Source organism: Pseudoclavibacter helvolus, assembly GCF_049707175.1.
In the GTDB taxonomy this organism is placed as follows: domain Bacteria; phylum Actinomycetota; class Actinomycetes; order Actinomycetales; family Microbacteriaceae; genus Pseudoclavibacter; species Pseudoclavibacter helvolus_A.
On the sequence record NZ_JBNAFM010000014.1, the window covers coordinates 1 to 54,306 of the forward strand.

A 54,306-nucleotide genomic window follows, 5' to 3' on the forward strand; every position below is an offset into this window, starting at 1 on the left:
TAACCCACATCCTCACGGAGGTTTTCGTTTCCCTCAAACCATCAAGCGTTCACAACGTCCCAGGTCAATACAACTAGCGATGGGGTTTTTGAGGCACGCTGTCCGCGTGAGACTTCTCGGCTATACCCGCGTCAGCACCGCAACCCAGGATGCGCAGCTCCAGCTCGACGCACTTGTAGACGTCGGCGTGCAGAAGCGCGACATCTTCGCCGATGTGACGTCCGGGAGCCGGACTGCGATCGAGCGCCCGGCAATGAAGCGGCTGCTCGAGCACGCGGAGGCCGGCGACACGGTTGTGGTGTGGCGCGTGGATCGTCTTGGGCGATCCCTCATCGACGTCCTCAACACCGTCAACCTCCTGCGTGAGCGCGGCATCAACGTGCGCTCAGTCTCCGACGGAATCGATCCGGCGACTTCAACGGGCCGTCTCATGCTGAACATGCTCGCCACCCTTGCCGAGTACGAGCGTGAGCTCATCGTCGAGCGCGCGAACGCCGGCATCGCCGCGGCCCGCCAGAACGGCACGAAGTTCGGCCGGCCCCTCTCTGATCCTGTCGAGGTTGCAGAGAAACTCCACGTTGTAACCGACGCGCGCAAGCGGGGCAGGACGGCACAAGAAGCTGCGCGCCTCGTCGGCTGGAGCCGCGCGACGCTCTACCGACACCAGAAAGCGAACACAGCGAGCGAGTAGCGAGCGATCAAGTGAGCTCGTCGGGACGCGCCTCTGCGGTGGCTCCGCTCCCGCGGCTGCGCCCACCGAGTGAGACGTCTCAAAACCCATGAGTTCTACGACATCGCGCGGGATGCCTCTCTTGAGCAGTGAGTCACGGCGGCGACCATCGCGGTGCGCACCGGGACTGGCGCTTGACTTGACACCCCCTGGCCAGCCTTTCGGGCAGCGATGTGGTCGCCCGGGTGATACTGCACTATGCCCTCACGCGACCAGCAGGAACAGAGCAGTGGACCGATTCCTCGGACGATCTGGGTTGGAGTCGCGGCTGCTTCCTTCTATGTGCTGATCGCCGCCGTGGTGGGCAATCTGCTTGATCCTCTTGCGGGTGGCGACGACGCTCTGGATTTCGTCATCGCGACCTGGATCCCGGTCGCCGTGCTCATCATCGTCGGGCTGCTGTTCGCGCGCAGAGCCGGCTGGCTCCGCGAGGCATGGAGCGCACCGTCGCCCTTCGTCGAACGGCAACGGTGGTGGTTGTTTGCCATTCCGGTTGTGTTGGTAGTGCAGATCATCCTCATGCTCGTCGATGTGCCTTGGTCGGAGCGGGCCATGTCGGTTGTGCTGATCTACCTCGTGGGCTCCCTGCTCATCGGAATCGGCGAGGAGTTCTATTTTCGGGGCATCTTCCGAATCGCAATGCGTGGTCACCACGGCGAGCTTGCTGCCTTACTGGTCACTTCGATCGCGTTCGGCCTTGCTCACACGGTCGGGTACTTCTTCAACGGGGTTCCCATCGGCGCAACCGCGCTGAGCGTTGCTTTCCTCGCAATGAACGGCGCGCTCTTCTACGGGGCGCTCCGAGCGACCGGAACGCTCTGGGTTCCCATCCTGCTCCATGGGCTCGGCGATTTCGCCCGTTTCATGCAGAGCGGTGGTGACGCGCACGAGGAAGCCCAGGGGCTGAGTGGTGACGCCGGAACGGCAGCCGTGGAGTACGTGCTCATCGGGCTCTCCATCGCGCTCGTGATCAGCGTCGCACGCAGTGAGCGGCGGTCACGCGGGACCCGGGTGTCATCCCCGATTTCGCAAGAGTGACCACCCTGTGCGGGGCCCGCGCCCTTGTCTCACAACCCAGGCGTTGCGAAACCCATGGGCTCGGCACCACCCCTGGCATCAGCGAAGGAAGGTGGGAGCCTCACGCCCGCAGCACGAGGCTGCACGCATCTGGCCCGGCCCAAACGGGCTGCCACTCTTTCCATGCTGCGGGCAGGACGCCCCCGTGAGGAGTGAAGGACGCCTTGGGCAGACACTAGGAGGGTATCGCTTGCTGTCCCGCCATGCGCAGCGCGCGAAACTCTAGAGTTTCGCGATGGTTGCCATGATCCGCCTGAGTCGAGGACTTGGCGGCGATAGCGTGGTCCCATGCTCCGATACGGGCCTTCTCGCCAGACGACCGCGAGGAGCTGATCTCCCTCGCGTTGCGCGCCTGGGAGCCGGTGTTCCCGCTCACCGAGCAAGCCGTGTCGCCGTTCGTCTACCGCGCGTTCTATCCCGACGGCTGGCGCGTGCGACAGGAAGCTGACATCGCGGCAGTGCTCGATGGCGAGCCCGAGAACGTCGACGTCGCATTCTCAAACAGCCAGGTGGCTGGATGGGTGTGCACGAGGCTTCATCCAGAGGACAGCATGGGTGAGGTCTACGTTCTTGCGGTCGAGCCGAGCCTGCAACGACGCGGGATCGGACGGGCTCTTCTCGACTACTCCACGCAGCGAGCGAAAGCGGCCGGCATGAACATGGTGATGGTCGAGACGGGCGACGATCCGGGTCACGAACCAGCTCGACGAGCGTACGAGGCTGATGGGTTCGAGCGTTGGCCGGTCGCGCGGTACTTCAAGGACCTGTCCGGTCACTAACTCAAAGCGAATGCGACGGGCGCGGCAAGGCTCGACCTGGCTGCTTGCGTGGGTCGAAGGTCAGTCGCGACGGTCAGCCCGGTTTTCAGGTCCCGTAAGACCTCTCAAAGCCCATGGGATTTGAGAGCCGAAAATGGCTGCTAAGGCCATTGCGTACGACGGTGGGACGTGGACTTGGTTGAGCGGTCCGTCAACAATGGTGGTGTGAATCGAGATGACGTGTGGTCCAGTGTTGATGCCGAGCGAAGGTCATTGACGGCGGACCTCGCGTCGATGGAGACATCGCAGTGGTCGACCCCTTCGCTCTGTGCGGGACTCTCCGTGCGCGAGGTCTTGGCGCACATGACCGTCAGTGGGGCAGTGTCTGGGCCAAATTGGTTCGCTGGCGTCGTTCGGGCTCGGTTCGACTTCGACCAGCAGGTGGTTGATCGCCTCCGCGAGCAACTCGGTCGCGACGGTGCGGACACCCTTCGCCAATTTGCGGCGACGGTCGGCAGTCGCGTCTCGCCTCCCCTGCCGAGGCTGGCGCTTCTGGGCGAGATGGTCGTACACGGTGAAGACATACGTCAGCCATTGGGAATCCAGCGAACGTACCCACCCGCCGTCCTTGCAGCACTGTTGCGGTACTACGCAAGCACAAATCAGGTGGTGGTCGCCAAGAAGCGGGTTCGAGGCCTGAAGCTCGAAGCGAACGACCAGAACGTCGTCGTTGGGCGGGGAGACACGGTTCGAGGTCCCACACTCGCGCTCGTCATGGCCATGGTCGGGCGGAGCACGTTCCTCCCGCAACTTACGGGGCCCGGTGCTTCGATTCTGGCCGAAAGGTAGCGCGCACTTATTTGCCGGTTGACGGAGTTCTCCCATCAACGTCCGCCGGTCTCGCATTGGGATGCTCCGACACCCTAGTGCTTCGGGAGAACTGGAGGGGCTGGGGCCTGCTTGTCCTGCTTGGCCACCCAAGTTGATGGCGGACCCGATTGACCCAGGCATCCGGGCGTCGGGATGGCTCCCTCGAGGGAGCCATCCATTGAGTAAACGCAGATCCGGAACTGCGCTTCCTCGTCGGAGAGCCCGCTGTACCAAAACTTGAGGAACTCGGGAGTGTCCACGGCCACGTCAGCATCGGCAACCCAATAAGACGCCCTTCCGTCCGACCCTCCGTGTATTCCGCCGGAGCTTGGCAAGTTCACGCTGCTCTCGACGATCCCTGGAGTCTGTTCTGTGATCGTGCGAAGAGCCACCACGTAGGGGTCGAAGTCTTGTCGGTCGACAGCAATGCCGAACTGGATCCCGAGCACGGAGAGCGCGCCTGCGACTGCAGTTAGTGAACTCCAGATGACTGCCTTGCTTCGCGCGATGATGGCTCTTTTCTTCGTCGCACGTTCGCGACCTTCTTTACTGCCCTTGTCAGAAGCTCCACGGCGTTCGGTTCCACGAGGCTTGTCCCCGCGCCTGAACGGCTGAGTTCCGAGGCGTGCGTCCAACTCAACTCGAGCGCGGTTCGCCTCAGAGAGTGCGTAACCGTCGGCTCTCGCGTTTGAGTCCATGGCATCGAACGTAACGCGAACGATGCATTGCGGCGCCTTGGTTCTCGACGAGCGGGCTAACGATCCGGTGCAGCCCTCGGGTGCTCAGGGGATCACGGAAGGTGGTGCCGCGTCGCGATGGATGGCCGATGTCGCATAACTCTGACGCGTCAAAACGCATGGGTGATGGTGCAGACTCAAGCCCGGTTTACACCTCGTGATGTTGAGGGCTTAGGCAAGGCCCTCGAGCTTGCGGATCTCGTACGCGGCAGCATCAAACTCCGCTTTGAGCTCTGCCATCGTCGCTCCGTTTCGACTGTTGCCGTCGACGAAGCCGACGTTGAACGTGTCTCCGTTTTGTTCGCACCAGATGTCGGCGTTGTCGTCTTCGATGAGTGTGTCGACGTAGGCGGCCACGTCGGGGTCGGCGTACGGGTATCCCGGGAAATAGTTGTAGTTGGCGCTCTGGTTCTCGTAGACATAGCGGTTGCCTTCGACTCGCACGTCGTTGAGGTTGAAGCGTGCGTTGAAGTTCCCGTCGAGGTAGAAGTAGTAGAGCGCATCGCCACAGACACTGATCGCCTCGGCGCTGCCGACTTCCGGGGTCGGAGTCGCTGGCTCGTCGGGACCCGCGGTCGGGACTGTAGGAGCGGAGGTCGTCTCGACGGGATTTGGTGGCGGTGTTGTCCCGTCGACGGTCTCGGTGTCGGTGCAACTTGCCGTGAGTGCGATGACGGCCGCCACGGTGACGGAGGTCACCGCAAGCCGCGTTCGGAAGTCCATGTCAGGCACTGTACTTAGGTCTGGGACGCCGGGTTCCTGCCTACCGGCGCGGACGTTCCTGGAGAGGCTGGGTGAGGCATCTCAAGACCCATGCGTTTCGGGACACGCAGGGGGTCTTTGCGTCGGCCACGAAGCGCCAGGCAACACCGGCGCGACGAGCTCTTGGTACTCTGTCGCCTCGTCGTTATTGTCGAAGACGCCGAGGATGTTGTTGTCGGCGCTGCTGTCGTGGTAGACGATCCAGACTGTTGTCACCTCATGACCTCACGACCTCACGACCTCACGACCTCACGGTTTCGCGGCTTCGATCAGCTTGGGACTCGCTCTACCCGCCGAGGTGTTGCGGCATGAGCGCATCCTTGATCTGCATGGTCCACACTCATTGCATGGTGACAGACAGGGCGGCCTTGCGCGAGCTGGAGGGTGCCGCGTGGCGTATCGCATACGACGGGCGCGAAAGTTCCTACGATTGCCGGGTTCGAGACGTGCGCCTGGTGGAAAGCGGTATTGACTTCGAGGTTCGGCAACGAAACGAGGAGTCAGTGCGCGTGGTGGTTCCCGCGCCGAGCTCGCCGACTACCCCTACCTGGTTGCATTCGGACCCTGTGGACGCAGCGGACTGGGTGATGCAGCTCTTGATCTGGGTTGATGAGGAAGTCTTCACCGCTGGGGTTGGAACCAGTAGGGTCCGAATCACCCGAGCGGGGGAAAGTTATGTTGTTGTCGAGGACTACGGGTGGCGAGTCAGTGACCCGATCCGTCATCGACAACTGAGCGACACGTGATCTCTGCGTGTGCAGAACGACGATGCAAGTACGAACACGGCAGGAGCTTATGAAGGCCTACTCTCAGGACCCGCGCGACATCACTCGCGCCGGCCAGGCAGATGCGGTTCGAGTCACGTTCTGGGACGCAGCGAACACGTCGACCGAAGACTTCCGACTCTTGGACGTGTCAGGGTACGACGAGCTCACTGCCTGGATCGATGAACATCGTCACGGTCGTGAGGTAGTTGTCCAGCTCGAGATTGCGCATGTAGACACCACACAGCAGGGCGATCGAGGGACGCACGTTCTCCGAATCGGACCCGAAACCGGATGGGCCTAGAAAGCGCGAGCACCGTATCCCGGGCTCTTGCCCCTCCCCCACCTGTCGCGTAGCTTTCGCGTCGCGGAATCCGTGGCTCTCGCGACATCAGATGCGGAGTGATAACGAACCCCCGCTCCCGATGCTGGCGACCGGGTGACCTAGGCTGAGCCGGATGTCTCTCGGCCGCTCCTTCACCGTGCTCTGGAGTGCGAATGCCGCGTCGAATCTGGCGGACGGCTTGGCGTTCGTGTCGATACCTCTGTTGGCGACTTCGCTCACCGACGACCCGCGCTGGGTCGCCGGCCTCTCGGCGCTCTACGCGCTCGTGCGATTATTCGTCGCTCTGCCGATTGGCGTGTGGGTTGATCGTGTGGACCGACGAACGATCCTGATCGTCGCGAACGTTTTCCGGGGAGGCGCCGTGCTCGCCCTCGCGCTCTGCGTGCAGCTCGGCATCGGAGGGCTTGTCCTCCTCTACGTAGCGTTCGCTGTCGTTGCCACGCTCGAGAGCGCCGCCGACAACGCGGCTGTCTCCCTCCTTCCCAACGTCGTAGAGAAAGAGAAGTTGGACACCGCCAACGGTCGGATCTCAGCAGCGCAGCTCGTTGCCGACGAGTTCGCGGGCCCACCCCTCGGCGGGTTCCTCTTTGCGATCACCGCGGCCGCCCCCATCTTCGCGATGGGCGGCCTATGGGCCACCGCCGGCCTGGTTGCACTGGCCCTTCCGCTGCGTCGCGCGACTTCGCCCGACGCGGCTCCAGCAGTGCGTGCATCCATGTGGCGAGAGGCAGCAACTGGCGCATCCTGGCTTGTCCGTCATCGCGTCGTTGGGGGCTTGGCCGTAATCGGGGCGCTCGCGAGCGTCGGCTACATGCTTCCGTTCTCGATCCTCGTCATCTTCGCTCAGGAACGGCTCGGCGTTGACGGCGTGGGATACGGCTTGATCCTCGCCGTCTCGGCGCTCGGCGGACTCGTCGCCTCCTTTGCGACAGCACGCATCCGTTCGCGGATCGGCTACCGCTGGACCATCGTCGCGAGCTTGCTCACCGGAGCCGCGTCACTACTGGCCCTCGCTACAACCGACAACGCGGTGACCGCCTCGATCGTTCTGGCCATCTACATCTTCCACGCGGTGGTCTGGGGGATCTGCTCGACATCGCTCCGCCAGCGCCTCGTGCCGGACGCCCTCCGCGGTCGCGTCAACGCCGCGGCACGTGTCCTGGGCCTGCTCGGCCTCACCCTGGGCTCCATTCTTGGCGGCTTACTCGCGGTCGTAGACGTCGCGTTGCCAGTAGCAGTCGGCGGCGGCGTGTTTGTGGTCTGCGCCGGGACCGCACTCGTCCTCGTCCGAGCCATCGACGATGACTGATGGGCGGGATCGCCCCTGAAAACAACGGCTTTTCGCAGCATCCGCCCGCCCAGCTGATGCACCCCGGACAAGGAGCCCATGAGTCCGCGGTAAGTGCCTGAGTCTGATCTCTGGCCAAATGCCGTCTCGAAACGCGCTAGGTTCTGCTTCCGTTTCTGCTAACCGCGCTCGACGGGGAGCCAGAGCTCGCAGGTGGCCGTGCTGAAGTCGTCGGCACGGTCGAGTACCGCGACGATCGACGGCCCAGGCCGAAGCCGCCAGGGGTTCGACGGGAACCAATCAGTCGCAGTCGCGGCCCACGCCGCCTGCAGCGCAGTCGGGTACTCGCCCTCGGTGCGGAACACCGCCCATGTGCCGGCCGGAACCTCGATCGTGTCGAGATCGTCGTCCGCTACGTCGGCGCCCGTGACGGCCACTCCGTGCAGATAGGTCAGTTCGCTTCCCTCGGCGTAATCCGGGTCGACGTCGGCGCTGACCTGGAGCAGTCCGGCCGGCTCGGTGTCGCTGAGGGCTTTGAGTCGTGCGTGCTCTGACGCCGGCAGGGAAGCGATGTGCGCTTGGATGCGCGGGTTGACGCCCTCATGAATGAGTGGCACGCGGGTCGCGTGACCGACGAGGAGGAAGGCCGGGCGATCGGTGATTCGGGTGTCCATTGTGATGTTCCCTTCTACGGTCAGGCGGAACCTGAGCTGCGGTTGTGTTCGAAGGGGGCCGCCATTTCGCTTTACGTCGCCGACACTGACGCCGTGCACCGAGCGGAACGCTCGACCGAACGCCTCGGTTGAGCCGTAGCCGTATCGCACCGCGATGCTCAGCAGATCCTCGTCACTGAGAACGGCCGCTGCCGCGACTGACATGCGGCGGCGGCGAATGTACTCCGACAGTGGCATCCCAGCGAGCGACGAGAACATGCGACGGAGGTGGTACTCCGTCGTGCCGAGCTCCGTGACCAGGGACGCAACGTCGAGGTCGTCGTCAAGATGACGTTCGACCAGTTCGACCAGTCTGTTCAACTCTGCGATCATGCCGCCTCCTTCGACACCCACACTTCCGTGCCGTCACGATCGGCACCCTACTATCGCGGTTCGATCGGATCGCCGTTCCAACTCCACCATCGGTGTAGGAGCGACGCATGGCTGCGGCAAGTAGAAGCTCAAGAGTTGAGAGCGCGTTTCGGACTACGTTGGGGCCATGACTCGCCGCGCATCGAAACTGATGACCTTCATTGGCGCTGCGGCGGCACTCGTGGGTGCAGCGACGTCAGTCTTGTTCTTCTTCCAACCGTGGAGAAGCTGCTCATACGAGGACACGTCCGTCGGGTGCGCGATGCTACCTCTCGATGCCGCGGGCATGGCGGCCGCGTTGGGTGTTGCCGTCGTCGGCGTCGCGGTCTGCGTTTTCGGCATGCTTCAGACTCGCCAGTCGGATACTGCGAGACCTTCGAGCCCTAAGGCTTAGCGCCCGGCGAGCTCATCAGCTCGTCGCAGCGAACCGCTACCTGACTCCCGAAGCTGTGCATTCACCCAACTCGGCCGCGATTCGCGGCGTCTCGGGGAACGCTTTCACCGCATCGAGCGTTGTTCTGACTTCGGAGAGGACATTGTGATGACGCAGTACACGAAAGACCAGGAAGCTATCGCCCGGCTCACGCCGGAGCAGTTCGCGGTGACGCAGCAGTCGGCGACGGAGCGGCCGTTCAGCAACGAGTTCTGGAACACGAAGGACGCGGGGCTGTACGTGGACATCGTGTCCGGCGAGCCGCTGTTCGCGTCGACCACGAAGTACGACAGCGGATGCGGGTGGCCGAGCTTCACGAAGCCGCTGAACGCGGACAACATCGTCGAGAACTCCGACACCTCGCTCGGCATGCGACGCACCGAAGTGCGATCCGCTGCAGGCGACAGCCACCTCGGGCATGTCTTCGAGGACGGCCCGGTCGATGAGGGAGGTTTGCGCTACTGCATCAACTCCGCGGCGCTGCGCTTCGTGCCGCTCGCTGACCTCGAGTCCGCGGGCTACGGCGAGTTCGCACCGCTGTTCGACAAGGAAGGTGGCCGCTGATGGCTGACGAGCGCGCGATCCTCGCCGGCGGATGCTTCTGGGGCCTCGAGGAGCTCATCCGCGACCTGCCTGGCGTGCACAGCACCCGCGTCGGCTACGCGGGCGGAACGACCGCGAACGCCACTTACCGGCACCACGGCGACCACGCCGAGGCCGTGGAGGTTGAGTTCGACGGGGAGCAGACCACGTACCGGGAGCTGCTCGAGTTCTTCTTCCAGGTGCACGACCCGACGACCAAGAACCGGCAGGGCAACGATCGCGGCACGAGCTACCGGTCCGTGATCCTCACGCTGACGCCCGAGCAGGAGCGCGTCGCGCGCGAGACGATCGCGGAAATTGACGCGTCTGGCCGGTGGCCCGGCAAGGTTGTCACCCAGGTCGAAGCGGCCGGCGAGTTCTGGGATGCGGAGGAAGAGCACCAGAACTACCTGCGGAAGCACCCCGGCGGCTACACCTGCCACTACGTGCGCCCGAGCTGGGTGCTCGACGAGGTAACCCAGCACAACTAGGCCGAACCATACGGAGCTGAGACGGTCGGGCGGGATGCACATCCCGCCCGACTGCGGAATCACCTCGCGTCAAAGACGGGCGCTTCAGCTGCGCTGGCAGGCGCAGCGACATCAGTCGTGTTCGTCCGACGGCGGCGGCGACAAGCATCCCGATGCCGGAGGCGAGGAAGGCGGCCGTGTAGCCGTTCGTGAACTCGGCGAGCTGCCCAGCCCCGCCCTCAAGGCAGCAGGGCTCCGCCGACGAGGCCGATGATGACGAAGAAGATGTTCACGAGGAGGCACCAGCGCCAGCTGCTGAACTCCGGGAGCACGCCGCCGAGGATGAGGCCGATGGCCGCACCGCTACCGGCGATCACCGTGCACGGACCATCCGCCGAGAAGCTCAGCGTTCAAATGCTTCTCCGTCTCGCGCTCACCCGGGCTGGCCGCTAACAAGGCGCGCAGCACTCCAGCGCTACGGGAGCGTCACCTCTGACATAGGTCGTCACGAGCCCCGCCCGCCGTGTTGCCACTCCCCCGGTTTTCGCTTCAGATGAGACATCTCGAAACCCATGGGGTCTCACGGCAACGTGTGGTCGGAGAGCGCGCCGCGGAGCTCGCTGTGGGTCCTTGGCTAGAGCTCGCTACTCATCGTGTAGACGAGAGGTCCATCCGCGATTTGCGTCCGGTGGTCGACCTCGAATCCGTGTCGCTTGTAAAGGGAGACGTTCCGCTCCGCAGAGGTTTCGAGGGATATACGTGGGGATGGTGATGCAGCCACCTGACGCATGCACTCGTCGAGGATTCGAGAGCCCAAGCCCTGGCCGGCTCGCTCAGGGCGCACGCCTATCGTCGCGAGATCCCACGACTTCTCGATCCTGGGTGGCAATTCGACCCCGAACACAGGGCCGAGACGATCGCCCATGAGCTCGGAGATTTCTGACTGCAGAGACTCAGCAGGTTCGGGTGCGCCGGGCGGGAGCATGGCGGCGACTCCGGCGAGGTCATCGCTGACTACAACCACGCCGTGTTGGAGCGCATACGTCAGGTAGATGGCCTGCAGTTGCTCTAGTCGAGCGGAGTAACCGTCGCTTGGGATGCTCCAGCGCGTCCATGGGTATGACTCGAAGGCGACAGCAAGCGTGGCTGCCGCTTGAGATAGGTCTGAATGAGTTGCATTTCGTATCGCTACTGCCACCAGGAAATTTTATGCTCCGTGACTGTTTCGTCAGAGTGAGGGCGCCGAGCGTCGATAATCGGCCGCCCTCGCAGCCATCCGGAGAGGATCAGGACGAGCGCGCTCCCGGTCAGGAGGCCATCGATGAGCCCTGGAGGGAGAAGGAAGATCATCAGCACGAGCGTCACCCCGCAGTTGAACAGCGACAACACCAGGCCCCACAGACGACCGCGAGCCATCGCGACGGCGCCTGTCACCCTCAGCGCGCCGAAGATGCCGCTCATCGCCATCATCAAGTAGAGGTTCTCGTTGAGGTAGGGCAGGGCGAAGATGTCGACGCGTTGGGTGATCGCGTCCTGCGGTATCCCGAGTACGAGCAAGACGACGAGTCCAACCAGAACGGACATCTCCATCAGCACGCCTTGCGTGATCAGGAGGCCGCTGGCCCAGCGAAGTCGCGCGGAACGGTTCCGAGGTGATGACACGCACCCAACGTAGTGCTAGAGAAAGCGCCTGCGTTTCGCCGGGAGGTGTACACGCTCTGGACTCGAAGCCGCAACGCTCACGCTTCGGGGGGTTCGAGGCGATGCGATCGGTCCGGGAGCGAGGAGCCTCCGGGTCCAGTCAGCGAGAGCTGCGGTCGCGCACCTCGAAATGACGGCGTTCGGCATCATGCTCGTGAAGCCGTGGAACGCTCCTGGCCACACATGAAGTTCGGCGTCAACGCCCGCGGCCCACAAGCTGCTCGCGTACGCGACGGTCTCGTCGCGGAAGACCTCGGCGCTCCCGCAGTCGATGTAGGTGCGCGGAAGGTCGGTGAGGTCGGCCGCCCTGGCCGGGGCGGCGAACGCGGAGACATCCTCTCCGGCGCGGCGGGATCCGAGGTAGGCGTCCCATCCGAAACGGGTCATCTTGCGATCCGCGACCCCGATGCCGTCGATCTGCTTGGTCGACACGGTGGAGTCTCGGTCATCGAGCATCGGGGAGACCAGGATCTGTGCCAACAGGGCCGGTCCTTTCCTGTCCCGGGCGAGCAGTGCCGTTCCGGCGGCGAGCCCACCGCCGGCGCTCTGCCCGACGATGACGATGCGTTCCGGGTCGATGCCGAGCTCATCGGTGTGAGCAGCGACCCACGTCAACCCCGCGTAGCAGTCCTCGACCGGGTACGGGTCGGGATGCTCGGGGCCAGGCGGTAGTCGACGCTGATGAGCACCACGTCGTGGTCGTTCAGGAGCCAGTCGTCGTACGAGTCGAGGTTCCCCAGGTAGTGGCCGAACATCATGCCGCCCCCGTGGATCGCGTAGATCGCGCTCTTGGTGCCCGTGCGGCCGATTCGTTGAATGACCGCGAGCGCGATCGGAGCTCCGAGATGGCCGGGCACAGTGAAGGTGCGCCGTTCGTAGCCGCGAGACCGCAGCCGGTCGTCAAGCTCTCCTTCAGTGACGTCGAGGCTGCGCATGTGCGGCAGCATCTCGGTCGTGAGCGTGAAGGGTCCACGCGCCTCGAGAGCGGTGAGGAAGGTTTCGAGCTCAGGATCGAACTTCGGGCGAGGCGTGAGGTCAGTCATCGGAGGGCTCCTGTGTGGTGATGGGTGAGGTGAGGATGCAACGTGAACGTCGGATGCCGACGGCGACGAGAATCACGGCGAAGGCGGTGATGGTCAGGCCGGCGATGAGCATCGCGTCTTGGAACGAGGCAAGCCGGTCAGGGGTCCACGTCGTCGTCGTGATACTGCCGGCGACGAGAGCGGCGAGGATCGTGCCAGTTGCCGTGATCCCGACCGCGGTGGCGATCTCGCTCGCCGTGTCGACGAGCGCGGCGCCGATGGAGGTGCGGTCTTCGGGGAGTCCGCGAAGGACGTTGGTGCCGGCAACGACGCCGACCACCCGCATGCCGGCGGCGACGAGCACGAGTGCAACCAGGATCCAGGGGTACCAGAAGCGGCCCAGGAGGGCGAACACGGCGAGGCCAGCGATGACAGCGGCCGCACTCATCCACGCCGCCCGGTCAAGACCCAGCCGTTGCACGACAGGACCCACGAAGCGGCCGCTCGCGAGAAGCACCACGACCTGAGGCAGCGTTCCGAGCGCAGCCATGGCGGGCGTCCATCCCCACGCGAACTGCAGTTGCAGCGTGACCATATAGGACAACCCGGCCATCGCGAGACCGGCGGCGGCCTTGTACGCCAGGCCGCTCGCGACCCGCGGTTGTGCGACGAGTCGCAAGTCGAGCAGCGGATGGCGCGCGGTGCGTGCCCGGGCCACGAACGCGCCGGCAGCGGCCACCGTGACCGCGGCCGCACCCCACCCCACAGCGGTGTCGGTGCCGATCACGAACAGGGTCGGGGTGGCGAGAACGCCGACGATGGTGGCAGTGCCGAGAAGCGCGCCGATCACGTCGATCCGGTCGTGGTGAAGATCCGCACGCTGATCCGCGACGACCCCGCTGCGAATCCCAAGAAAGGCGATCGCTGCGATCGGAGCATTGGCCATCATGAGCGCCTGCCACGGGGCCACGACGAGGACGATTCCACCAATCGTCGGCCCGGCCGCGAGGCCGACCAGGCCAGCGGTCGAGATGACCGTCAACGCTCGCACGCGCAGCTCGTCTCGATCGAAGAGCCGGAAGGCCAACGCCATCGATCCCGGGGTTGTCATCGCCGCCGCGACGCCCATCAGCGCGCGCACGACGATGAGCTGCTCAACCGACGTGACGAACACGGTCAGCACGCTCACGATGGCGAGCAACACCAGTCCGGTGAGCATGATCCGCCTGCGACCGAAGCGGTCAGCGATGGAACCGAACAGAAGCATGAGGCCGCCGAAGGCGACCGAGTAGGCCCCAGACACCCATTGCAGTGAGGCAGTGGATGCGACGAGCTCGCGCCCAAGAGAGGGGAGCGCAACGTTCAGGACGGAGTTGTCGAGCACCTCGAACAGGAACACTGCCGAGAGACCAGTCAATGCAACCCACGCGTCACGGAGTCGGGGCGGTGGAGCCTGGGTTGCAAGCACGGACGATTCGGACATGGGCGCACTCCTTCGATGAAGAAGTGGCGACTCCCATGAGACCGCTTGTGCGTTTCCGCCTGCATCGGCAGGACGGGATTTTTCCCTCTGCGGGAAGGTTAGCGCATCACCATCCCATTCTGAACGCCGTCACGACTGCTGGGTTCTCGAGGCCGGTCGCTCCAGCGCAGACCTCGTTCCGTCGGTGGTGGCTGATACCGTGCGCGGCGTGAAGATCTTGCTGCTTTCTCGTTCTATGGGTGCCCTGGCGCCCTTCCTTGCGGAGTCGACCGATTCAGGAGCCGCGCTCCGCCTTGGATACATTGACGATGCCCAGGTGTCCTTTGCAGAGGCTCCGTTCGTGCGCGATGAGCGCGACTCTGTGCTGAAGCTCGGCTACGAAGTCGTTGGGATCACCGTTCGAGGCCTGAGCGTCACTCAGTTCGAGCGCGCGCTGGCAGGACTTGACGCTCTGTACGTCGCCAGCGGCAGCACCTTTGCGTTGCTTGAGGCGTTGCGCGTGTCCGGGTGCGATGCGCCCCTGGTCAAGCATGTAGGCGCGGGGCTTCCCTATGTCGGCTCCAGCGCTGGGTCGATCATCGCGGGACCCGACATCACACCTGCATCCCTGATGGACGACCCCGCAGATGGACCCATGCTCACTGACTTCGCCGGGCTCGGATTGATCGACCAGACGGTCATTCCGCACGCGGACGGAAAACTGCCGCCGTACCCGCCGGACCTGATTCGCAGAACTCTGGACACCTACGGCACCGAGTACCCGCTTGTCCCCCTCACCGACGACCAGGCCCTGCTCGTCGATGGAACCCAAACGAGAGTCATCGACTCGATCTAGCAAGCGTCACCAACACGGTCCGATTACCGTCCCGACGACGGCGACACTTCGAGCGGCGACTGCGGCGTCGTGAGACAACATGGCGCACCCGCCTCACGTGCCCGCACCCAACAGCTTCTCCACGGTTGAAAGAGCTCACCACCTCGCAACACCTTTGCGCCCACTCACCGCTCTGCGCGCCTGAGCCCGAGCGCGTCAAAGACCGTCGACGCGACCTGCGCCGGCGTCAACTCGTCAGTGCTCACCGTCAGCTCGTAGCCCGCCAAGTCCCGTAGCTCCGTTGCAAGCTGGACATGCCGTTCGAGGTGCCAAGAAAGTGCTCCACTCCGGTCCGGATCGTACCGACGGCGCAGGCGCAACTCAGCCACCTCAGGCGATGCGGTCAGATGGACAGTCGTGAGCGCTCGCTGAAACACACCTTCATATCTCGCCAGGTCATCCTGCGTTCTGATGACCCCCGCAATGATCGGCGTTCTCGGCCCGGTGCGAAGGTAGTTCCGCCACGTCGCGCGCATGTTCAGCGCTTCAGTTGCGGTGTTGTCCGGATCCTGCGGCGAAGGCGGCCACGAACGATGGAACCAGTCGACGTCGAAGAGGCTGAAGGGCAGCTCCTGCTGCGCGAACAGGTCCCCCAGATGATCCAGCGTCGATGACTTGCCCACGCCGTACGAGCCGTAGAGGAAGATCCCGGGTGTGCTCGCTGAGGGCATGATTCAACGATAGGTGCCACCTAATCAAGAATCGGCGACAACAACTCCGCCGCTACCGCCCAGCCCGTTGGAACAGCAGATATCCAGAGACGGTGATGAGCACGAGCGGCGCGAGGATGAAGAGCAAGGTCTGCTCGGTTGTGAGGTGAAACACACCTGTTGCGAGGAAGCCCAGAACAAGGGCCAAGGTCAGCATCCCGACGAGAAAGACAGCGGACCGCACATTGCGTGGCTTCATGCTCGCATCCTCTCGTGAACAGGCTGGTCCCACACAATCGGTTCACGGCCAGCTTCGCAGTGGAGCCAAGACCTTTCGCGGGTGATCAGGCGTCTGTCGACGTCGCATCGAGGGTGATGATCAGCTTTTGTGCGGACACGCCACGGCGGAGTGCGTCGACTGCTCCCTGAACTGCCGGGAGGCCATCGCCGACGACGTGTGCATCCGGATAAGCGCTATGCCTGCCAGACGTGAGCGCTTGAGGCAGGTAGTCCTTCCAGATGGCTGCACCCACGGGGGACGTCGCTATGGCGCTTCCCCAGATGAACGAGGCCCTGATGTTGCGGACACGACTGCGCGCCTGCAGGAGGGCAGTCCGCGTCCCCAAGCGCAGGAGGAGGCGGATGCGGGCCAGCGACAGACCACCTCGGCGAGGTTGCTCGTAGAAGGAGACCGGCGGGCTCGCCATGGCGATCTTCTTCGCGCCGGTCGCTCGCGCGATCCTGAGGGACGGCGCGGCGGACCCGACGGCAATGGCGAGGATGCCCGCGACCGCGGATCCTTGTGCAGCTTTAATGATCCGGTCGGTGACGTCTTGGTCGTGGTAGTCGAAGACAGCCTCTGCCCCCAACCGCCTCATCCGCTCATGATTGCGGGCGGAGGCCGTCGTGATGACACGGTAGCCAGCCGCTCGGGCGAGTTGTATCGCGTTGCCCCCGACAGCCGTCGCGCCACCCCACACCACGACGACCTCGTCGCGCGGTGCCGCATTCCCGAGGTGTGCATGGTCCAATCCGAGCTGAGCCGTTTCGAAGAGCCCCGCCGCCGCAGTGGACACCGCCAAGGGGAGGACGGCGGCCTCCGCAAACGCCATGCCGTTCGGGATGACGGCAGCCAGGTTCGCATCCACTGCAACGTAGGCCTGGAAGCCGCTCTCGGCCACGGGGTCACGGCCCTTTTCCAAGCCGATGGCGTACGCCGTGACGCGATCACCGATCTGGAACGCGCCCGCATCCTTGCCAACCTCGACGACGATGCCCGCGACGTCTTCGCCGAGGATCACCGGGTACTGCAACCAGCCGTACATCATGCTGCCGTTGGACTGGATGATCGCGTCCAGCGGGTTCACCGCGAGCGCGCGCACCTGGACGAGAATCTGTCCCGGTTTCGGCGTTGGTACGGGCGCGTCTCGAATCGTCAGATCGGCGTAAGGGGAGTCGATCCACGCCGCAGTGTTGTCCCTCATGGCAATCCACCCTTCGCAAGTGATGACATCTCGTGTCGTGATCGCACACCTTACGGCACGGCGTGACATCATGTGTGCATGCCTCGATGGTCTCCGGATGCCGCGCTGCGGCTCGAAGCTGCGGCGATGGTTCTGTTCGAGCGTCAAGGCTTCTCCGGAACGACGGTGCCCCAGATCGCCGCGGCGGCCGGCCTGACAACCCGCACGTTCTTCCGGCACTTCTCCGATAAGCGAGACGTCCTGTTCCTTCGAGATCGAGAGTTTCCCCAAGCCGTTGCGGACTTCATGAACTCGGCCCCGCCCGAAGGCGACGGGGTGGCGACGGTACGAGCGGGGCTCGTGGCGGCAGCCCGAGGAATTCAGGGATGGAGGGAATCGATCGTGCGCCGACACAGGATCGTCCGCAGCGAACCCGCCTTGCGCGAGCGCAACCTCCTGCAGAGCCACCACCTGGCCATGGCGATCACCGAGTCACTCGAGAAACGCGGCATCGACCCAGCACGCTCGCGCACGTTGGCGGCTCTCGCGGTGGCCTGCTTCGACCTCGCGATGGACAGGTGGCTTGAAGACCACACCGACCTCACGCTCGAAGCGTGCGTGACGTCGGTGTGGACGGACATGCGCGACTGCATCGGCGGCTGACGCTGCGCCCGTCGCCGAAGGCACGGGTCGAACTTCTCAACGGTGGCCATTTCCTCCTTGAGTCCCACCTCGACGAGGTGGTAGAGATCATCCTCGACTGGCGGAGCGCCATCTAACGCGGTTCGGGCACCGGTATCAGCACTTCCCCGACCTTCGTCGACTACCGTCGCCCCATGGGTTTCGGGCGGTCGGGTCGGGTCATCGCTGTGCTCCAGTGGTTCCTCGCGGTCGTCATGCCGTTCTTCGCCGTGTTCGGGCGACTGCTGTTCACCGGCGACCTCGGTTGGCTGGGTCTCTTCGGCGTCGTCTTCAGCCCGATCGCGGCGATATTCCTCATCGTGCCGCCCATCCTGACGCGCTTCGACCGCGAAGCGACGCGTCGACGCGGCGTGCGCACCGCCTATGTGTGGGGCACCGTGACCACCTGGGTGGCCCTGTTCGCGATCGCTCTCACCGCCCCCGATAGCGGCGGCACTCGCCCTATGCTCGCCCCACTGCAGCTGCTCACCGGCATGAGCCCCGACGCCACGACGATCGTCACTCTGGGCCTCGGCGCGGTGGCCGGCGCGGGGTGGCTGCTCGCCGTCGGCGTCGCCATCGCTGGGATCGCACGAAGTCGGCGAGTGGATGCGATGGGCAACTCCCCCGCACAGCGCACGTTCTGATCACCCACCTCGACCGTAAGGACCGTCATGCATGCCCATCCCCAGCAGGTGACCGGCGCGCTCCTCGCGCTCAACGGCGCAAACGTGCCCTATGTGTTCCATGCCACGCCGACCGGCGTCACGGGCACCTGGGACTACGCCGACGCCAAGTGGGCCGGCGTCTTCGCTGCCGGAGCCGTCGACCGCACCTTCGAAGTGCGCATCGAACTGCACGAAGACGGCACCTTCACGATCACCAATCAAGCGGAGAGCTCCTCGGCGAGCATCGGCCCAGGCTCTGCAGGGTTCAGTCACACGACGTTCAAGGGCAAGATCCGTTCGAAGAGCTTCAACAGCAGCGCGGCACCGATCGCCTCCGACCACGGTCAGCTCGGGCACACCTTCGGGTGGAAGTTCGACAGCGACGACATCGAACGCCCGGCGCGCGAGGTGCTCGCCCAGCACGGCTGGACGGAGCGGAAGACCGGCTTCTGGTCCAAACTCTTCGGGGCGTAGCAGCCGCCGACGACGTCGACGTTGTCCGACAGGCCCGTCCGTCGGGCCCGTCCGTTGACGCTCCTTCGATGAGTGGTCAGGTGAAGTTGAGCGTCAACGTCGGGGGATTCGGTGAGGCGGGCGGGGTCAGCGATGCGACCAACGTGGCCGTCGCTGGTGGGGTGCGCGTGAAGTAGCCGATGAACGCCGTCGTCAATGAGCTACGAGCCGGGATCACCGCGGTCGCTACCACCGCGGTGCTGGTGAACTCCATCTCCCAGGGACCGAAGCCGTGCCCGTACAGCTCAACCCCCGTGCTCGTGAACCTTGGCGTGATGAAGGTGGCAGGCACGTCTTCATCAGCGTTGTTGATCGCAGTGAAGTAGGTCAGCGCCTGCCTGGTGGTGAGGTAGTCCGCCGTCCAGGTCCAGGTCGGAGGCCCCGGCTCCCGACTGGCAGCTTGAGCTGGGGCGGCTGACGCAAGCGCGATGACGGGGGCCATCCACGCCGCTGCCATGACGCTCCTACGCGTCGCGTGCTGTGCACGTTGGGGGTCATGCATGGGAGGAAGTCTAGGCGGGCGGGTCCGGCGCCGGAAGTCACGGACGATGCCATTTCTCGCCACTCGCGGACCGGCCCCGGAGGATCCTCGGCAGAAATCGCACGAGCACAACCATGCCGATGAGCTCGACGAGCGTCTGTGCGACCACGACGACCGGAGCTAGCGCGAGTGCCGAAGGAAGGGCGAGCGCGAGCGGAAGCACGACGAGCGAGTTGCGGGTGACGCCACTGAACGTCAGGGCGCGGGCCTCGGGAACGTCGAGACGGAACGCGCGGGCCACCAAGATACCGACGAAGACCATGACCGCAAGGAACGCGACGTAGATCGGCACGAGGGTGAGCAAGCGCGGCCCAGCAGCGCCGACCGCGCCTGCTGTCGACGCGACGACCGTGAAGAGCGTCGCCACCATGAGGGGCACCATCAGGTCCGCTGTCACGCGCTGGATCACCTCGCCGCTGCGATGGCGCTTCGCGAGAAGCTGGACCAGAGCGGCCGCACTAAGCGGCACCACGATCAGCAGCAGGAATGCTCTCGCGAACGGGGCGATCTCTACGACGGCCACCCCGTCCGGGCCGAGGAAGATGAGCAGGTAGAGCGGCAGCAGCAGCATCTGCGCGAGCATGAGGAGTGGCGCGGCGGCAAGCAGTCGGTCGGATGCGCCGCCCGCGAGGCCCGCGAACACGATTACGTAGTCGATGCACGGCGTGAGCAGCACGAGCAGCACCCCGAAGAGCAGCGCGGGATCATCCGCCACGAACCTCGACAAGCCGAAGGCGACAACCGGCACGATCACGAAGTTCACGACCCCCAGCGCCGCCAAGAAACGAACGTCGCGGAACGACCTGCCGATGGCGGTGAGTGGCACGCCCAGGAACGTCGCGAAGAGGAGCAGAGCCAGCACTGGCTCGATCGCCGACTCCAGTCGGTGCGCACCCGGAATGAGCAGGCCGACCACAGCACCGGCTGCGATCGCGGCGAGGTAGAGGGCGATCTGGTGGCGCTCGAGAAACGTGACGGTGCCCATCACGGACAGGGGTTTCGTCTGACGGCGTTCGTCACTCGTCGACAGTCTGCGCTTCACCCGCGTGAGGATCAGAGCGTCAGCGTCGTGAGCACTCGGCCGTCGGAAGTGCTGACCGTGAGAATCGTCCCGGCGTAGGCTGCGACGCCGGCGACCCCGAGAACGAACTCGTACACACCGAGGACCGGCGCCGTCGACCTGAAGCGCGCGCCGCGACTACTCGACGAGACTCGTTGCCACCCGGAGGGTATCGATCCGCCCAAGCTCACGGCCCATTGGTCAGTGGTGTTCTCGACGTTCACGTCGAAGATCGTGCCGATGGGCAGACTCTCCGTTGCTGTCAGCCTGACTGAGAGCTGGGCCACGTCATCGGTGATCGCCTCGAGGCTCACCGGTTCGACCGGCTGTGCCGGGCTCGCGGCCATGGCCGGCGCAGCGACGCCGACGGCCACGACGGGTGTCGCCCACGCGAGACCAACCACGGCGCGACGTGAAACAACATGACGTTCGGGGGCAGTCATGGGGACACCATAGCGATCGGGCGACCTGGTGCCTAGCTTCTCCCCATACCTGGTCCACTTGCCGTGCCACACAGAGCGCCTCGGCGAGCCGCCGCCACCGCGGAGACCTTCACCGTCAGGTGTACAGGGTGACCTTGGACCAGTACTGTCCTCGCGCGGCGTCGTACTTGCATGGCGTGTAGAGCGCCGAGCGGTAGCCGAACGACCAGTTGCGGATGTAGGACTTCGCGGCCTGCGTGCACGAGCTGGGGTTCGAACCCCATACGTATTGGGATGCGCTCGCGGCTTCCGCGGACGGGGCTGCGGCGATGTTGGCGCCGGCGCCGACTCCCACGGCAAGGGCGAGACTCGCGACGACGGTGAGCAGCTTCTTCATCGGGGGCTCCTTCAACTGGGTCGTTTCGAGTATGCGCAATGCCTCCCGCATCCACCAGGTCAGAACTGCCCGCCCGGTCCGGGCTGTGACACTTCAGCCGAGCGAAGCAACGAGCACGAGCGTCGCGATGCTGTTCACCGTGACGTGGAGCAGCAGCGGACCCCACAGCGAGCGATGGAAGACACGCAACGCGCTCAGGGCGACCCCGAGAACGAGGTAGTAAGGCAGGAGGATCAGGAATCCGTGCACCGCGGCGAAGAGCACCGCAGTCGCGATGATTGCCACGACGGTGCCCCACCGCGCGGTGATGCGCCCTTGCAGGAGGCCGCGGAAGTACAGCTCCTCCCAGACGGGCGTCACGACGGTGATGGCCAGCGCCGCAGCGATGAGCATCCCCGGGTGAGCTCCACCGAGCGCAGTGTCCAGCCGACTGGCGCCAGCCTGCTCTTGACCGCCGGGGATGAAGGCCGCGACGAGCGCCTGCACTGCGACGGCGGCGATGAGGGTCGCGGGAATCTGCCAGAGGAGATGCAGGAGGCGCCAGCTGGGGCGCGTCACCCCGAGGGAGTGGACGCGCACGCCCGTCGTTCTGAACACTACGCAGATGACGCCGAGGCTGCCGAGGGAGTGGGCCAGGAGGCTCGCGGCGATGACCTCCGGGAGGACAGCGCGCGGGTCCGGGGCGAAGACCAGGGCCGCGACGAGACCGGCCGCAACGAGCAGCGTCACGCCGAGCACGGCGCCCGATGCCAGGGCCACTGGCCGCCACGGAGCCCCGCGGAGACTGGGGCGCTTCTGGCGATGAGCGGTGGTCACCTCAGAAGTCTGCCCGCGCACGACCCAGACGGCATCATCCATAAGGTCCATGAGTGCGCGGAGGCTGCGGCGCTCGGCCGAGCATCGGATGAAAAGTCTGCCGTTCGGGGCATCACCGCGAGCATCGACTTGCACCTGCCGCTGCGTCATGTGGTGCAGTGGATGGAGTCCGCTCACCAAGGAAGGCCCTCACATGTTCTCGACCTTCACGCCGCCCCGCCAAGTCACGATCGGCGGTGCGGCCGCCTTCGTCGGCACGACACCCCGGGCAATCCGCCACTACCACCAGATCGGCCTACTTCCGGAGCCCGAGCGCGGAAGCGACGACCGCCGCCGTTACGGCTACGAAGACATGATCCGGCTGCTGTGGATCCGGCGGATGGCCGACGCCGGCGTCCCCCTCGATGACATCCGCGACGCCTTCACGGATGCGCCCGACGCCAGCGACGGCGACGTCGCTCTCATCCTGGACCACCTGGACGAGACGCTCGCCGCGAAGCAGGCCGAACTCGAACGGCAGCGCGTCGCCGTGCAGCGGATGCGGGAGCGCGGCAGCAGGATCGGCCTACTTTCCGACCTCGTGGGCGACCGCCTCGCGGACCTGCCCGAGGGGTCGCTCCGGCAAGACGACCTCGACACGCTGCTCGTCACCGAGCGGATCTTCGGATCGCTCGGCGCATCCGTTCAAGCGTCGCGCTTCATCGCTCTCGCTCGTCACCCGGAACTTCGAGAGGCCTCCGACCGGGTCGATTACGCCGAGGAGGCGCTCGACGACACGGTCGCCGTCGACGACCCCCGCGTCGCCGAGGTGGCCGCCGAGCGGCACGCTTTCGAGACCGCCCTGCGCGCCGTGATCAAGAGCTCCGGCCTTGCGCAGGCCGACGACGACCTCTTCGACGCCTGGGAGGACGCGCATCCGGAGCCCCGAGGCAACGAGGTCGGAGACGCCAACGGCGACGGTGACGGCGACGGCGACGGTGACGGCGACGGCGACTCGTGCGGCACGACGAGCCTCACCGAGGCCGTCCAGATGATGCCCTACGACTTCTCCCCGGCTCGCCTGCGGTGCATGGAGCTGTACCTGGAACTCGACGCGCCCGAGTAACGCGGGCCCGCATCTGCGAGGCTGAGCGGATGCACGCGAACACGCGAACGGTCGGAGCGGTCTCGACGGAGCTCGGGGTGAGCGTGCGCACGCTGCATCACTGGGAGGAAGTCGGCCTCGCGCATCCCGTCGGCCGCACCCCGGGCGGCTACCGGGCGTATGACGAGCGCGAGATAGCGCGGCTCCGCCGGGTGCTCATGTTTCGCGATCTCGGGATCCCGCTCTCGGAGATCTCTGCACTGCTGGGTGGCACCGGCGCCGACCGTCGCCAGGAACTCAAGGCTCGACGAGCGGAGCTGGCGGCGAAGATCGCGCACCTCCAGCGGCTTGCCCGCGAGGTCGACGCCCTCATCGAGGCCGACCAGCACGGGCCGCTGCTCGGCGACGCCGAGTCGGCCGCGGCCTTCGGCCCGGATTGGAATCCGGATTGGGCCCGCCAGGCGCAGGAGCGCTGGGGAGACACGGCGCAGTGGGCGGAATACGCGGAGCGTTCGGCTCGCCGGTCACCGCAGGGCTGGCAGGAGGTGACGGCCGCCGTCCGCGAGGTCGCCTCCGAGATGGGCGCGGCGAAGCGCGGCGGCGTCGCACCCGACAGCCCCGAGGCCGCGAAGCTCGTGGAGCGCCACCGACAGGCGTTCGGCGAGTTCTTCCACTGCACGCTGTCGATGCACGTCGTGCTAGGCCGGATGACCGAGAGCGAGGCAGACCGCCGCGCGTTCTACGACGGCGTGGAGGCGGGCCTGGCGGCGTGGATGCGCGAGGCCATCGACGAGGCCGCGCGACGGTCAGGCATCGACCCGGATGCCGCACGGTGGGAGTGACGTCGACTACAGCTCGGCCCCCGTCCCGGTGGCGCAAAGACCTGAAGCACCGACCCTGATGACGTCGGCGCTGGGGACGTGCAGCGCCTCGGCAGCGGTCTGCCCGCTCGCCTCCAAGTAGGCGTCGACGAGGCGGTTGCCCGCCGCGTATCCGGCCCCCGTCGGCAGCCCGACCGGGGCGACGCCGAACCGCACGGCAGACGCATCCCCGTGCACCCACGCGGTGAAGTTCTGCATGCCCTGCACGCCGAGACCTGACGCCACCTTCCGCAGCACGGCCTCGTCCCGCAGGTGCGGGACACCGATGGGCGTGTAGCCGGCCTCGCCGTACAGCTGCCGAGCGAACGCATCCGCCAGCCCCTCCGAGACGACCTGCTCGCCCACCGTCACGGCGCTCGGATCCCACACCACCCCGCCGGGCGCATAGCGCAGGTTGTGATTGAGCTCGTGGACCGCAGCCGCCTCCAGTCGCGCGAGGTTCTCGTCGGTCGGCCAGACGGTGAGCGAGATGAAGCCGGTCGCACTGCCGTTGCCACTGAAGCCACGAAGGGGCCCCATGAAGTGGGCGTCGCCGACGTCGCCGGGAACGAGCAGTACCGAGAGATCCGGGATCAGGATGCCCGGGGTCGCGGCCGCCTGCACGTCGATCGCGGCGCGGAGCGCGTCCTCGATGCGCCGCCACGCGTCGTGCTCGCGGAAGCGGGCCAACGCCGACCGCGTCTCGGCGGCGTGCCGGTCGAGCGCGCATCCGAAGCTCACGAGATGCATCTGCACGAGGTCCACCTCGCCCGGGAAGTAGCGGAACTGGTCGGCCATCGGCGCGAGGAGGTCACGCATCCTCGCTTCACGCTGCACTTCGGGTGCCAGCAGCACGGCTTCGAGGGCGGCATCGGTGTCGACGATCGAGAGAGTCATGCGCGCCACCGTAGAGCCTGACGCGACGTGAGGGTCAAGGAGATACGGCCGACGGACAACGCGCGAATACCCCCGATCATCCGGCAACCCACCCTGTTATGCTTTCCGCGACGGAACACATACCGAAAGGCGGATCAATGACGATCGACAACTCTCCCCAGCGCAGGCGCATTGCCATCACAGCTGGAGACCCCGCAGGAGTCGGCCCTGAGCTGCTTGCGCGCACAATCGCGCGTCGGAGCAACGGTGACGGCGATGACCTGATCGTTTTCGCAGCGGAAGAAGAACTTCGACGCGGGTTCGAGCACGCGGGCCTGCGCGACTCGATGGATGCGTTCCTGACGGCCGATGGGGTCGAGCTGCGCCTCCTTCCCGACTTCCCATCGACCCCGGTCGGCGAGGTGCACGGCGAATCCGGGCGCTGGGCCCTGCGCGCCCTCCGCGCCGCGCTCGACGCGATCGAGACCGGCGACGCCGACGCGCTCGTCTTCGCCCCTTTGAACAAGGCGTCCCTGCACGCCTCCGGCATGAAGGAGTACGACGAGATGCGCTGGTTCGAGGGCCAGCTGCAGTCGGCAACCGAGGTCTCGGAACTGAACGCGACAGCGGGCCTGTGGACGTCGCGGGTGACCTCGCACGTGCCGCTCCGCGCGGTCGCTGACCTCATCACCGAGGAACGCATCATCGCCGTCACGCGTCTCCTCTCGGAGCAGATGCGTGCGGCTGGCTTCGAGAACCCGAAGCTCGCGGTGTGCGCCCTCAACCCGCACGGGGGTGAGAACGGCAGCTTCGGCACCGAGGAAATCGACATCATCGCGCCCGCCGTGAAGGCGGCAGCCGCCCAGGGTCTTAACGTCGAAGGCCCGTTCCCTGCCGACACGCTCTTCGTGACGGCGAAGCGCCGCGGCTACGAGGGCATCGTGACGATGTTCCACGACCAGGGCCAGCTCGCACTCAAGGCGATGGGGTTCGCGGGCGGCGTGACCGTCGAGGCAGGTCTCGGCATCGCGATCGCCACCCCAGCGCACGGCACCGCGTTCGACATCGTCGGCACCGGCCAGGCCGATACCGCGTCGATGTTCAATGCCCTCGACATTGCCGGCAGACTGGCCGACGCCGCATGACCAGGCCGACCGTCGTCATCCTCGACGACGACCCGACCGGCACCCAAGCCGTCGCGGACATCCCGGTGATCACGTCACCCACCCCCGAGAACCTCCGATGGGCCTTCGACACCTCGCCGCTTGGCTTCTTCGTCCTCACCAACACCAGAAGCCTGGACGAGCCGGCGATGGTCGCGCTGACGAAGACCATCGTCACCGAAGTCATCCGGGCGGCCGGGTCGCGCCCCGTTCGGTTCGTGAGCCGGAGCGATTCGACGCTGCGCGGGCACATTTTCGCCGAGCCCGCGGCCATCCGTTCAGCGCTCCGCGAGGTCGGGGCACCCGCTCCGGCGATGACCGTCTTCGTGCCCGCCTTCCCGCGCGCCGGGCGCATCACGCGCGACGGCGTGCACCTGCTGCGAGACGCCGACGGTGAGGCCCCGGCCCACGAGTCGCACTTCGCGCAGGACGCGACGTTCGGCTACACGACCTCGTTCCTTCCCGAGCTGGTCGCCGAACGCTCTTCGGGTGACCTCACGAGCGACGACATCGTCGTCGTGACCCCTGACCGCGTCGCTTCCGGCGTGCGAGAGGCACGGGGCTCGTGGCTCGCCTGCGATGCCGAGGACGACGCTGACCTCGCAACCATCGCCGCGGCCCTGAGCGAAGCCGACCCGAACGCGGATCGCACGCTGATCCGCGCGAGCCCCGGCATCCTGCCTGCACTGCTCGGCCTTCCGGTGAGCACCGAGCTCCCCCGCCACGGCGCCGCGCCTCACGCCGGGGGCCTCATCATCGTCGGATCGCACGTGGCACAGACGACCCGTCAGCTCGCCCGACTGCTCGAGGAGCCCGACGTCACGCTCCTCGAGCTCGACGTCGATGACCTCGTCGACGCGAACGCAGCCGCGGTGGATGCGATCATCGAGCGCCTCGCATCACACGCCGCCGCGGGGCTCGCCTCGTCACACGTGGTGATCGCGACCGGCCGCGTGGCGCGCACCTTCAGCGACCCCGACCGCAGCCTCGCGTTCGCACGCCGGGTGTCCGACACACTCGTGGCCGTGACGCGTCGCACGATGGAGCGGTTCCCCGTCGCCTTCGTGGTGGCGAAGGGCGGGATTACCTCGAGCGACATCGCCACGCGCGCGATGCGCATCGAACGCGCGATCGTGCGCGGGCGCGTCGGCGCGGGCATCGTGTGGCAGCCTGCCGACGACACTACGCGCATCCCGCTCGCGCTCGTGCCGGGCAACATCGGCGACGACGAGGGCCTCGTCGAGGCCGTACGCGGTGTCTCCTACCAGCGGTCGTCGGCGGAGTAGCGCTCGATCATCGCCCAGATCGCGACGGATGCGGCGCCCCGCGCCCAGTCGCTCATGGTCGTGGGCACGATCTCGGTGTCGAGCTCGGTGCTCCACGAGGGGCGCGACTCCGAGATCGCCGCGTGCATGGCGTCGGCCCCGACCTCGGCGATCGCGATGCCCTCGCCGGAGAGGATGAAGCGCGTCACGTACGACATGGTCGCGATGCTCGCGATGAAGCGGCCGAGGTAGGCCGCGGCCTCGGTCACGACGGGCAACGCCCCGGGGTCACCCGCCCGAGCAAGCTCGATGACCTCGTCAAACGAGAGCAGGCGGCCACAGGCGGCGGATGCGGCGATCGCGACGTTCGAGGAGGCCAGGTACGCGAGTGCGCTCCCCCGCGGCCCCTCCGGCACCGTCGGCCCGGACGGGTTCAAGATCAGCATGCTCGGCGACGGAGATGCGGCGTCGAGCTGCCGCACCACGTCTCCGTTGATGACGAGCCCGCAGCCGACCCCCACGCCCACGGTGACCAGCGCGAAGCGCTGACTGTCGCGGTCAGCGGAGAAGAGGTGCTGCGCGACGGTCAGAGCGGTGACGTCGTTCTCGACGATGACCGGCAGCCCCGACTCCGCAGTCAGCCGTTCGCCGAGCGGCACCTGGCGCCAGCCAAGGCTGCGCGACAGGACAACGCTGGAATGGTCGTCGGTGTGCCCACCGAGGGAGACCCCCACGCTGTGCACCGTTTCACCCTCAGCCAGGCGGGCGATCACCGCTGCGGCGACGCGGACGACATCATCCGGAGTCGACGTGGGCAGCGCTTCGTCGACACGCGCGAGAATCGACGCACGCGCATCCGTCAGCACGCCGTGGACCGCGTCGACGGCGATCTTCACGCCGATGAACCGCAGCGTCGGTGCGACATCGAGCGGGCGAACCAGGCGACCATGGACGGGGTCGGCGATGGCGTCCGCCTCAACCAGCAGGCGCTGTTCGATGAGCGGTTTGGCGAGCCGGGTCATGCTCGCGGGCGAGAGCCCGAGTCGACGCGCCACCTCGCTCCGCGAGATGGGCCCATGCAACACAACAGCGCGCGCGACGGCGCGGGCAGTGTCGATGGTCTGCGTCCCGGTTTCGTTCATCCCCATGGGCTTCATGGTACCGCTCCAGCGTTTCGGCGTGAAACACAAATGCTGCCTCTGGCTACCGTGGCAGTAGTGATGGCGGTGGCATCAGCGGCAATACGCGTGGTTTGCCGCCGGAACAGCGAGCTCATTGACAAAAGTGTTTTCTGTTGCAATAATCATGGCTACCCCCGAAAGGCAATGGTGCTGATGGAATACATGGAGCCGCGCGTTCTCGAGTTGAACGGCGCAGACGTACAGGTGATCGTGGATGCGCGGTCGGAGCAGGTGCCGCGCATCGTCCACTGGGGCCGCCCCCTTGGCCTCGACGCCGCTGGCCGCGAGGCGTTCGCCGACGCAAGCCAGTCGCAGATCGCCTCGAACAGCATCGACACCCCGGTGCCGTTTAGCGTCGTCCCGGATGCGAGCCGCGGCTGGGTGGGCGCGCCCGGCATCGAGGGGCACCGGCAGGGGCGCGACTTCGCGCTGCAACTCTCCACGCGCTCTGTCGAGCTGCAGGCCCCGAGTGACCCTCGCATCCAGACCCGCCTCGTCACCACCCTGGCCGACCAGGCCCTCGAGATCGACGCCGAACTGATCATCGACCTGCTGACCTCCGGCCTCGTACGCACCCGCCTCACCGTGCGCAACGCCGGCGCAAGCCCCTACACCGTCGATGCGGTGCGGCTGGGCTTCCCCGTGCCGACGCGTGCTGGCGAGGTGCTCGACTTCGCCGGGCGCCACATGCGCGAAGCCCAGGCGCAGCGGCACGCGCTCACGGTCGGCACCCACGCGCGCGAAGGCCGCCACGGGCGCACCGGCCACGACGCGAGCCTGCTGTACGCCGTGGGAACCGACGGCTTCGGCTTCCGCCACGGCGAAGTGTGGGCCGCACAGACAGCCTGGAGCGGCAACCACCGCACGTTCGTCGAGCGTCAGACCAACGGACGCACGATCCTCGGAGGTGAGGAGATCCTCCTTCCAGGCGAAGTCGAGCTCGCCACTGGGGCGGAGTACACAACTCCGTGGATCTACGGCTCCTACGGCGAGGGCATCGACGGCGTCGGCCGACGCTTCCACCAGCACCTCCGCGCGCGGGATCGCCACCGCGCGACGCCCCGACCGGTGGTCCTCAACACGTGGGAAGCGGTCTACTTCGACCATCAGCCCGACGCGGTCTTCGAGCTCGCGACGAAAGCCGCAGGGGTCGGGGTTGAGCGCTTCGTGCTCGACGACGGCTGGTTCCTCGGGCGCCGCAGCAAGCAGTCCGGCCTGGGCGATTGGACCGTCGACCGCTCGATCTGGCCCGACGGGCTGCTCCCGCTCGCCGAGCACGTGCGCGGGCTCGGGATGGAGTTCGGGCTGTGGTTCGAACCGGAGATGATCAACCCAGAGAGCGACGCGGCCCGCGCGAACCCCGAGTGGATCCTCTCCCCAGGCCACCGGCAACCGCCGACCTCGCGCTACCAGCAGGTGCTCGACCTGCAGAACCCCGCCGCTTACGCACACGTGAAAGACGCCATCGTCGGCCTCGTGCGCGAGCTCGACCTCGCCTTCATCAAGTGGGACCACAACCGTGACCTCACCGACGCCGGTCACGACGGCGGCCGCGCCGCGGTGCACGGTCAGACCCTCGCGTTCTACCGGCTCCTCGACGAGCTCCACGCCGAGTTCCCCGATCTCGAGATCGAGTCGTGCTCCTCCGGCGGCGCCCGCGCCGACCTCGAAGTGCTCGAGCGCGCCGACCGCATCTGGGCGAGCGACTGCATCGACGCCCACGAGCGCCAGCGCATTGACCTGTGGACGAGCGTCACGGTCCCGCCGGAACTGCTCGGGTCGCACATCGGCTCGAGCATCGCGCACGCCACGAAGCGACGCCACGCCCTGTCCTACCGCGCGATGACGGCGCTGATGTCGAACCTCGGGATCGAATGGGATCTCCGCGAGGCAAGCCCGGAGGAACTCGAGGCCCTCCGCGGCTGGGTTGCGCTCTACAAGCAGCTCCGCCCGCTCCTGCACACCGGCGACGTCGTGCGCGGCGACCACCCAGACCCCGCTCTCAGCATCCGCGGCGTCGTCGCGCAGGATCGAGCGGATGCGCTCTTCTCGGTCGCGGCGGTCGCGACCGGCGTCGGAGCCCCTCCAGGGGCGGTCACGCTCCCCGGGCTCGACCCGGCCGCCCTCTACGACGTGAGCGCCGCCGCACCCGCGGACGGAGTGCTGCAATACAACGGCCACCCGCTTCCCGCATGGTGGAGCACTGGCGTCCGCACCACCGGCGAGGCGCTCGGCCACGCCGGAATCCAGCTGCCGGCTTTGGCCCCCGACCACGCACTGCTCATCCGCGCAACGCGGGCGGGCGAGGAGGACTGATGGCAACCGAGAGCCTCGCAATCGCACCCAAGGGCAAGAAGCGGCAGCGCCGGCCCCGCCAGCTCGGCAGGGAGAACCTCGCCGGCTGGCTGTTCGCCGCACCGGCGATCATCGGGTTCGCCGCGTTCTTCGTCTGGCCCGCGCTGCGCGGCGCGTACTTCAGCTTCACGAAGTACAACCTGCTCACCGCCCCCGAATGGGTCGGCCTCGACAACTACACGCGTATGTTCGCCGACGAAGTGTTCTGGAACGCGCTCGGCGTCACCGTCTACTACGTGCTGCTCAACATCGGCTTCCAGACGATCCTCGCGCTCGGCGTCGCGGTGCTGCTGCACCGGCTCACGCAGTCGCTGGTGATCCGAGGCATCGCCCTGCTGCCGTACATGATCGCGAACGTCATCGCGGCGCTCGTCTGGTTCTACCTGTTCGACTACCAGATCGGGCCCATCAACGAGCTCATCGCCTGGCTGGGCCTCGACCGCGTCGCGTTCCTCGGCGACCAAGCCTGGGCCATTCCGACCATCGCGTTCATCAACGTGTGGCGCCACCTCGGCTACACCGCGCTGCTCATCTTCGCCGGGCTCCAGATGATCCCGCGCGACGTCTACGAGGCCGGCGCGATCGACGGTGCAGGCGAGGTGCGGATGTTCCGCAGCATCACCCTGCCGCTCCTGCGCCCCATCCTCGCGATGGTCCTGGTGATCACAGTCACCGGTGCCTTCCAGGTGTTCGACACTGTCGCGGTCACCACCGGCGGCGGCCCCGTGAACGCCACACGAGTCATCAACTACTACATCTACGACGTGGCCTTCACGCGGGGTGACTTCGGATACGGCTCGGCGCTCGCCGTGGCGTTGTTCGTGCTGCTCGCCGTGTTCACGTACATCCAGCTGCGGGCCACCCGCGCCAACCAGACCGACCTGGGATGACACCATGACCATGACGAAACGTTCACGCGCCAGCCAGAGCCAGGAGCCGACGCCGCCGTCGACCGAGACAGCAGCGTCAGCGCCCGACAACACCCCGCCTCGGAAGAAGCGATCCATCGGCCGAATCGCGGCGTGGGTGCTGCTGTGGATCCTGCTGCTGGTCACCCTGTTCCCCTTCTACTGGATGCTCCGCACCTCCCTGTCGAACAACCTCTCCCTCGCGGGCAGCCCAGGCAACCCGTTCCCCGTCGACTTCACCCTCGGCGCGTACAAGCGGGTGCTCGGGCTCGCCACCACCGAAGAGTCGATGGCCGAAGGCGGATCCGGCGCCTCGATCGACTTCTGGCTATACCTGCGCAACTCCGTGATCGTCGCAACGCTCATCACCGTCGGCCAAGTGGTCTTCTGCTCGATGGCCGCCTACGCGTTCGCACGGCTGAAGTGGGTCGGGCGCGACCTCGTCTTCGGCATCCTGCTCTGCGCCCTCATGGTGCCGGTCATCTTCACGACCATCCCGAACTTCATCACCATCCGCGACCTCGGACTGCTCAACACGCACCTCGGCATCGCGCTCCCGACAATGCTGATGACTCCGTTCGCGATCTTCTTCCTGCGCCAGTTCTTCCTCGGCATCAACCGCGAGGTCGAAGAGGCCGCCATTCTCGACGGGGCCGGCCACATCCGCCGCTTCACGTCGATCGCGTTGCCGCTCACGGCCTCGCCCATCGCGACCCTCGCCATCCTCACCTACATCAACAGCTGGAACGAGTACTTCTGGCCGCTGGTCGTCGGGCGCGCAGAAGACGTGCGCGTGCTCACCGTGGCACTCGGCGTCTTCCGATCGCAGACCCCACAGGGCGGACCCGACTGGGCCGGCCTCATGGCGGCGACGCTCATCGCGGCCCTCCCCGTGATCATCCTCTTCCTCCTCCTCGGCAAGCGCATCATCAACTCCATCGGGTACTCGGGCACAAAATGACCCGCCCCTCCCCTCGCACCACACGAATCGAAAGGCACTCAATGAAGAACGCCAAGAAGATCGCCATCGCCGCGGTCGTGACCGGCACGCTGTTCGCAGCCACCGCCTGCTCCGGTGCCAGCGCCGGCGGCGACGGCGGCTCCGAAGCCGCGTCGCTGCGCTACTGGCTGTGGGACTCCAACCAGCTCCCCAGCTACGAACAGTGCATCGCCGACTTCACCGAAGCCAACCCGGAGATCTCAGTGCAGATCGAGCAGGTCGGCTGGAACGACTACTTCGAGACGCTGACGACCAGCCTCGTGGGCGGCGACGCACCAGACGTCATCACCAACCACGCTTCCTTCTACCCTGAGCTCGCGACCTCCGGGTCGCTGCTCGACCTCGACGACGTGGAGGTCGACCTCGAGTCGTTCCGCGACGGCCTCGCGGAACGATGGATCGGCGAAGACGGCAAGCGCTACGGCCTCCCGAAAGACTGGGACACGGTCGCAACGCTCTTCAACACCGACTACCTCACCGAAGCCGGATACACGCCGGAGGACCTCAACACCCTCGACTGGAACCCGGATGACGGCGGCACCTGGGAGAAGACCATCGCCCACCTCACCGTCGACGCGAACGGCGTGCGCGGCGACGAAGCAGGCTTCGACAAGAACAACGTGGCCGTCTACGGCCTCGGCCTCAAAGCCAAGTCCGGCATCGGCGCCTTCGGTCAGACCCAGTGGAGCCCGTACGCGCTAACAAACGACTGGACCTACGCCAACCAGAACCCGTTCGGCACCGAATTCAACTACGCCGACGAGAAGTACATCGAGACCATCGAATGGTGGTCTGGCCTGATCGACAAGGGCTACATGCCCGGGTACGAGTCGGCGATCTCCGGCACCAGCATCCAGGAGGCCTACGGCGCCGGACGCTACGCGCTCGTCACCGACGGCAGCTGGAACGCCAAGGCGTACTTCGGCATGACCGGCGTTGAGACCGGCATCGCACCACTTCCGGTCGGGCCGAGCGGCGACCGCGCGGGTGTCATGAACGGCCTGGCGGACTCCGTCATCGCGAGCACCGAGCACCCGGAGGCGTCGAAGAAGCTGGTGGCCTACCTGGCCACCGCCGACTGCCAGGACATCGTGGCTGAAGCAGCGGTCGTCTTCCCGGCCGTCGAGACCTCAAGCGAGAAGGCCCGTGAGGCCTTCGATGCAGCCGGCATCGACGTCTCGGTCTACTACGACGCGTTCGAGGCGGGCGAGTACGTCGAGGCCCCGATCGCCAACAACTGGAGCTCGATCCTCGCCATCATGGAGCCAGCCGTCGAGGCGGTCCTCCTTGGCCAGGGCGACGAGAACACGCTCAAGCAGGCAGCGGAGCAGGTCAACCAGCTGTTCCCGTAAACACTGAGGTCGGTCCGAGGGGCATCTCGACGCGCTGCGTCGGGGTGCCCCTCCCTCGTGGACGAGGCGGGTCTTGCGCGGCTACGAACTGGATCGGCCTGCAGGACGAGGCTCCGGTTCGCGAATCGCGGACGTGGACTTCTTCGCATCCGCACGAGCTATCTGGAACAAGCTGAGCAGCCCAAGCACGACCACGGCGGGAATACTCAGCACCAGCAGGAGCATCCCCCAGTAGCCTGCCGCGAGCGCGAAGTTGGGGAACCACGCGGGCCCGAGGCTCGGGTCGAGTCGCGAAAGATGTCCGTAGCCGGCGCCCACGGCGACTCCGGTAACGCCGAGCAGGAAGACGCCAGCCGAGATCGCGAGCGCTATCTTCATGCCGCAAGTTTGGCACGCGCTACTGATCGGGCGACCCGCTGCTCAACCGCACCACAAGCTTCGTCGGCAGCACCCGGTGCTCGCCGTTGTTCATCGCCTGACCTTTGTCGTTCGCATCCACGCGCTCCACCACCATCTCCACGGCAGCGGATGCGAGCTGCGCCGGGTCCTGCGCGAGGCTCGTGAGTTGCAGGTACGGCAGGTCGGCCTGCTCGGAGTTGTCGAAGCCGACAACCGCGAGGTCTTCAGGGACGCGCTTGCCGAGGAGGCGCGCCTGCGCGACGACCCCCTGCGCGCTGCGATCGTTGAAGGCGATCACGGCGGTCGTCTCCGGGTGGCGCTTGAGCGCGTCCTCGATCGCCGCTGCCCCGGCCGCTTCGGAGGCCCCGCCAGCGACGACGCCGACCGCATCCGCGAGCCCAGCCGCCTCGGCCGCCCGCAGGAACGCGGCACGCCTCAGCTCGTCGCCGGAGACCCCAGGCGCCCCCAGGTACAGGATGCGCGTGTGCCCCCGCTCGCGCAGGTGCTGCACGGCGAGCTCAGTGCCGCGCGCGTCGTCCATGGAGACGCTGTCGAACCGATCGGACGAGTACTGGCTCGCGACGGCGACCACCGGAACCTCGTCGGCGATGCGATCAAGCTCGACCTCAGGCAGCGAGGCACCGAGCAACACGAGACCCTCGACCCGCTCGCCGAGGAGCGCCTCGATCGCATCCGCCTCACCCCGCCGCTTGGTGACCGCGGCGAGCGACACGTTGTAACCGGCCTCCCGCGCCGCAAGCTGCAGCTCGTCGATGAGCTCGCCGTGGAACGGCTGGGCAGCGTGGAACACGATGCCGACGAGGCGCGAACGACCCTGCTTGAGCATCCGCGCGCGCTCGTCCCGGCGATAGCCGAGGCGCGCCGCGACCTCGAGCACATGCGCGCGCGACTCGGCACTCGCCCCCGGCACGTCGCGCATCACGATCGAGACCAGCGGCTGCGAGACGCCCGCCGCGTCGGCGACGTCGCGCATCGTGACGCGCTTGCCGCCGCCCGGTCTCGCCGGGCGGCGGGCGTCTCGTGCGTCGGCGTCACTCATACGTCGATGCTAAAGGCCTCCCGGAACCGCCGGAGCGCGAGGTCGGAGTCGGCAGACGCAAACGCCTCCATCGCGACGACTCCCGTGTAGCCCAGCTCGTGGAGGGCCCGCGCGACCCGCGGGTAGTGGATCTCGCCCGTGCCGGGCTCGCAGCGGCCCGGCACATCCGCCACCTGGATCTCGCCGATGTACGGCAGCGCGCGTCCGCATAGGTCGACGAGATCACCCTCGCCGATCTGCGCGTGGTACAGGTCGAGGTTGAGTCGGAGGTGCGGGCTATCGACCGCCGCGACGAGCGCGATCGTGTCGGCGGCGCGGTTGAACGGGACGCCAGGGTGGTCGATCGCGTGGTTCAGGTTCTCGAGCGTAAAGACCTTGCCGTACTCCTCGCCGAGCTTCGCGAGCCGCTCGAGCGTGCGGAGCGCTGCGAGCCAGTCGGCAGGGGTGGTGTGCTCGCTCGGACGCACGGGCAGGCCGTTGTCGTCGAGGCCCGTGCCGTGGATGACCAGGCGCGGCACGCTCAGCACCTGCGCCGCCTCAAGCGACTCGCGCGCGGTGGCGACGATCGCGTCGGCACCGTCCGGGTCGATGAGCTCACCGCGGATGTAGCCCGACATCGAGCCGAACGTGGCGCCGGTGGCGGCGAGCGAGTCGAGGTCCTTCTCCCACCACCGCCAGATCTCGACCTCGAACCCGGCATCGTCGATGCGGCGCACCCGTTCCTCGAAGGGCAGGTCGAGGAAGAGCATCTCGGCGCACGCGGCGAGCACAAATGGTGACGTGGCGGCTTCAGGCACCCCGTTTGCGAGCGTTTCGGGGCTGACGTCACTCTGAGTGTCAGCGATGGGCTCGCTCATCGGACGACCTCGACCGGTGCGCCGTTCTTGACCGACTCGATGCAGGCGAGCGCGATGACCATCGCCTCGACGGCGGCGTCGGTGCCGGGGCGGGCGCTCTCGCTGCCGGCGACGGCGTTCACGAACGCCTGCAGCTCACCTGTGTAGGCGGCGCGCATGAGCTGCGTGTCGGCCCTGACCGTGTCGAAAGATGCGCCAGCCGCGCCGTAGAGGCGGAGGCTCGAGGCGGCGAGCTCGCCGGCGGTGGCCATGCCGGCGCTGCCGAAGACCTCGGCGCGGGTGTCGTAGCCGTAAGCGGCAGAGAAGTTCGCCTCCGCCGTGGCGATCGCGCCGTTGTCGTAGCGGATCGTGACGACCGACGTGTCGAGCAGGCCCTTGTCTTTGAAGTCCGGGGCGACGAGCGCGTCGGCCACGGCGTAGACCTGCGTGGCCTTGGCCCCCGGGTTGAAGAAGTTGAGGGTGTCGAAGTCGTGGATCAGGGTCTCGAGGAAGATCGTGAACGGCGGGACCGCAGCGGGGTTGGCGAGGCCGGGGTCGCGGGTCACCGAACGCAGCAGCTGCGGCGTGCCGAGGGCGCCGGCGTCGAGCGCGGCGCGCAGCTCGGGGAACCCGTTCGCGTAGCGACGGTTGAAGCCAACTTGGAACACGATTCGGTGCTGGTCGACGGCGGCTTCGACGCGGCGCAGCTCCTCGAGCGAGACGCCCGTGGGCTTCTCGCAGAAGACGGCCTTGCCTGCCGCGGCAGCCTGCTCGACCAGCGCGGTGTGGAAGCGCGCGGGCGCGGTGATGACGACCGCTTCGAGATCGGGGCGAGCGAGGAGCTCGGCGATGTCGGTGTATGACTGCTCGACGCCGAGCGTCTCGGCGAGCGACGTTGCTGCACCGTCGACGGGGTCGGCGATGGCGATGAGCTCTGCGTTGGGGATGTCCTGGGCGATCAGCTTGGCGTGATTGCTGCCGATGCGCCCCGCCCCGATGAGGGCGACGCGGACGAGGGGGTTCTTCGACATGGTGGTTCTCCTGAGGACGGCGGTGCCGACACGACACTGTGCTGCTGGGTGCGCCCAGCAGGACGAGACTATTACGTACTAGCGCTCGGCGTCTAGTACGTATAAGGTTGCCTCCAATCGGCCCCGCCGCGGGCCAGCGGTCGACCTCACCTCGACCGCGAACGCGGCGCACCACTCGCAGAGACAAAGGAGTTCTCATCACTTCCACGCACGGGGCATCAGCGTCGGAGACGACCCTGCCCAAGCTCACCCCAGGCCCGTATCGCAAGCGACTCGGCCTCATCTCGATCGTCGCTTGCTTCGGCGGTCTGCTGTTCGGCTACGACACGGGCGTCATCAACGGCGCGCTGCGCCCGATGGCCGCCGAGATCGGCCTCGATGCATTCACTGAGGGCGTCGTCACGAGTTCGCTCGTCTTCGCGGCTGCCGTCGGCGCGCTGTTCGGCGGCCGCATCTCGGACGCGATCGGCCGCCGCCGCACCATCATCATCCTCGCGATCCTCTTCTTCGTGGGCACGGTTGTCGTTGTCGCCTCGCCCGGCTTCGCGCTCCTGGTCGTGGGACGAATCATGCTCGGCCTGGCCGTCGGCGGCGCATCCACGGTGGTCCCGGTCTACCTCGCCGAGCTCGCACCGTTCGAAATCCGCGGCTCGATCACGGGCCGCAACGAGGTGGCCATCGTTACGGGCCAGCTCTCGGCGTTCGTGATCAACGCGATTCTCGGCAACACGCTCGGCCACCTCGACGGCGTCTGGCGCATCATGTTCGCGGTGTGCGCGATCCCCGCGATCTGCCTGTTCTTTGGCATGCTGCGCATGCCGGAGTCGCCCCGCTGGCTCGTCGAGAAGGGCCGTCACGCGGATGCGCTGGCCGTGCTCAAGACGGTGCGTTCCGAGGAGCGGGCGATCGCCGAACTCGGTGAGGTCGAGCAGGTCACTCAAGAGGAGCAGACGGCGGCGAAGGTCGGACTCAGCGCGGTGCTCACCAACAAGTGGCTCGTCCGCATTCTGCTCATCGGCATTGGCGTCTCGATGATGCAGCAGCTCACTGGCATCAACTCGATCATGTACTACGGCCAGGTCGTACTCATCGAGTCGGGCTTCGAGGAGTCTGCGGCACTCATCGCGAACATCGCGCCGGGCGTCGTTGCCGTGATCGGCGGGTTCATCGCGCTGTACATGATGGACCGCGTCGACCGCCGCAAGACCTTCGCGATCGGCCTCACGCTCACGACCACCTGTCATGTGCTGATCGGCGCCGCATCCCTGGCTCTGCCGGTCGGCAACCCGGCTCGTCCGTTCGTGATCCTCATCCTGGTGGTCGCGTTTGTCGCGTCGATGCAGACGTTCCTCAATGTCGCCGTGTGGGTCTACCTCGCCGAGATCTTCCCGCTGCACATGCGCGGTTTCGGCATCGGCGTCTCCGTGTTCTTCGGCTGGATGACGAACGGCTTCCTCGCCCTGTATTTCCCGAGCCTCATCGCCGGCATGGGCATCAGCGGCGTCTTCTTCCTCTTCGCGGGCATCGGCGCGGTCGCGTTGTTGTTCACCATCACGCAGGTGCCGGAAACCCGCGGTGTGACCCTCGAGAAGCTCGAAGTCGGCGTCACGACGGGAGCCATCCACGTGCTCGGCAAGAAGCGTTAGCCACCACAGGATTCAAGACTCGGTCGCTTCTGCGAGCGGCCGACCCGCCCGCGGGGCCGGCTTCGATTTGGACGTCCTGGCCGGCCCCGCGGGCACCTCTTCGTTTGAGCGCATGCGCGTGAGTGCATGGGCAGTAAGCGGATGCACAGTGAGCGGATGCACCTGAGCGGATACACACGGCCTCGCGCGCAAGAGCGGTCAGCGAGAGCGCTGCGTCAGCCGTTCGACGATTCGCCGTCGACGACCGCGGTGACCCGGTCGAGGTACAGGGAGACGAGTTTCGCCTCTTGGGGCGAGAGGTCTTCGGAGAGGTGCCGGATCTGCCCGGTGACCGGGTCGATCTCGTCGGCGTCCATGCCGGCCTCCACGGGCACGATGAGCTTGCGGCGGCGGTCGTCCGGGTCGGGAACCGCACGCACGAGGCCGACCTCCCCGAGGCGCTGTACGAGCATGGTGACGGATGCGCTCGACACGTCGAGGTACTCGGCGAGGTCGCTCGGGTTGGTGCGGTCTCCTCGACCGGCACGCTCGAGGACGAATCGCATCGCAGTGCGGTCGGTTTCGCTCAGCTCCCCGGTCGCCTGCCTGCGCCTCCCGAGGCGGGCTTCTGCGCGGCGGAGCTCGTCGACGGCCTCCGACGCGTCGTCACCGGGCGTCGACACGGGATGCTCGCGAGTCGTCGACGACTGCTCGCGGCTGTTCGAGACCTCGGTCATGGGCGCGGGCGGCCGGGCGGATCAGAGGAACGTCGAGACGGCGGCGATGAAGCCGACGCTGAGCGTGGCACCAATCGCGCAGAGAGCAAGGAGCTCTTTGGGGAGGGTGCGCTGCTGGTACGCGTCCCAATAACGGTCAGAAGTCGACGGCTTGACGGACTTCTCTGTGCTGGGGGTGGAGGTAGCGGAAGTCATGTAGTTAGCCTAGCTACATTTATCGGCATCCACAAGGAACGCGCGAGCTTCGCGTCGGTTTCAGACAATGCTCGAGTGCCAACTGAGCACCCCCGGGCACCCTCAGCGCCCGAGTGCCCCCGAGATTCCCCGCGCAGCCATGCGCACCCCGAGCGCAAACTGCGGCTCATTGAGGCGCTCGACGTGCGCGATGATCGACACGGCCGCGACAACCTCGCCGTGCGCATCCACCACCGGCGACGCCATCGAGAACACGCCAGGCGTCATCTCCTCAACCGACTTCGAGAGGCCCGTCGCACGGATCTCGGCGAGCCGACGCCGCAGGGCCTTCGGGTCGGTGATGGTGTTCGGTAGGTACTGGCGCGGCTTCGACGCGACCACCTCGTCGAAGACCTCGAGCGGCGAATGCGCGAGCAGCACGAGCCCAACGCCCGTCGCGTGCAGCGGCAGGCGCGTGCCGACGTCAGAGATGACGCGCACCGCGGCCGGGCCCGAGAGGCGCTCGAGGTAGACAGCACCCAGGCCGTCGCGCACCGCGATGTGCACGTTCTCGCCCGTCGACTCCAGAAGGTCCTCGAGATAGGGGCGCGCGATCGCGCGCAGCCGTTCAACGGTCGTGCGCCGCGCCGCGAGCCGCCAGAGCTTGATGCCGACCCGGTAGGTGCCGGAGTCGGAACGCTCAAGGCCACCCCACTCGACCCAGGATGCGAGCATCCGGTGCGCCGTCGACACGGGCAGGTTCGCCGCCGCCGCGACCTGCGTGAGCGTCAACTCCTCCCGCGCCGCGAACGCGTCGGCGATCGCGAACAGCTTCTGCGCCACACTGCGCTCGTCACCACCGCCACCGGCCATGCCGCCATGCTAACCGCGACCCACTGCATCCACATCGATGATGCTCGGCATCATGAACTTCAGCTTCCCTGATATGTGGATTCGAGACGAAAGTTGTGTTGTGACCAAGCGGGGCGCGCGCACACCGCGGCCGACACCGCCACAGACGCACTGCACCAGACCAGACGAAAAGGATCGATGATGATCAAACTGCTCTCCCACCTCTCGCACATCGAGATCGCGACGCCAGACGTCGAAGCCTCGGTGAAGTTCTACGAGAACGAGTTCGGCCTGCGCGTCGTCGCACGCGAGAACGACAAGGTCTACCTCCGCTCGTGGGGCGACTACTACACGTACAGCCTCGTCATCGCCGAAGGCCCCGAAGCCGCCCTCAACGTCATGGGCTGGCGCACCTCCAGCGCCGAAGCGCTCGACGAAGCAGCCAAGCGCATCGAAGCCGCCGGCGTGCAGGGCACCTGGGCCGACGGCAGCGTCGGCCACGGCAAGTCGTATACCTTCACCGGCCCCTACGGCCACACCATGGAGCTCTACTGGGACGTCGAGAAGTACCAGGCAGACGCCGAGCACGCCTCCGTTTTCCCCGACCGCCCCGAGAAGCGCACCAAGCACGCCGTCGGCCCCCGCCAGCTCGACCACGTCACCGTCGCAGCCTCCGACGTGCGCGGCTTCGCCAAGTGGTACAACGAGGTCCTCGGCTTCCGCATCATGGCCTACACAGTGCTCGACGACCACCCCGTCACCGTCTTCTCCGTGCTCACCACCAACGAGAAGTCGCACGACCTCGGCGTTGTGCTCGACAGCTCGTCGCGACCCGGCCGCATCAACCACTACGCCTACTGGGTCGACACCCGCGAAGAGCTCCTCCAGGGCGCTGACGTGCTCATGGAGAACAACATCCCCATCGAATACGGCCCCTCCATCCACGGCATCGGCGAGCAGAGCTTCCTCTACCTGCGCGACCCCAGCGGCATGCGCATCGAGGTCAACACCGGCGGCTACCGCAACTACGTGCCCGACTGGGAGCCCAACGACTGGAAGCCCTCCACCGGCTCCAACAACCTCTACCGCAACGGCGCCATGCCACTCTCGATGACCGAGTCGTTCCCGCCCGACGCAGCCCACCCCACCGCCACCGAAGAGGGCATCCTCCCCGGAACGGAAGAGGCCATCCTCAACCCCTACGCCGTGCAGGGGCGCGGCTAAGCGGCAGCCGGCGAAGATCGCAGCGCCGGGGTCTCCGACCGGCGTTGCTCCGACCGGCGCCGCGGGTTCCAACCTCGCACGACCAACGCGGGCCCGCGCATCCACCAGGTTCCTCCTTTCCTGGTGGATGCGCGGGCCCGCGTTCGCGAGTGCGAGCGACAGTCAGTCGGCGCCGTCGGCCGCGTCCTCTGCCGACTGCATCGTGCGTCCGTTCACGACGAACAGCCCGAGGAAGGCGAGCGCGACCACCCCTGCGGCGATCGCGAACATGGCCTGCACGCCGACCGCATCCGCGACGATGCCCCCGAGCACGGCCCCGATCGGCATGGTGCCCCAGGCGAGCAGACGGTAGGCGCTGTTGACCCGCCCCAGGAGCGCACCAGGAGTGACGCGCTGGCGGAACGAGACCGTGATGACGTTCCAGATCGAGATCCCCGCGCTCCCCACCGCGAGCGCGGCACCCACCAGAGCTGGATGCTCGGTGACCGCGCCAATGCCGACAAGCACCACGATCGATGCGATCGTGAGGGTTAGGGATGCCGTGCGCCCGATCCCCCGCACGATCGGGGCTGCGAGGGTCGCGCCGAGCACCCCGCCGACCGCGGAGACCGCGAGCAGCACGCCGTAGCCGACTTCGGAGAGCCCGAGCCCAACATCAGCACCCTCGCCGCTGCGCGTCGCGAAGAGCGGCAACACCGTGAAAGCGGCGCTGATGGTGAGGCTCACGAGGCCGACCATGAGCGCGAGCGTGCGCAGCTGGGTGCTGCGCCAGAGGAAGCGGAGGCCCTCGCCGACATCGGCCGCAATGGTCGTTCGCGCGGGTCGGGCAATGCGGAAGGAACCGGGGACCGCCAGCAACACAAGCAGCGCAGCCAGCCACATCGCACCAGGGACGACCAACGCGACCGCCGCGCCCGCAGCCACGAGCACACCACCCAGAGGCGGTCCCACGAACTGGTTCGTTGTGAGCTCGACCGTCGTCAGCCTCGCGTTCGCGCGCACCAGGTCACCCTTGCCCACCAACTGCGGCACGATCGACTGCGCAGAGGTGTCGTACACCGTCTCCATCGACCCGACACAGAACGCGACGGCCGCGAGCAGCCAGACGCTGCCCGCATCCACCCACACGGCGAGAGCACCGGCCGCGAGGACAGCCGCGCGAACAATGTTCGCGGCGACCATCAGGATGCGGCGGTCGCCTCGGTCTGCGATCGCCCCCGCGAGCAGCGCGAACAGCAGCCACGGCAGCGACATGGCAGCGGCGACAAGCCCGAGCAGGAGCGGCGCGTCGGTGTACTGCAACGCGATGAGCGGAACGGCAGTCTTGAGCACACCATCCGCGAGATTCGAGAGCCCCGCCGAACCCCAGAGGCGAGCGAACCCACGACCAAGCGGAGGCCGAGCCGGTCCGCGATTCGTCATTGCACGAGCCTAGGCGGACGCCCGGGAAGCCCCGAACACACAACGCCCGGGGCTGAGGCGAAGCCAGCCAGCGGACACAAAACTCTTAGCGCAGAAGAATCGCCGCGCGCAAGGGTCCCCGGGTCACGAGTTCTGGGCCTTACCCTCAGTCTCGCTCTCGTTCGCGCCGTCCCCCTTGAGCGCAAGCTTCCTCAGACAACGCAGGCACATTCCCCCACCCCTCCCCAGAAGGATCCCCCATGTCTGCAATCGAACGGCGCACGCTCCTGACCGCCGCCTGGACGACCCCCGCCGTCGCCGCCGTCGCCCCCACCGCGAGCGCATCCGCCACGACCCAGATCTTCTCGACGGGCGAAGCCGAGTGCCAGCTCGAAACCATCACCCCGGCGGCCCGCTTCTCCACGACCGGCGAGGTCGGCTTCCCCGCCGGCACCGTCTTCGCGCTCGACGGCGGTGCCGAGTCGACCCAGATCGAACTCCGCGCCAACGGCGAGGTCTACACCGTGACCGGCTTCGGCACCGTCACGCTCCCAAGCCCGGTCGCAGCCGGCGACTTCGTGGTCGTCACCTTCGCCAACGTCGGCGGCGAAGTCACTAGCCTCGGGGCAACCTTCACGCTCCCCGAGGGCTACTCGCTGGCACCGGACTCCGTTGACTCCGTCACGGTGAGCCCCTTCGCCTGCGCGGTCTGAGGACACGGCCATGACTCGACAGGAAGGCTTGGCCCTCGGCTACCTCGTCGCGGGGCTCGCGCTCGGCGTCATCGCACTCATCGCCGACCTCATGGGCGGACCGGCGTACCTCCACGCGCTGACCTGGGTCGGCGGCTTCGCAGCCGGCTACGGCGCCGTCACGATGTACAAGAGCGCGCGGCAGCGTCGCAAACACCCCCTGGGCACCCGCGACTACGAGCCAGACACCAGCAACCCGCCGCACCTCAGCTGAGTCACGGCACCCCGGCTGGGTCACGGCGCGAGATCAGCCGCCGCGAATGCGACGTCTGATCTCCGCCGCCCCCTGTTCGAGCAGTGCCCGCAGCCGCCCCTCGTCCTGAGGTCGCTCATCCGACCACGTCACGGCGATGGCGGCTGCGGGCCACCCGGCATGATCGAGCACCGGCATGCCGACGGACCGCATCCCGATCGACACCTCCCCGTTCTCAGACGCGAGCGCGCCGCCTCGCACCGTGTCGAGCAGCGCCCGGAGCTCGCCCGGCCGCTTCGGCCCGCGCCCCGTGCGGTCGGCGAACGACGACGCGTCTGGGTACAGGGCCCGCACCTGTTTCTGCGGCATCGCGGCGAGCATTGCGCGACCGGATGCGGTGAGGTGCGCGGGCAGCCGAACCCCGACCTCCGCGACGAGCACCGGCCTGCGCGGAGCGCGCTCGTCGACGATGTAGAGCACGTCGCGGCCGCTCATCACCGCGAGATGGGCGCTCTCGCCGACCTGGTCGACGAGGTCGGCGACCACTGGATGCCCGATGCGCGCGAGCGGCTCCTGCCGCGCGTAACCGCCGGCCAGCTCGAACGCGGCCGTGCCGAGGCCCCAGCGCCGCTCGCCCCGAAGGTGCACGACAAAACGATGCTCAAGGAGCGTCGTCAGCAAGTGGTAGACGCTTGATCGCGGGATGCCGAGCTGCGTCGCGATCGTGCTCGCCGCGACGGGACCCCGCTGACGGCTCATGAAGCTGAGGATCGCGAGCGTCTGATCGGCCGCGGGCACCTGGGCCCTGGCGGCCACCCCGCCGCTGCCCTCAGTCACGCGCTTGGCCCTTCGCAGCGGTGGTGCAGACCAGGTTGGCGCAGGCGCTGACCAACCACAGTGCAATATGCCGCCGAAACGGGCCCTCGGGCGCGTTTGGCGCCGAATTTGCACTCCTGTTGGACACGGATCTCCGAGACACCGCGACGGCGGTCGGCGCGGCGACGGTCAGCGGCGCGCGGGGGCGCCGGTCGGCCCCTCGGTCCGCGCTGTCTGAGATCACAGACAGAGAGTCTCCTCGCCCGGCAGACGCCGCGCAACGGGTGAGGTGGAATCGACTTCATGAGCACAGCAGCGCCCTTCACCAGCCAGAACGATCCCTCCCGCCCAGGGCACGTCACTCTCGGCCTGCGACCGCTCGAGCCCGGCGAAGTTGTCGCGGTCGCGCGGCACGGCGCCCGCGTCGACGTCGCCCCCACCGCGATCGCCGAAGTCGGGCGCACGCGCGAGCTCATCGAGCGCCTCGCCGACGACCCGAACCCGCACTACGGCATCTCGACCGGGTTCGGTGCGCTCGCGACGACCTTCATCGCACCGGAGCTTCGCGTGCAGTTGCAGGCGAGCCTCGTGCGCTCGCACGCGGCCGGGACGGGCCCGGAGATCGAACGGGAAGTTGTCAGAGCGTTGCAGCTGCTGCGCCTGCAGACGCTGGCGACGGGGCGCACGGGCGTGCGGCCGGTGGTCGTCGAGACGTACGCGGCGATGCTGAACGCGGGCATCACCCCGATCGTGCGGGAGTACGGCTCGCTCGGCTGCTCCGGCGACCTGGCCCCGCTGTCGCACCTGGCGCTCGCCGCGACCGGCGAGGGCACGGTGCGCGACGCATCCGGCACCGAGGTAGACGCCCGGGACGCGCTCATCGCATCCGGCATTACGCCCCTGGTGCTCCGCGAGAAGGAGGGCCTCGCGCTCATCAACGGCACCGACGGGATGCTCGGGATGCTGCTGCTCGCCATCCACGACCTCGAGATGCTCCTGACGACGGCCGACCTCGCCGCCGCCATGTCGGTGGAGAGCCAGCTCGCGACCGACGCGGTGTTCGCCGCAGACCTGCAGGCGCTCCGTCCTCAGCTGGGGCAGGGCGACTCGGCCGCGAACCTCCGCCGTTTCCTCGCCGAGTCCCCGATCATTGCGAGCCACCGGGGCGCCGAGGACGGCCGCGTGCAAGACGCGTACTCGCTCCGATGCTCACCCCAGGTGCACGGGGCGGCTCGCGACACGGTCGCGCACGCCACGCTCATCGCATCCCGGGAGCTCGCATCCGCCGTCGACAACCCGGTGGTGACTGTGGATGGTCGGGTCGCGTCGAACGGCAACTTCCACGGAGCGCCGGTCGCGTACGTGCTCGACTTCCTCGCCATCGCGGCCGCCGACGTCGCGAGCATCTCGGAGCGGCGCACCGATCGCGCCCTCGACCCTGCCCGCAACCGCGGGTTGCCGCCGTTCCTCGCGCACGAGGTCGGCGTCGACTCGGGACTCATGATCGCGCAGTACGCGGCGGCCGGCATCGTGTCGGAACTCAAGCGGCTTGCGGTGCCGGCGTCCGTCGACTCCATTCCATCGTCGGCGATGCAGGAGGACCACGTGTCGATGGGCTGGTCCGCGGCACGGAAGCTGCGCCGCGCCATCGACGGACTCGGCAGGGTGCTCGCGATCGAGGTGCTGACCGGGGCACGTGCTCTGGAACTCCGGGCTCCACTCGAACCAGGTCGGGCGACGGGCGCCGTGCGCGACCTCGTCTCGACCGTCTCACCCGGCGCCGGCCCGGACCGCTTCCTCAGCCCAGAAATCGAGGCAGTTGCCGAGCTCGTGCTCTCCGGTGAGATCGCGCGAACGGCGCTCCAGAATTCCGACGTGCGCTAACGAATCCGCGGGAGTCCGAGGCGCGGTTCTGGGATGCGGACGACCGAGGCGCGAGGCGGCGACGCGGAGGTCCGCGACGCGGTTGAGGCGCGGAGGTCCGCGACGCGGTTGAGGCGCGCGGGTCCGCGCCTCGCTTGAGCGTCGCCGTTGCGCACCTCGGTTCAGCGTCGCGAGCATCCGCCGCCCGCGGTCACTGACCGGCGGGCGCCTCGTCCCACCCCTGCTGCGGGGTCTCGCAGGTGTCGCGGAACACGTATTGCGAGGGAAGCTTGCGCTGGTGGGAGGACCAGTCGATGGCTGGGCGCCGCTGTTCCTTGGGGAGGTAGCCGAGGCGGTAGACGGCCATGAGCTCGAACTCGTCGGGGACTTTGAGGAGGTTGACGATCTTGTCCCATTGGCCCGGCACTTCCATGGGGAAGGACACGAACTGGATGCCCATGCCGATTTCGCCCGTGGTGAGCCAGATGTTCTCCATGGCCGCGCCCATGCTGAAGACGGAGTAAAACGACGACAGTTCGCCGGGGCGGTACTCGGCGCGGTCGAGCATGACGCCGAGCAGCAGCGGGGAGCCGGCGACGAGTTTCCGGTTCTCTTCGCCGAGGGTTTGCGGCACGCGGAGCGAGTTCATGAGGAACTGGCCGCGCTTCGTGAAGACCTGACCCGTGAAGGGGCGGAGCGGTGCCGGAAGCTTGTCGAACAGCATGCCGTCGCGTCGCTGTTCCATCTCCTCTTTCGAGAAGCGGAAGTACGGCTTGTAGCGTTCGAAGAAGGTGCCGTTGCTCATGGCGGTGGTCATGCTCTCGCCGCTGATGCGGGCGATCGCGTCGATCGTTTCGCGCGCTTCGACGACGACGAACCGCCACGGTTGGCTGTTGAGCTGCGAGGGGGCCCGGCTGGCGACTTCAATGAGGAGGCGCTGATGTTCCTCGCTGACGGGGTCTGGGAGGAACGGGCCGTTGGTGGTCTTGCGGCGACGCAGCACGTCAAGGAATTCCATGCGCAGAGTCTGGCGCATCCGCCTGAAACAAAATCTCGGGCCGTGAGGGAGGGTCTGGGTAAGAGGACCTTGCCTGAGACCGCGGCGGGCGCAACTCGCGCGAGCGCGATGGTGCGAGCTTGAAGGTTCGCGCGGGACGGTTCGCGCGGGACGGGTCGAGTTAGTTACTCCGAGCGGATGCGCGCAGCGCGAGCGCGTAGAAGGGGGCCGCGGCGAGGGCAACGGCCGGGTGTCGTCGTGAGTGGGTTCCGGCGAAGGGGATCGCGGCGAGCGGGACGGCGGTCGGGAGGAGAAGCGCACCGGCGCGGCGGTTCCGCTCGTCTCGGCTCGTGAGGAGCGCAATTCCGGCGGTGAGGGTGAGCGCTGACGTGCAGATGTAGAGGGCGTGGTGGATCCAGTGCCAGCGTCCAGTGCGAACGACGCCAGTGGCGACGCTCACTCCCAGGGTGCAGTTGGCGGCGTAGCTGGTCGTCGCGGCTGCCAGCAGCGGGGGCACGTTCACCGGGCCGACGCTACACGTGCGGCCTGAAGGCTCCGCCGCCAACCGATCAGGGCGCGGCGACGTACTGCTTCTCGGACCCATCTTCTGCCTCGAACATCAGCGCCCAACTGTTCTGCGCTTCTTCTTGGAAATGGATGTTGCCGGTCACCGTCCCGCCGGGTGGAACCGGTTCGGAGAGCGGGAAGCTCGGCTCGGGTGCCGGCAGGAGCAGCGGGCTCCGGGGGCCAGCGTTCGACCAGTCCGGTGTGAAGTAGAACGTGGGCTCTAGGTCTCGTGAAAACATGATCGAGGAGCCGTCATTCTGCGCTGTGAGGCTCACCACGACGCCCTCGTCGACCGCGCTGTCGTCGACGCTGGCGACGGTCACGGTCCAGCCCTGGAACTGGAAGGCCTCGCCGACCCGCCACGGATTCTCCTCGCCCCCGCGCGGCGCCTGACTCGGTGACGGCGAGGAAGAGGGCGGCAGCGACGTTGACGTCGACGGGACCCCGCCGGGCGTGTTCGTGGCCCAATCGGGGATGACGGATGCCGAGCCGAGCCGCACGTATTTCGTCTCGAAGCCGACTCCTGCATGCGAGTCTTCGACGCCGCGGGATTCACCGCGCATCCGAAGCGTGAGGTCGTCGGCCGATTCGGTCAGGCCTTCGGGCGTCACGACCGACCAGTGAATGCGCGTCGGCACCCCGACTGTGTAGGTGGTGGTGGCACCCGCGACGCCGGGCACGATGCTCTTGTCTCGGAAGAGACGGAACGTATCGCCGAGGGTCTCGGATTCGATGGACATACTCGGCAGCGGGTCTCCGATGGTGCTGACCGTCGTCAGGGGCTCGAAGGTGCCGCTCACCACGGTGACCGTCTCGCCGTCGGCGACGGGGAGCGCGCCATCGCCAACCGAGTCCGCCCACTCGCTCCCGTCGAAGTTGACGAGATCGATGGTCACCTTCCACTCCCCGACGACGACGGACTCGCCGACCGCGACGGGGTTGTCGGCTCCGCCCCGAGCGGCCGCGGCATCGGCTGTCTCCCGTGCCTCCTGCCACAGGGCACTGCCGGCCTGCACCGCTCCGGTCGCCACGAGCGCGCCAGCGATGACGAGCGCGGTGATGGCGAGCGGTTTCGGTTGACGAGCCCACAGGGCGACGGCCGCCAGCAGCACCGCGACGGCCCCGATAAGCACGCCGAGTGGCGTCACGCTGTCGGTGTCTTCGTAGTACCGCCAGAGCGCGCCGACGGTGAGTTCGCCGAGGCAGCTCAGCAACGCGAGGATGAAGGCAGCAAGCGCCCAGCCGAAGCGACGCCGCGGTTGGCTCCCGCGTGCCGGTGCGGCTGGCACGGTCGCCGCCGGCGCCGCTGCCGCTGCCGCTGCCGCTGCCGTGACCGTGTTCGCGCCGCGAGCATCCGGCATCTCCACCGGCTCCCCATAGCCGTAGGGATCTGCACCCTCAGCCCCGCCCGCCCCCTGGTCGCCTTTCGGATCGCTACCCTGGCCGCCGCTCGGTGCGCCGAATGGTTCAACATCGCGATCGCCACCCGGGCCACCGACCGACCGTCTCAGCGCATCGCCCACATCGTGCCCGCCCGGAGCCGCCGGATCGCCCGCGTGTGCTCCCCCGCCTGGCCCCTCCGCCTTGCTGGTGCTGCTGTCTTGCTCATCCCCCTGCATAGTGCCCATCTTGATGCAGACCACCGACAAAATCGTGTTCGCCGGCACCGTGCCGCTCCACGACGCCCGGCGCGCAGCGCCAGCACTGCACCGACGCCACGCCAGCACGCGCCAACGCCCCGGCAGCACGGGTCCATGCCCCGCGTCAGCCCTGCGGCGTGAGGGTCTCGTCCCGGGTCAGCAGCAGCCGGTACGGGAACCGGCGACGCACGATCCACCCTGCCGGCACGACCGCCTGCAGTTCCGGGGCCGTGTAACTGCGGCGAATCGACAGCGTCCCGTCGTAGTGCACGAACGACCCCCGATCGAGTGGCTTCGTCGCAGCATTGAACGCGGCCAGCGCGAGGCGCCCGCGCTCAATGTCGCTGTGCAGGCTGAGCGGCGCGAGATCGGCGCTGTCCGCGAGCAACTCGGCACGCGCATCCGCCTCGAGGTGGTGCAGCAGGTGGTTCGACGTGACGATGTCGAACCGCTCCCCCGCGTCGACCAGCTCTCGGCTCGATGCCGCCCGGAAGTCAACGCCGTGCCCCGTCAGCCCGCGCGACTCGACGAACTCGTGCGCACGCTCATCCGGGTCGATGGCTGTCACGCGTAGCCGCAGCCCGTCGCGCGACGCCCAGCGCGCCAGCGCGAGCGGAATGTCACCACCGCCGAAGCCGATGTCGAGCAGCGTGGATGCGCGCCGCCGGTCAAGCACGGGCCGCACGTCGCGCAGGTAGACGCGACGCCAGCCGGCGACAAGTGCGTTCACGGCGCGGAACTGCGCGTAGGTCGCGAAGAGGCGATCCTGATCGCAGTTCGGGTCATCCATGAGCTCCAGCGAGGTGGTGTCTCGGGGCAGTGGGAAGAGCGAACGGGATGCGCTCACTGTCGCGACCCCAGGGGCCCGCGACGTGGGCGCTCAGGCTGGTGCGGCGCAGGAGCGGCTGGCCTTGCGAGGGTGGCGCCCGCACGGGCTCGGCGCCTCTCGCGAGTCACGCGCGCATCCGCGTGAATCGCCCGACCTCGACCGTGAGTCCAGGGCCGAACGCCATGGCGCAGAGCGCCTCGCCGGCGTCCTCCGGCGGCTTGGCAGCGGAACCCGCTGGATCCCCAGAAGGCTGGGAGCCCTGGGACCGCTGGGAGCGTTCTGCACCCGGGACGCCCCCTGAGCCCGAAGCATTCTGAGCACCCCCAGCACGCGCTCCCCCTTCGGCGAGGAACCGCTCGAGGATGAACAGCACGGTCGCGCTCGACATATTTCCGTAGTCGCGCAGCACCCCGCGAGACGCCGCCAGCTGCTCCTCCGTAAGGCCGAGCGCATGCTCGACTTTGTCGAGAATGCTGCGCCCACCCGGGTGGATCGCCCACAGCGGCGTCCTCGCCGGCACGGTCGGGGCGAGCAACGGCGCGACGACGTCCTCGATGGACGCGCCGATGATGCTCGGCACGTACCCCGAGAGGCGCATCCGGAAGCCGCTGTCGCCGATCGTCCACGCCATCTCCGACTCGCCCTCGTCGGTGATGGTGCTCTCGAGCGCGTCGATGCTCAGGATGCTCGTGCCGGCCGGCGCGGGACGTGCGGTCACGAGGGCCGCCGCGGCGCCATCGGCGAAGACCGAGGTGGCGACGATCTGTTCGGGGTCGTTGGAGCTCGTCAGGTGGATGGTGCACAGCTCGACGCAAACGATGAGTACGACCGCATCGGGGTCCGCGCGAGCAAACGCATCCGCCGCCCGGAGCGCGGGGAACGCACCGTAGCAACCCATGAATCCAAGGTGGAAGCGCTGCACTCGAGGAGACAGGCCGAGGCCGCGAACGATCTCGTAGTCGGGTCCGGGCGCGTAGAAGCCGGTGCAGGAGACCGTGACGACGTGCGTGATGTCGCTCGCCTCCAGGTCACTGCCGGCGAGCGCGGCGCGCGCGGCACCGAGCAGCAGTTCCGGCACGCGCGCGGCGTACACCTCATTGCGAGCGCCGGTCGACGCGTCGAGCACGCGACCGTCGGCGACGAGGGCCGAGTCCGCGCCGCCGGCGAGCGCATCCACCACCGTGTGCCGACGCTCGATCGCGGAGCCGTCGAAGGCGGCGCCGATGAGGCGCGCGCCGAGTCGGTTGATGCCCGGCTGGCCGGCGAACAGGTCGCGGGCGTCGGTCTGGGGCAGCACCGTCGGGGGGACGGCGGTGCCGATGCTGCGGATGTGCACGCTCACGGCACGACCGTACGCCCAGCATCCTGAGAGCCGCCGCGAGGCTGAGCGGGGCGCGGCGGGGCGAAGCGGGGCGAGGCGGCTCGGCGCGAGCCTGCGGCATCGCTGCCAGAGATTCGGCCCTTTAACCCGCCCCCAAAGCGGCACTTTTGCTGGCAGTGACGACAGGAGCGCACACCGAAGCGGCACTTTCGCTGGCAGTGACGACAGAAGCGGACCCCAAAGCGGCACTTCGGCTGGCAGTGACGACAGAAGCGGACCCCAAAGCGGCACTTCGGCTGGCAGTGACGACAGAAGCGCACACCGAAGCGGCACTTCGGCTGGCAGTGATGCTGTGGCGAGCGGGCGCCAAGAGAAGGCACCCCACGCCCCGCCGTCTACCGGCGCTAGCCGCCGGGGTAGGTCATGAGGTCGCCGGTGAGCGGCACCTGGCCGGACCGCTCCCCTGCATCGGCTTTGTCGACCTTGTACGCCTTGCCCTGCTCTCCGTCGTTGAGCGCGGCCTGCGAGGTGACCTGCCCGTCGCGCGTGAAGGTGTCGAACACGAACGGCAGACCGTTGGAGGCGAGGGGATTTGGGGAGTCCATGATGTGGAAGTGGAGGTGCGGGGCGTCGCTGTTTCCGGTGTTGCCGAGCAGGCCGAGCCGGTCGCCTCGGCTGAGCTGTTGCCCCACCTCGAGCTCGAAGGGGTTGCCGGTCTTGAGGTGCGCGTAGAAGGCGTAGTTGCCGCCGCCGATGTCCTGCACGACGTAGTTGCCGCCGTATTCGTCGAGGGTGAGGGTCGGGCCTGGCGCGGTGCCGGCCTTCTGCTCTGCTCGGTTGCTGGTGATGGCGACGATGGGGCCGTCGGCGACGGCGATGACGTTCTCGCCGAAGCCCGGGTAGCTGCGCGCGTTGTCGCGGGCCCCGTCGTAGAGCTTCATCGTCGGTGTGAGCTTGACGTAGTCGATGGCCCACCGTTCCGGGGCCCAGTAGGTGCCGTTGATGGGGCTGACGGCTCCGCGGTGCGCGGTGAGGCCGCAGCAGCCGTTGGCGTCGAGCCAGCCGCTGCCGGTGAGGGGCGGCCCGATGACGGCCACGTCTCGCTTGTCGACGCCGATCGCCTGAGTGGTCTGCTCGATGGTCTTCTCGTAGAGGGGCGGTTGCGCTTTGGGCATCTCAACGGTGACGGTGTGCTCGAGGCGGTCGGGGACGTCGGCGTCGGATGCGACGGTCGCGTCCATCCATACGGTCGCGTTCTGGCCGGGCCCGAGTTCGAGGCCGCCGCCGTCGGTAGTGCCGGCGACGCGCATCGAGTCGTCGAGGTCGTCACCTTCGAGCTCCTGGAGCACGGTCCCGCCGGCACTCGCTTCGACGACTTTGATCTTCACTTTCGACGGCGCCCCGTTGGTGAGCAGCAGTTCGTAGGCGAGGTGGATGCGCGCGTCTGTTCCGAGCACGGGGATCGGTTCGGCGAGCGCTTGGACGACGACGGGTGTGAACTGCTCGTCGGTCGCACCGGGGGCTTCTTCGGCGGAGGGTGTCTCGGTGACCGCGGGAGGAGCATCCGCCCCGATCGTGAGGGCGGGGCTTGCCGAGCAGGCGCTCAAGGCCAGGAGTGCCGCTGCCGCCAGGGCGGCCGCCAGGAGACGCACGTTCCCTGCCCGAATGCCAGTCATAGGCAGAGTTTAGGCTCGCGGGAGGGGGCTCGCTAGGAGAACGCCGAGGCACTTCGCCTCGGAGCGGCCTGCCTCA

The 54,306-nt window shown here is 67.3% G+C and carries 61 protein-coding genes (1 of these 61 only partly in view); 25 read left to right on the forward strand and 36 right to left on the reverse strand.

Translation table 11 applies throughout. From position 1 onward, the window contains the following. Positions 1-106 precede the first annotated feature (106 nt). From ACPYN9_RS12000 to ACPYN9_RS12015, 4 genes are all read left to right on the forward strand, one after another. Positions 107-691 carry a recombinase family protein gene (locus ACPYN9_RS12000; RefSeq protein WP_424466763.1) on the forward strand — a complete coding sequence of 195 codons (585 nt, stop codon included), beginning with the start codon at positions 107-109 and terminating at the stop codon, positions 689-691. Between the two features lie 237 nt (positions 692-928). Then, positions 929-1,768 (forward strand): lysostaphin resistance A-like protein, encoded by an 840-nt coding sequence (locus ACPYN9_RS12005; RefSeq protein WP_424466764.1) that lies wholly within the window; start codon positions 929-931, stop codon positions 1,766-1,768. Positions 1,769-2,073: 305 nt separating this feature from the next. After that, the gene (locus ACPYN9_RS12010; RefSeq protein ID WP_424466765.1) at positions 2,074-2,586 is read left to right on the forward strand and encodes a GNAT family N-acetyltransferase; all 513 of its coding nucleotides are present in this window, start codon (positions 2,074-2,076) and stop codon (positions 2,584-2,586) included. A gap of 219 nt (positions 2,587-2,805) precedes the next feature. After that, positions 2,806-3,414: a maleylpyruvate isomerase family mycothiol-dependent enzyme gene (locus ACPYN9_RS12015; RefSeq protein ID WP_424466879.1), complete on the forward strand. Its 609-nt coding sequence runs from the start codon at positions 2,806-2,808 to the stop codon at positions 3,412-3,414. A 74-nt stretch (positions 3,415-3,488) separates the two neighbouring features. Here the strand turns inward: ACPYN9_RS12015 and ACPYN9_RS12020 are convergent, their stop codons facing one another. After that, positions 3,489-4,133 carry a hypothetical protein gene (locus ACPYN9_RS12020; protein ID WP_424466766.1) on the reverse strand — a complete coding sequence of 215 codons (645 nt, stop codon included), beginning with the start codon at positions 4,131-4,133 and terminating at the stop codon, positions 3,489-3,491. 210 nt (positions 4,134-4,343) lie between these two features. After that, on the reverse strand, positions 4,344-4,895 hold the full coding sequence (locus tag ACPYN9_RS12025) for a hypothetical protein (protein WP_424466767.1): 552 nt from the start codon (positions 4,893-4,895) through the stop codon (positions 4,344-4,346). A gap of 386 nt (positions 4,896-5,281) precedes the next feature. Here ACPYN9_RS12025 and ACPYN9_RS12030 point away from each other — a divergent pair, with 386 nt between their 5' ends. Then, positions 5,282-5,680, forward strand: coding sequence for a hypothetical protein (locus ACPYN9_RS12030; RefSeq protein WP_424466768.1), 399 nt, complete (start codon positions 5,282-5,284; stop codon positions 5,678-5,680). 476 nt (positions 5,681-6,156) lie between these two features. Then, the gene (locus ACPYN9_RS12035; protein WP_424466769.1) at positions 6,157-7,353 is read left to right on the forward strand and encodes an MFS transporter; all 1,197 of its coding nucleotides are present in this window, start codon (positions 6,157-6,159) and stop codon (positions 7,351-7,353) included. A gap of 158 nt (positions 7,354-7,511) precedes the next feature. Here the strand turns inward: ACPYN9_RS12035 and ACPYN9_RS12040 are convergent, their stop codons facing one another. Next, complete coding sequence (locus ACPYN9_RS12040) at positions 7,512-8,378, reverse strand: AraC family transcriptional regulator (RefSeq protein ID WP_424466770.1); 867 nt, start codon at positions 8,376-8,378, stop codon at positions 7,512-7,514. Positions 8,379-8,531: 153 nt separating this feature from the next. Beyond that, positions 8,532-8,759 carry a hypothetical protein gene (locus tag ACPYN9_RS12045; RefSeq protein WP_424466771.1) on the reverse strand — a complete coding sequence of 76 codons (228 nt, stop codon included), beginning with the start codon at positions 8,757-8,759 and terminating at the stop codon, positions 8,532-8,534. Positions 8,760-8,958: 199 nt separating this feature from the next. Here ACPYN9_RS12045 and msrB point away from each other — a divergent pair, with 199 nt between their 5' ends. Continuing rightward, a complete protein-coding gene (gene msrB / locus ACPYN9_RS12050) occupies positions 8,959-9,414 on the forward strand; it encodes a peptide-methionine (R)-S-oxide reductase MsrB (protein ID WP_424466772.1) in 456 nt (151 codons plus the stop codon). After that, positions 9,414-9,923, forward strand: coding sequence for a peptide-methionine (S)-S-oxide reductase MsrA (msrA, locus tag ACPYN9_RS12055; RefSeq protein ID WP_424466773.1), 510 nt, complete (start codon positions 9,414-9,416; stop codon positions 9,921-9,923). The genes msrB and msrA overlap by 1 nt, the downstream gene beginning before the upstream one ends. A 218-nt stretch (positions 9,924-10,141) precedes the next feature. On the opposite strand, the gene ACPYN9_RS12060 is transcribed toward msrA, so the two are convergent. The 6 genes from ACPYN9_RS12060 to ACPYN9_RS12085 all read right to left on the reverse strand — a co-directional run bounded on the left by ACPYN9_RS12060 (position 10,142) and on the right by ACPYN9_RS12085 (position 14,108). After that, positions 10,142-10,279: a hypothetical protein gene (locus ACPYN9_RS12060; protein WP_424466774.1), complete on the reverse strand. Its 138-nt coding sequence runs from the start codon at positions 10,277-10,279 to the stop codon at positions 10,142-10,144. A 257-nt stretch (positions 10,280-10,536) separates the two neighbouring features. Further along, positions 10,537-11,100, reverse strand: coding sequence for a GNAT family N-acetyltransferase (locus tag ACPYN9_RS12065; RefSeq protein WP_424466775.1), 564 nt, complete (start codon positions 11,098-11,100; stop codon positions 10,537-10,539). Further along, positions 11,091-11,492, reverse strand: a complete 402-nt coding sequence (locus ACPYN9_RS12070; protein ID WP_424466776.1) for a hypothetical protein — start codon at positions 11,490-11,492, stop codon at positions 11,091-11,093. Before ACPYN9_RS12070 ends, ACPYN9_RS12065 begins: the two co-directional genes overlap by 10 nt. 87 nt (positions 11,493-11,579) lie before the next feature. Then, the gene (locus ACPYN9_RS12075) at positions 11,580-12,218 is read right to left on the reverse strand and encodes an alpha/beta hydrolase fold domain-containing protein (RefSeq protein WP_424466777.1); all 639 of its coding nucleotides are present in this window, start codon (positions 12,216-12,218) and stop codon (positions 11,580-11,582) included. Continuing rightward, positions 12,215-12,646 carry a hypothetical protein gene (locus ACPYN9_RS12080; protein ID WP_424466778.1) on the reverse strand — a complete coding sequence of 144 codons (432 nt, stop codon included), beginning with the start codon at positions 12,644-12,646 and terminating at the stop codon, positions 12,215-12,217. Before ACPYN9_RS12080 ends, ACPYN9_RS12075 begins: the two co-directional genes overlap by 4 nt. Beyond that, the gene (locus ACPYN9_RS12085) at positions 12,639-14,108 is read right to left on the reverse strand and encodes an MFS transporter (RefSeq protein WP_424466779.1); all 1,470 of its coding nucleotides are present in this window, start codon (positions 14,106-14,108) and stop codon (positions 12,639-12,641) included. Before ACPYN9_RS12085 ends, ACPYN9_RS12080 begins: the two co-directional genes overlap by 8 nt. Positions 14,109-14,316: 208 nt before the next feature. On the opposite strand from ACPYN9_RS12085, the gene ACPYN9_RS12090 reads away from it, so the two are divergent. Then, positions 14,317-14,943, forward strand: a complete 627-nt coding sequence (locus ACPYN9_RS12090) for a Type 1 glutamine amidotransferase-like domain-containing protein (protein ID WP_424466780.1) — start codon at positions 14,317-14,319, stop codon at positions 14,941-14,943. Between the two features lie 164 nt (positions 14,944-15,107). Here ACPYN9_RS12090 and ACPYN9_RS12095 read toward each other — a convergent pair whose 3' ends face one another. The 3 genes from ACPYN9_RS12095 to ACPYN9_RS12105 form a co-directional block, all read right to left on the reverse strand. After that, a complete protein-coding gene (locus ACPYN9_RS12095) occupies positions 15,108-15,653 on the reverse strand; it encodes a hypothetical protein (RefSeq protein WP_424466781.1) in 546 nt (181 codons plus the stop codon). Between the two features lie 52 nt (positions 15,654-15,705). Next, positions 15,706-15,891, reverse strand: a complete 186-nt coding sequence (locus ACPYN9_RS12100; RefSeq protein WP_424466782.1) for a hypothetical protein — start codon at positions 15,889-15,891, stop codon at positions 15,706-15,708. Between the two features lie 85 nt (positions 15,892-15,976). Beyond that, complete coding sequence (locus ACPYN9_RS12105) at positions 15,977-17,116, reverse strand: zinc-binding alcohol dehydrogenase family protein (RefSeq protein WP_424466783.1); 1,140 nt, start codon at positions 17,114-17,116, stop codon at positions 15,977-15,979. Between the two features lie 78 nt (positions 17,117-17,194). Between ACPYN9_RS12105 and ACPYN9_RS12110 the strand changes: the two genes are divergently transcribed. The 3 genes from ACPYN9_RS12110 to ACPYN9_RS12120 all read left to right on the forward strand — a co-directional run bounded on the left by ACPYN9_RS12110 (position 17,195) and on the right by ACPYN9_RS12120 (position 18,918). Then, positions 17,195-17,758, forward strand: a complete 564-nt coding sequence (locus ACPYN9_RS12110) for a TetR/AcrR family transcriptional regulator (RefSeq protein ID WP_424466784.1) — start codon at positions 17,195-17,197, stop codon at positions 17,756-17,758. Positions 17,759-17,931: 173 nt separating this feature from the next. Continuing rightward, positions 17,932-18,423 carry a hypothetical protein gene (locus ACPYN9_RS12115; RefSeq protein WP_424466785.1) on the forward strand — a complete coding sequence of 164 codons (492 nt, stop codon included), beginning with the start codon at positions 17,932-17,934 and terminating at the stop codon, positions 18,421-18,423. A gap of 27 nt (positions 18,424-18,450) precedes the next feature. After that, complete coding sequence (locus tag ACPYN9_RS12120) at positions 18,451-18,918, forward strand: hypothetical protein (RefSeq protein ID WP_424466786.1); 468 nt, start codon at positions 18,451-18,453, stop codon at positions 18,916-18,918. A 76-nt stretch (positions 18,919-18,994) separates the two neighbouring features. Here the strand turns inward: ACPYN9_RS12120 and ACPYN9_RS12125 are convergent, their stop codons facing one another. The 5 genes from ACPYN9_RS12125 to ACPYN9_RS12145 all read right to left on the reverse strand — a co-directional run bounded on the left by ACPYN9_RS12125 (position 18,995) and on the right by ACPYN9_RS12145 (position 22,193). Beyond that, the gene (locus tag ACPYN9_RS12125) at positions 18,995-19,459 is read right to left on the reverse strand and encodes a hypothetical protein (protein WP_424466787.1); all 465 of its coding nucleotides are present in this window, start codon (positions 19,457-19,459) and stop codon (positions 18,995-18,997) included. Between the two features lie 37 nt (positions 19,460-19,496). After that, positions 19,497-20,483 carry a bile acid:sodium symporter gene (locus ACPYN9_RS12130; protein WP_424466880.1) on the reverse strand — a complete coding sequence of 329 codons (987 nt, stop codon included), beginning with the start codon at positions 20,481-20,483 and terminating at the stop codon, positions 19,497-19,499. Between the two features lie 68 nt (positions 20,484-20,551). Beyond that, positions 20,552-21,001, reverse strand: coding sequence for a hypothetical protein (locus ACPYN9_RS12135; protein ID WP_424466788.1), 450 nt, complete (start codon positions 20,999-21,001; stop codon positions 20,552-20,554). Positions 21,002-21,116: 115 nt separating this feature from the next. Further along, the gene (locus ACPYN9_RS12140) at positions 21,117-21,377 is read right to left on the reverse strand and encodes a hypothetical protein (RefSeq protein ID WP_424466789.1); all 261 of its coding nucleotides are present in this window, start codon (positions 21,375-21,377) and stop codon (positions 21,117-21,119) included. Between the two features lie 93 nt (positions 21,378-21,470). Then, positions 21,471-22,193 carry a lysostaphin resistance A-like protein gene (locus ACPYN9_RS12145; protein WP_424466790.1) on the reverse strand — a complete coding sequence of 241 codons (723 nt, stop codon included), beginning with the start codon at positions 22,191-22,193 and terminating at the stop codon, positions 21,471-21,473. A 193-nt stretch (positions 22,194-22,386) separates the two neighbouring features. Here ACPYN9_RS12145 and ACPYN9_RS12150 point away from each other — a divergent pair, with 193 nt between their 5' ends. Both ACPYN9_RS12150 and ACPYN9_RS12155 read left to right on the forward strand, forming a co-directional pair. Continuing rightward, positions 22,387-23,298 carry a MerR family transcriptional regulator gene (locus ACPYN9_RS12150; RefSeq protein WP_424466791.1) on the forward strand — a complete coding sequence of 304 codons (912 nt, stop codon included), beginning with the start codon at positions 22,387-22,389 and terminating at the stop codon, positions 23,296-23,298. Between the two features lie 29 nt (positions 23,299-23,327). After that, positions 23,328-24,119: a MerR family transcriptional regulator gene (locus ACPYN9_RS12155; protein ID WP_424466792.1), complete on the forward strand. Its 792-nt coding sequence runs from the start codon at positions 23,328-23,330 to the stop codon at positions 24,117-24,119. A 6-nt stretch (positions 24,120-24,125) separates the two neighbouring features. Here ACPYN9_RS12155 and ACPYN9_RS12160 read toward each other — a convergent pair whose 3' ends face one another. Then, on the reverse strand, positions 24,126-25,034 hold the full coding sequence (locus tag ACPYN9_RS12160; protein ID WP_424466793.1) for a DUF2268 domain-containing protein: 909 nt from the start codon (positions 25,032-25,034) through the stop codon (positions 24,126-24,128). Positions 25,035-25,171: 137 nt separating this feature from the next. On the opposite strand from ACPYN9_RS12160, the gene ACPYN9_RS12165 reads away from it, so the two are divergent. Both ACPYN9_RS12165 and ACPYN9_RS12170 read left to right on the forward strand, forming a co-directional pair. Continuing rightward, positions 25,172-26,158: a 4-hydroxythreonine-4-phosphate dehydrogenase PdxA gene (locus ACPYN9_RS12165; protein ID WP_424466794.1), complete on the forward strand. Its 987-nt coding sequence runs from the start codon at positions 25,172-25,174 to the stop codon at positions 26,156-26,158. Next, entirely contained in the window at positions 26,155-27,462 is a 1,308-nt protein-coding gene (locus ACPYN9_RS12170) for a four-carbon acid sugar kinase family protein (protein ID WP_424466795.1), read from the forward strand. The genes ACPYN9_RS12165 and ACPYN9_RS12170 overlap by 4 nt, the downstream gene beginning before the upstream one ends. On the opposite strand, the gene ACPYN9_RS12175 is transcribed toward ACPYN9_RS12170, so the two are convergent. Then, complete coding sequence (locus tag ACPYN9_RS12175) at positions 27,438-28,589, reverse strand: ROK family protein (protein WP_424466796.1); 1,152 nt, start codon at positions 28,587-28,589, stop codon at positions 27,438-27,440. The two genes, ACPYN9_RS12170 and ACPYN9_RS12175, sit on opposite strands and share 25 nt — an antisense overlap. Positions 28,590-28,775: 186 nt before the next feature. Here ACPYN9_RS12175 and ACPYN9_RS12180 point away from each other — a divergent pair, with 186 nt between their 5' ends. From ACPYN9_RS12180 to ACPYN9_RS12195, 4 genes are read left to right on the forward strand one after another with little or no spacing between them, the layout of a single operon-like run. Further along, positions 28,776-30,938 carry an alpha-galactosidase gene (locus ACPYN9_RS12180; protein ID WP_424466797.1) on the forward strand — a complete coding sequence of 721 codons (2,163 nt, stop codon included), beginning with the start codon at positions 28,776-28,778 and terminating at the stop codon, positions 30,936-30,938. Further along, on the forward strand, positions 30,938-31,867 hold the full coding sequence (locus ACPYN9_RS12185; protein ID WP_424466798.1) for a carbohydrate ABC transporter permease: 930 nt from the start codon (positions 30,938-30,940) through the stop codon (positions 31,865-31,867). The genes ACPYN9_RS12180 and ACPYN9_RS12185 overlap by 1 nt, the downstream gene beginning before the upstream one ends. 10 nt (positions 31,868-31,877) lie before the next feature. Beyond that, positions 31,878-32,846, forward strand: coding sequence for a carbohydrate ABC transporter permease (locus ACPYN9_RS12190; RefSeq protein ID WP_424466799.1), 969 nt, complete (start codon positions 31,878-31,880; stop codon positions 32,844-32,846). A gap of 41 nt (positions 32,847-32,887) precedes the next feature. Further along, the gene (locus tag ACPYN9_RS12195; protein ID WP_424466800.1) at positions 32,888-34,237 is read left to right on the forward strand and encodes an ABC transporter substrate-binding protein; all 1,350 of its coding nucleotides are present in this window, start codon (positions 32,888-32,890) and stop codon (positions 34,235-34,237) included. Between the two features lie 81 nt (positions 34,238-34,318). On the opposite strand, the gene ACPYN9_RS12200 is transcribed toward ACPYN9_RS12195, so the two are convergent. The 4 genes from ACPYN9_RS12200 to ACPYN9_RS12215 form a co-directional block, all read right to left on the reverse strand. Next, positions 34,319-34,615 (reverse strand): hypothetical protein, encoded by a 297-nt coding sequence (locus ACPYN9_RS12200; protein WP_424466801.1) that lies wholly within the window; start codon positions 34,613-34,615, stop codon positions 34,319-34,321. Between the two features lie 19 nt (positions 34,616-34,634). After that, positions 34,635-35,696 carry a LacI family DNA-binding transcriptional regulator gene (locus ACPYN9_RS12205; protein WP_424466802.1) on the reverse strand — a complete coding sequence of 354 codons (1,062 nt, stop codon included), beginning with the start codon at positions 35,694-35,696 and terminating at the stop codon, positions 34,635-34,637. Next, positions 35,693-36,445, reverse strand: a complete 753-nt coding sequence (locus ACPYN9_RS12210; protein WP_424466881.1) for a TIM barrel protein — start codon at positions 36,443-36,445, stop codon at positions 35,693-35,695. Before ACPYN9_RS12210 ends, ACPYN9_RS12205 begins: the two co-directional genes overlap by 4 nt. 104 nt (positions 36,446-36,549) lie before the next feature. Continuing rightward, a complete protein-coding gene (locus tag ACPYN9_RS12215) occupies positions 36,550-37,563 on the reverse strand; it encodes a Gfo/Idh/MocA family oxidoreductase (RefSeq protein WP_424466803.1) in 1,014 nt (337 codons plus the stop codon). A 197-nt stretch (positions 37,564-37,760) separates the two neighbouring features. Between ACPYN9_RS12215 and ACPYN9_RS12220 the strand changes: the two genes are divergently transcribed. Then, complete coding sequence (locus ACPYN9_RS12220) at positions 37,761-39,209, forward strand: sugar porter family MFS transporter (protein WP_424466882.1); 1,449 nt, start codon at positions 37,761-37,763, stop codon at positions 39,207-39,209. 215 nt (positions 39,210-39,424) lie between these two features. Here ACPYN9_RS12220 and ACPYN9_RS12225 read toward each other — a convergent pair whose 3' ends face one another. The 3 genes from ACPYN9_RS12225 to ACPYN9_RS12235 all read right to left on the reverse strand — a co-directional run bounded on the left by ACPYN9_RS12225 (position 39,425) and on the right by ACPYN9_RS12235 (position 40,972). Continuing rightward, a complete protein-coding gene (locus ACPYN9_RS12225; RefSeq protein WP_424466804.1) occupies positions 39,425-39,925 on the reverse strand; it encodes a MarR family winged helix-turn-helix transcriptional regulator in 501 nt (166 codons plus the stop codon). Between the two features lie 21 nt (positions 39,926-39,946). Next, entirely contained in the window at positions 39,947-40,120 is a 174-nt protein-coding gene (locus ACPYN9_RS12230) for a hypothetical protein (protein ID WP_424466805.1), read from the reverse strand. A gap of 102 nt (positions 40,121-40,222) precedes the next feature. Then, positions 40,223-40,972: an IclR family transcriptional regulator gene (locus tag ACPYN9_RS12235; protein WP_424466806.1), complete on the reverse strand. Its 750-nt coding sequence runs from the start codon at positions 40,970-40,972 to the stop codon at positions 40,223-40,225. A gap of 180 nt (positions 40,973-41,152) precedes the next feature. On the opposite strand from ACPYN9_RS12235, the gene ACPYN9_RS12240 reads away from it, so the two are divergent. Continuing rightward, complete coding sequence (locus tag ACPYN9_RS12240; protein ID WP_424466807.1) at positions 41,153-42,175, forward strand: VOC family protein; 1,023 nt, start codon at positions 41,153-41,155, stop codon at positions 42,173-42,175. A 162-nt stretch (positions 42,176-42,337) separates the two neighbouring features. Here the strand turns inward: ACPYN9_RS12240 and ACPYN9_RS12245 are convergent, their stop codons facing one another. Beyond that, positions 42,338-43,597 (reverse strand): MFS transporter, encoded by a 1,260-nt coding sequence (locus ACPYN9_RS12245; RefSeq protein WP_424466808.1) that lies wholly within the window; start codon positions 43,595-43,597, stop codon positions 42,338-42,340. Between the two features lie 239 nt (positions 43,598-43,836). Between ACPYN9_RS12245 and ACPYN9_RS12250 the strand changes: the two genes are divergently transcribed. Both ACPYN9_RS12250 and ACPYN9_RS12255 read left to right on the forward strand, forming a co-directional pair. Continuing rightward, positions 43,837-44,289 (forward strand): hypothetical protein, encoded by a 453-nt coding sequence (locus ACPYN9_RS12250; protein WP_424466809.1) that lies wholly within the window; start codon positions 43,837-43,839, stop codon positions 44,287-44,289. A gap of 10 nt (positions 44,290-44,299) precedes the next feature. Beyond that, on the forward strand, positions 44,300-44,542 hold the full coding sequence (locus ACPYN9_RS12255; protein WP_424466810.1) for a hypothetical protein: 243 nt from the start codon (positions 44,300-44,302) through the stop codon (positions 44,540-44,542). A gap of 33 nt (positions 44,543-44,575) precedes the next feature. Here the strand turns inward: ACPYN9_RS12255 and ACPYN9_RS12260 are convergent, their stop codons facing one another. Continuing rightward, positions 44,576-45,358, reverse strand: a complete 783-nt coding sequence (locus tag ACPYN9_RS12260) for an IclR family transcriptional regulator (protein ID WP_424466811.1) — start codon at positions 45,356-45,358, stop codon at positions 44,576-44,578. A 282-nt stretch (positions 45,359-45,640) separates the two neighbouring features. Here ACPYN9_RS12260 and hutH point away from each other — a divergent pair, with 282 nt between their 5' ends. Beyond that, the gene (hutH, locus tag ACPYN9_RS12265; protein WP_424466812.1) at positions 45,641-47,221 is read left to right on the forward strand and encodes a histidine ammonia-lyase; all 1,581 of its coding nucleotides are present in this window, start codon (positions 45,641-45,643) and stop codon (positions 47,219-47,221) included. 190 nt (positions 47,222-47,411) lie between these two features. Here the strand turns inward: hutH and ACPYN9_RS12270 are convergent, their stop codons facing one another. The 7 genes from ACPYN9_RS12270 to ACPYN9_RS12300 all read right to left on the reverse strand — a co-directional run. Then, positions 47,412-48,218, reverse strand: a complete 807-nt coding sequence (locus ACPYN9_RS12270; protein WP_424466813.1) for a nitroreductase family protein — start codon at positions 48,216-48,218, stop codon at positions 47,412-47,414. 160 nt (positions 48,219-48,378) lie between these two features. Then, positions 48,379-48,720 (reverse strand): hypothetical protein, encoded by a 342-nt coding sequence (locus ACPYN9_RS12275; protein WP_424466814.1) that lies wholly within the window; start codon positions 48,718-48,720, stop codon positions 48,379-48,381. Between the two features lie 46 nt (positions 48,721-48,766). Continuing rightward, entirely contained in the window at positions 48,767-50,431 is a 1,665-nt protein-coding gene (locus ACPYN9_RS12280; protein WP_424466815.1) for a hypothetical protein, read from the reverse strand. Between the two features lie 97 nt (positions 50,432-50,528). Further along, positions 50,529-51,251, reverse strand: a complete 723-nt coding sequence (locus tag ACPYN9_RS12285) for a methyltransferase domain-containing protein (protein ID WP_424466816.1) — start codon at positions 51,249-51,251, stop codon at positions 50,529-50,531. Positions 51,252-51,357: 106 nt separating this feature from the next. After that, positions 51,358-52,575: a type III polyketide synthase gene (locus tag ACPYN9_RS12290; protein ID WP_424466817.1), complete on the reverse strand. Its 1,218-nt coding sequence runs from the start codon at positions 52,573-52,575 to the stop codon at positions 51,358-51,360. A gap of 383 nt (positions 52,576-52,958) precedes the next feature. Beyond that, the gene (locus ACPYN9_RS12295; protein ID WP_424466818.1) at positions 52,959-54,230 is read right to left on the reverse strand and encodes a M23 family metallopeptidase; all 1,272 of its coding nucleotides are present in this window, start codon (positions 54,228-54,230) and stop codon (positions 52,959-52,961) included. A gap of 73 nt (positions 54,231-54,303) precedes the next feature. Continuing rightward, positions 54,304-54,306, reverse strand: the 3' end of a protein-coding gene (locus ACPYN9_RS12300) for a hypothetical protein (protein ID WP_424466819.1). 1,023 nt of this gene lie beyond the right edge of the window; the window shows 3 of its 1,026 coding nt (coding positions 1,024-1,026); its start codon lies beyond the right edge, outside the window; the stop codon is at positions 54,304-54,306.

Excerpts from the sequence above, each read along its gene's own strand:
- hutH (WP_424466812.1), top strand. The coding sequence starts at position 45,641 with ATGAGCACAGCAGCGCCCTTCACCAGCCAGAACGATCCCTCCCGCCCA.
- ACPYN9_RS12225 (WP_424466804.1), bottom strand. The coding sequence starts at position 39,925 with ATGACCGAGGTCTCGAACAGCCGCGAGCAGTCGTCGACGACTCGCGAG.
- ACPYN9_RS12160 (WP_424466793.1), bottom strand. The coding sequence starts at position 25,034 with ATGACTCTCTCGATCGTCGACACCGATGCCGCCCTCGAAGCCGTGCTG.
- ACPYN9_RS12005 (WP_424466764.1), top strand. The coding sequence starts at position 929 with ATGCCCTCACGCGACCAGCAGGAACAGAGCAGTGGACCGATTCCTCGG.
- ACPYN9_RS12085 (WP_424466779.1), bottom strand. The coding sequence starts at position 14,108 with ATGTCCGAATCGTCCGTGCTTGCAACCCAGGCTCCACCGCCCCGACTC.
- ACPYN9_RS12180 (WP_424466797.1), top strand. The coding sequence starts at position 28,776 with ATGGAATACATGGAGCCGCGCGTTCTCGAGTTGAACGGCGCAGACGTA.
- msrA (WP_424466773.1), top strand. The coding sequence starts at position 9,414 with ATGGCTGACGAGCGCGCGATCCTCGCCGGCGGATGCTTCTGGGGCCTC.
- ACPYN9_RS12175 (WP_424466796.1), bottom strand. The coding sequence starts at position 28,589 with ATGGGGATGAACGAAACCGGGACGCAGACCATCGACACTGCCCGCGCC.
- ACPYN9_RS12245 (WP_424466808.1), bottom strand. The coding sequence starts at position 43,597 with ATGACGAATCGCGGACCGGCTCGGCCTCCGCTTGGTCGTGGGTTCGCT.
- ACPYN9_RS12120 (WP_424466786.1), top strand. The coding sequence starts at position 18,451 with ATGCATGCCCATCCCCAGCAGGTGACCGGCGCGCTCCTCGCGCTCAAC.
- ACPYN9_RS12215 (WP_424466803.1), bottom strand. The coding sequence starts at position 37,563 with ATGTCGAAGAACCCCCTCGTCCGCGTCGCCCTCATCGGGGCGGGGCGC.
- ACPYN9_RS12125 (WP_424466787.1), bottom strand. The coding sequence starts at position 19,459 with ATGCATGACCCCCAACGTGCACAGCACGCGACGCGTAGGAGCGTCATG.
- ACPYN9_RS12140 (WP_424466789.1), bottom strand. The coding sequence starts at position 21,377 with ATGAAGAAGCTGCTCACCGTCGTCGCGAGTCTCGCCCTTGCCGTGGGA.
- ACPYN9_RS12185 (WP_424466798.1), top strand. The coding sequence starts at position 30,938 with ATGGCAACCGAGAGCCTCGCAATCGCACCCAAGGGCAAGAAGCGGCAG.
- ACPYN9_RS12030 (WP_424466768.1), top strand. The coding sequence starts at position 5,282 with ATGGTGACAGACAGGGCGGCCTTGCGCGAGCTGGAGGGTGCCGCGTGG.
- ACPYN9_RS12240 (WP_424466807.1), top strand. The coding sequence starts at position 41,153 with ATGATCAAACTGCTCTCCCACCTCTCGCACATCGAGATCGCGACGCCA.
- ACPYN9_RS12020 (WP_424466766.1), bottom strand. The coding sequence starts at position 4,133 with ATGGACTCAAACGCGAGAGCCGACGGTTACGCACTCTCTGAGGCGAAC.
- ACPYN9_RS12115 (WP_424466785.1), top strand. The coding sequence starts at position 17,932 with ATGGGTTTCGGGCGGTCGGGTCGGGTCATCGCTGTGCTCCAGTGGTTC.
- ACPYN9_RS12130 (WP_424466880.1), bottom strand. The coding sequence starts at position 20,483 with ATGGGCACCGTCACGTTTCTCGAGCGCCACCAGATCGCCCTCTACCTC.
- ACPYN9_RS12110 (WP_424466784.1), top strand. The coding sequence starts at position 17,195 with ATGCCTCGATGGTCTCCGGATGCCGCGCTGCGGCTCGAAGCTGCGGCG.
- ACPYN9_RS12205 (WP_424466802.1), bottom strand. The coding sequence starts at position 35,696 with ATGAGTGACGCCGACGCACGAGACGCCCGCCGCCCGGCGAGACCGGGC.
- ACPYN9_RS12165 (WP_424466794.1), top strand. The coding sequence starts at position 25,172 with ATGACGATCGACAACTCTCCCCAGCGCAGGCGCATTGCCATCACAGCT.
- ACPYN9_RS12210 (WP_424466881.1), bottom strand. The coding sequence starts at position 36,445 with ATGCTCTTCCTCGACCTGCCCTTCGAGGAACGGGTGCGCCGCATCGAC.
- ACPYN9_RS12040 (WP_424466770.1), bottom strand. The coding sequence starts at position 8,378 with ATGATCGCAGAGTTGAACAGACTGGTCGAACTGGTCGAACGTCATCTT.
- ACPYN9_RS12200 (WP_424466801.1), bottom strand. The coding sequence starts at position 34,615 with ATGAAGATAGCGCTCGCGATCTCGGCTGGCGTCTTCCTGCTCGGCGTT.
- ACPYN9_RS12105 (WP_424466783.1), bottom strand. The coding sequence starts at position 17,116 with ATGAGGGACAACACTGCGGCGTGGATCGACTCCCCTTACGCCGATCTG.
- ACPYN9_RS12250 (WP_424466809.1), top strand. The coding sequence starts at position 43,837 with ATGTCTGCAATCGAACGGCGCACGCTCCTGACCGCCGCCTGGACGACC.
- ACPYN9_RS12080 (WP_424466778.1), bottom strand. The coding sequence starts at position 12,646 with ATGACTGACCTCACGCCTCGCCCGAAGTTCGATCCTGAGCTCGAAACC.
- ACPYN9_RS12150 (WP_424466791.1), top strand. The coding sequence starts at position 22,387 with ATGTTCTCGACCTTCACGCCGCCCCGCCAAGTCACGATCGGCGGTGCG.
- ACPYN9_RS12190 (WP_424466799.1), top strand. The coding sequence starts at position 31,878 with ATGACGAAACGTTCACGCGCCAGCCAGAGCCAGGAGCCGACGCCGCCG.
- ACPYN9_RS12270 (WP_424466813.1), bottom strand. The coding sequence starts at position 48,218 with ATGGAATTCCTTGACGTGCTGCGTCGCCGCAAGACCACCAACGGCCCG.
- ACPYN9_RS12045 (WP_424466771.1), bottom strand. The coding sequence starts at position 8,759 with ATGCCGAAAACGCAGACCGCGACGCCGACGACGGCAACACCCAACGCG.
- ACPYN9_RS12235 (WP_424466806.1), bottom strand. The coding sequence starts at position 40,972 with ATGGCCGGTGGCGGTGGTGACGAGCGCAGTGTGGCGCAGAAGCTGTTC.
- ACPYN9_RS12230 (WP_424466805.1), bottom strand. The coding sequence starts at position 40,120 with ATGACTTCCGCTACCTCCACCCCCAGCACAGAGAAGTCCGTCAAGCCG.
- ACPYN9_RS12135 (WP_424466788.1), bottom strand. The coding sequence starts at position 21,001 with ATGACTGCCCCCGAACGTCATGTTGTTTCACGTCGCGCCGTGGTTGGT.
- ACPYN9_RS12155 (WP_424466792.1), top strand. The coding sequence starts at position 23,328 with ATGCACGCGAACACGCGAACGGTCGGAGCGGTCTCGACGGAGCTCGGG.
- ACPYN9_RS12025 (WP_424466767.1), bottom strand. The coding sequence starts at position 4,895 with ATGGACTTCCGAACGCGGCTTGCGGTGACCTCCGTCACCGTGGCGGCC.
- ACPYN9_RS12255 (WP_424466810.1), top strand. The coding sequence starts at position 44,300 with ATGACTCGACAGGAAGGCTTGGCCCTCGGCTACCTCGTCGCGGGGCTC.
- ACPYN9_RS12035 (WP_424466769.1), top strand. The coding sequence starts at position 6,157 with ATGTCTCTCGGCCGCTCCTTCACCGTGCTCTGGAGTGCGAATGCCGCG.
- ACPYN9_RS12170 (WP_424466795.1), top strand. The coding sequence starts at position 26,155 with ATGACCAGGCCGACCGTCGTCATCCTCGACGACGACCCGACCGGCACC.
- ACPYN9_RS12195 (WP_424466800.1), top strand. The coding sequence starts at position 32,888 with ATGAAGAACGCCAAGAAGATCGCCATCGCCGCGGTCGTGACCGGCACG.
- ACPYN9_RS12070 (WP_424466776.1), bottom strand. The coding sequence starts at position 11,492 with ATGGAGATGTCCGTTCTGGTTGGACTCGTCGTCTTGCTCGTACTCGGG.
- msrB (WP_424466772.1), top strand. The coding sequence starts at position 8,959 with ATGACGCAGTACACGAAAGACCAGGAAGCTATCGCCCGGCTCACGCCG.
- ACPYN9_RS12100 (WP_424466782.1), bottom strand. The coding sequence starts at position 15,891 with ATGAAGCCACGCAATGTGCGGTCCGCTGTCTTTCTCGTCGGGATGCTG.
- ACPYN9_RS12095 (WP_424466781.1), bottom strand. The coding sequence starts at position 15,653 with ATGCCCTCAGCGAGCACACCCGGGATCTTCCTCTACGGCTCGTACGGC.
- ACPYN9_RS12295 (WP_424466818.1), bottom strand. The coding sequence starts at position 54,230 with ATGACTGGCATTCGGGCAGGGAACGTGCGTCTCCTGGCGGCCGCCCTG.